Consider the following 56,564-nt stretch of genomic DNA (forward strand, 5'->3'; position numbering starts at 1 on the left):
AAAAAAAGAACTGTGTGGTTTGAGGGGGGACGAAGGGGGGGGGGGGGGGGGGTTTTTGGGGGGGGGGGGGGGGGGGGGGGGGTGGGGTTTCGCCCCCCCCCCCCCCCCCCCCCCCCCCCCGCGCCGTAGGCTGGACCGACCTCGTGCCGTCTGTGCACGTCTCCTAGAATCCCCACGTATCCCCACGTCAGGGCTGCTCCAGAGCCGCAGCGCCCACCGCACCGCCAGGACGAGGAGCCCTCCCTCATGGCCGAACACCCCGCCTACCCCGTAGGCCTCCGCCTTGCCGGCCGTCGCGTGGTCGTCCTGGGCGGTGGCCAGGTGGCCCAGCGCCGCCTGCCCGCCCTCATCGCGGCGGGCGCGGCCGTACGCCTCGTCTCCCCCGAGGCGACCCCGTCGGTCGAGGCCATGGCGGACGCGGGCGAGATCGCCTGGGAGCGGCGGGCCTACGCGGAGGGCGACCTCGCCGACGCCTGGTACGCCCTCATCGCCACCAGCGACACCGGGGCGAACGCCGCGGCCTCCGCCGAGGCCGAGCGGCACCGTGTGTGGTGCGTGCGCTCCGACGACGCCGACCAGGCCACCGCCTGGACCCCGGCGACCGGCCACAGCGAGGGCGTCACCGTCGCCGTGCTCACCACGAACGCGCGCGGCCGCGACCCCCGCCACACCGCCGCCATCCGCGACGCGGTCGTCGAGGGCCTGCGCGACGGCACCCTCGTCGCCCCGCACCACCGCACCCGCACCGCCGGAGTCTCCCTGGTCGGCGGCGGCCCCGGCGACCCGGACCTGATCACCGTCCGCGGCCGCCGCCTGCTCGCCGAGGCCGATGTCGTCATCGCCGACCGGCTGGGCCCGCGCGACCTGCTCGCCGAGCTGCCGCCGCACGTCGAGGTCATCGACGCAGCCAAGATCCCGTACGGCCGGTTCATGGCCCAGGAGGCCATCAACAACGCGCTGATCGAGCACGCCAAGCAGGGCAAGGCGGTCGTACGGCTCAAGGGCGGCGACCCGTTCGTCTTCGGCCGGGGCATGGAGGAGGCGCAGGCACTGGCCGAGGCGGGCATCCCGTGCACCGTCGTCCCCGGCATCTCCAGTTCGATCTCGGTCCCCGGCGCGGCCGGCATCCCGGTCACCCACCGGGGCGTCGCCCACGAGTTCACCGTGGTCAGTGGGCACGTCGCCCCCGATGACGAGCGCTCCCTGGTCGACTGGCCGTCCCTCGCCAAGCTGACCGGCACGCTCGTGATCCTGATGGGCGTCGACAAGATCGGCCGGATCGCCGAGACCCTCGTCGCGCACGGCAGGTCCCCCGAGACCCCGGTCGCCCTCGTCCAGGAGGGCACGACGTCCGCCCAGCGCCGGGTCGACGCGACCCTCGCGACGGTTGCCGAGACGGTCGTCGCGCAGGAGGTCAAGCCGCCCGCCGTCATCGTCGTCGGCGAGGTCGTCGGCGTCGGCCCGGACGGGACGGCGTGACATGGCCGACCTGGTCACGATCCACGACCCCGACGACCCGCGCCTGCACGACTACACGGGCCTGACCGACGTCGAACTGCGCCGCAGGCGCGAGCCCGCCGAAGGCCTGTTCATCGCCGAGGGCGAGAAGGTCATCCGGCGGGCCGGCGAAGCGGGCTACGCGATGCGGTCGATGCTGCTCTCGGCCAAGTGGGTCGACACCATGCGCGACATCATCGACGAGGCCCCCGCCCCGGTGTACGTCGTCGACCCGGCGCTCGCCGAACGGGTCACCGGTTACCACGTGCACCGCGGCGCGCTGGCCTCGATGCAGCGCAGGCCGCTGCCGCCGGCGACCGATCTCCTGGCCGCCGCCCGCCGGGTCGTCGTCATGGAGTCGGTCAACGACCACACCAACATCGGCGCCATCTTCCGCTCCGCAGCCGCCCTGGGCATGGACGCGGTGCTGCTCTCCCCGGACTGCGCGGACCCCCTGTACCGGCGCAGCGTGAAGGTCTCGATGGGCGCGGTCTTCTCTGTGCCCTACGCCCGCCTCGACACCTGGCCGGCCGGTCTGGAGACGGTCCGCGAGGCGGGCTTCACGCTCCTCGCCCTCACTCCCGACGACCGGGCCAAGGCCCTCGACGAGGTCGCCCCGCACCGGATGGAGCGGGTGGCCCTCATGCTGGGCGCCGAGGGCGACGGCCTCTCCCGGCGGGCCCTGGCGGCGTCCGACGAGTGGGTCCGCATCCCGATGTCGCACGGCGTCGACTCCCTCAACGTGGGCGCGGCGGCAGCGGTCGCCTTCTACGCGGTGGCCACGGGCCGCCCTTCGGCGTAGAAACCGCCCGCTGGGGCCGGGGGCGCGCCGCCGGGCGGCGTCATGGCCGACGTGTGCGCTGGTCATGGGGGCGCGTGTCGTCGCGCCTTCCGCTCGCGGAGGGGAGGCGGTCGCCGGGGCCGGGGTGCGCCGTCGGGCCGTGTCACGGTCGGGGTGCGTGCTGGGTTACGACAGGGGGGCGCCTTGCGCCTTCTGCCGACGCGAGGGACGCGCTCGCCGAGTCGGAGGCGCGCCCGTCCGGCCGTCCCCGCCCATGGCTTGCCCTCGCCCCGTTCTCCCGGCCGAGGGACGCGTCTTTTGCGCCGACGGGCACGCCATCCCGGCCCGCGCGTCGGCCAGTCGCCTGACCGCTCGTCGGCCACTCGCCGACGGTCGCCTACAGCCCGGCCGCCCGGTCGCCGGAAGCATCGCCCCGTACGTCCACCCGCAGCACCTGCCCCTGCTGAGCCCGTACGCCGTCCCGGTCGTCGCCGAGACCCCGCGCGGGCCCCTGGCACCCCTGTGCCGCGGCGATGCCCAGCGCGACCAGCAGCGTCACGACCACGAACACGAACAGACGCTGCCGCAGCAGCCGCGGATTGGCGGGCCGTCGCCAACGGGTCCCCGTGGTCCTCGGCGCCGTACGGCCGGCTCCACTGCGCGGCGCGGACCGGCCGCCGCTGTCGTGGCGGGAGGTGTTCCGGCCGGTGCTGTCGCGGGAGGCGGGCGTCGGCCGCGACCCGGACCGCGCCCCCGCTCCGCCGGCCCGCGAGGAGCTGCCGCTCCGGGCGGCGGACCCGTTCCGCGACGGCGTGCCACCGCGCGACGGCGATCCACCTCGTGACGCGTCGGCACCGCGTGCCGGATCGCCGCCGCGTGCCGGTGCCGGGCCACGAGCCCCGGACGTGCTCCGCGGCGCGGGGGTGCCCGGTGCGCCGGGCCTGCCCTGCGGACGCCGCTGAGCACGCTCCGGGTAGGTGTCGGCGAGCCGTCCCGTGGGCAGATCCGCCTCCCCGCCGCGCGGCGACGGCGGCCGTACGTCGGCCAGCCCCTGCGCCTCCCGCGCGGCGATCTCCTTCAGCCGCAGTGAAAGTTGCAGCGTGCTGGGACGCTCCTCCGGGTCCTTGGCCAGGCAGGCCCGCACCAGCGGTGCGAGGGCGTCGGGGACGTCGTGCAGCTGGGCCTCCTCGTGCACCACGCGGTACAGCATCACCTCGGAACTGCCGTGTCCGAAGGGCGAGTCGCCCATCGACGCGTACGCCAGAGTGGCCCCGAGCGAGAACACGTCCGTGGCCGGTGTGACCGCCGCCCCGCGCACCTGCTCCGGCGCGAGGAACCCGGGGGAGCCGACCGCGGTGCCGACGTGCGTGAGCGTCGAGGCGCCCGTGGCCCAGGCGATGCCGAAGTCGATGATCCGCGGCCCCTTCGGGGACAGCAGGATGTTGGACGGCTTGAGATCCCGGTGCACGACCCCGGCTTCGTGCACCGCGACCAGTCCCTCGGAAAGGGCGGCGCCCACGGCGGCGACGTCCGCCGCTCCGAGCGGGCCGCCGTCGACGACCTTGTCGTGCAGGGAGGGGCCGGGCACGTACTGCGTGGCGAACCAGGGTCGGTCCGCCTCCAGGTCCGCGGCGACCAGCCGCGCGGTGCAGCCACCACGGATGCGCCGGGCCGCCGAGACCTCACGGGCGAACCGCGAGCGGAACTCCTGGTCCTCGGCCAGGTCCGGCCGGATGACCTTCAGCGCGACCCGCTGCCCCTTCTTGTCGGAGCCCAGGTAGACCACGCCCATTCCGCCCGCGCCGAGCCGCCTGTGAAGCCTGAACGAGCCGACGACGCGCGGGTCCTCGCGCCTCAGGCGCATCATCGCCATGTTCATCCCCGCTGCCCGGTCCCTGTGACGAGCCACAGCTTACGTTTCCGCAGCCGCCCGCGCGCAGAGGCCGCGCCCTCTCGGAACGACGGATTGTCAGTGCCGGGTGCGAGAGTTGAGGGGCGGTCAGGGAACGTGTGAGCGGGTCGGCCCCGATCCGCCCGTGGTCCCAACCGCCTGCCACAGGGCGGCGTTTGGAGCGGGGGAGGAGCAGCGGATGGCGACGGTGGAGAACACCGGGGCGGCGCCCCGTGCCCGCTGCGTGGTGGCGGACGAGATCGTTCACAGGGCGGGGGCGGGGGTGCGCCCGGCCCCGGTGGAAGTGAGCGAAGTCACCGGACAGCGCGGAGATACCGGGGCACGGCGGGCGCCCCCTCCGGGAAGACCCCGAGACCCGGGACCCGGTCTCCACCCAGGGGAGTACACCGCTGGTCATGGCTCATCCTCCGGGAGGCCCGGCAATCGGTACGAGGGCATGACGCCCGGGGAGCGCCGGACGCCTAGATTTGAGGTCAAGCGGCGGGTGTAGCACTCGTCCCCCGAGGTCAGACGCCCGCCGCTGCCAAAGACAACGCAATCGGTCAGGAGAGGGACCATGGCCCAGACGGTACCGCGGACGCTGGTCCGCACACGGCAAAGCCGCCGTCAGGGACGTCGCCACCCCGCGGTGGCGACGCTCATGGCCCTGCCCCTGGCGGTCCTGCTCCTCCTCGTCTTCGACGGATGGGAGACAGTGGCCACACAGGCGTCGTCCGTGGGTGTGATGCTGGGGCGCTGAGCGGCGACCCCAGGCCCGGAAGAGCGGTCCGGGCGGGGACATCCATCCATGAAACCCCGTGGGGACGGGGGTGCGGCGGACGGCAAAATGCCGGCGCAGCTGGGGAGCTGCGCCGGCATTGCTTTTCCCTTCCGGCCGAGGACTGACTCCCCGGCCGAGGACTCCCGGACTGAGGGCCTCCGGGCCGATGGCCTCCCCGGCCGACGCGGCGAGGGCGTGGGACGACGCCTGCGTACCCTCACCCCGTGACCACGGACCGCCTCCTGCCCGCCCTGCAAGCCCGCGTCAGGGCAACGGCCCACGCCCGCACCCGTACCTGCCCCTGCGGCGCGGCCACCCTCGCCGACCGCACCGAAGCCACCGCCGCCGACCGTCCCGATGCAACCCTCCCCGACCGCCTCGACGCAACCCTCGCCGACCGCCCCGACGCCACCGTCGTCCGGCACGCCGGCACCGTCGCCAAGGCCCACGCGGCGGACGCCGACCCCGCCGAGCTGGCCCTCCGCGTCACCGCCGCCGCCCGGCTCCCCGGCGTCCTCCTGCCTCCGCTCGCCCCGGCGCCCGTCGCCCTGCACGGACGGCTCGTCACGTACTGGCCGTACGGCACCCCCGTGGACCCGCAGGATCCGGACGCGGCGCCCTGGGAATCCGCGGCCAACCTCCTCGCCCGCCTCCACCGGACGCCCGCCCCCGCGGCCGTACCCCCCATGCGCGGCCCCCTGAAGGCCGCGCGGGCCGTCGCCCGCCTCCGGGCCGCCGCCCCGCACCACCCCGCCACCGCCCCCGTGGTGCACGCCTGGGCCGCCCTCCCCGCCTGGGCCCGCGGCGAGGCCGCCATGCCGGACACGACCACCCTCTGCCACGGCGACCTCCACCTGGGCCAGCTCATACGCCATCCCGCGGCGGAGGGGCCCTGGCTGCTGATAGACGTCGACGACCTCGGCACCGGCGTCCCGGGCTGGGACCTGGCCCGCCCGGCGGCCTGGTACGCCTGCGGACTGCTGCCGCCCGACGACTGGCACCGCTTCCTGACCGCCTACCGCGCGGCCGGCGGCCCGGCCGTCCCGTCGCACGGCGACCCCTGGCCCGCCCTGGACGTCCCGGCCCGCGCCCTCACCGCGCAGACCGCCGCGCGGGCCGTCACCAAGGCGGTCGCGGCGGACCGGCCCCTGGACGAGGTGGAAAAGTCCTTGGTCGACGCCTGCGCTCGGATGGCCTCCGTCGCTCCCTCCGCCGCACTCGGCTGACCCGGATTTCCCGAAGTAGGGTGCAACCGATCCGCAGCCGGACAGAGTCTGTCCTGGCGATAAGCGAAGCAGGACCGACCGGCGAGGAGTTGAGCCGAGCATGCAGTGCCCCAAGTGTCGCGCGCCGATGCACACCTACAACCGCAACGGCGTTCAGATCGAGCAGTGCAGCGGCTGCCGCGGGATCTTCCTCGACTACGGCGAGCTGGAGTCGCTGACCCGCCTGGAGGCCCAGTGGTCCCAGTCCGCTCCGCCGCCGGCCCCGCCCGCCGCCCCGCAGGCCTACCCGGCCGCTCCCGCCCCCGCCTGGGGCGCCCCGCACGGCCACCACGGTCACCATGGCCAGCACGGCCACCACCGTCAGAAGGGCTTCGGCCGCATGCTCTTCTCCAGCTGAGCCAGGTCGGCCGGCTGAGCCGGCCGACCGCAGACACGACGAAACCCCCGGCCGTACGAGACGGCCGGGGGTTTCGGTGGGTGTGGACGATACTGGGATTGAACCAGTGACCTCTTCCGTGTCAGGGAAGCGCTCTCCCGCTGAGCTAATCGTCCTCGGAGTGCTGCGGTTACTGCGTGCGCGATACTGGGATTGAACCAGTGACCTCTTCCGTGTCAGGGAAGCGCTCTCCCGCTGAGCTAATCGCGCGGGGATCCTCGCGGATCAGTGGACGATACTGGGATTGAACCAGTGACCTCTTCCGTGTCAGGGAAGCGCTCTCCCGCTGAGCTAATCGTCCTTGGAGGTGGAGACGGGATTTGAACCCGTGTAGACGGCTTTGCAGGCCGTTGCCTCGCCTCTCGGCCACTCCACCAGGAGTGCAGGGGACCCGGGAGGCCCCCTCTTTCCTGCGAGCGGACGACGAGGTTCGAACTCGCGACCTCAACCTTGGCAAGGTTGCGCTCTACCAACTGAGCTACGTCCGCCTGTCGGTTCGTTCCGCTTCCGCGTCCCGGCGACGTCATGAACTCTAGCGGATTCCGGAGCCAGTACAAAAACGCGTTTGTGCAGCGTGCTGCGGTGCGTCCGCTCGCGGACCTGGTCAGGGCACCGGAAGGGCGGGTTCGGGTCACCTCCGGGACACCGGCCTAGACTCGACAGCGTGCTCGACCTCCCTCCTCTCGCCCGCTTCGGCGACCGCCTCGCCACCGGTCTCCTCGACGTCACGAGCGACCCCGCCGCCCTGGAATCCGAGGGTTTCTGGGCCGTCTGCGCGGACTTCGAGGGGCGTCTGACCTGCGCACGCTTCGCCGAGACACGGACCCGGCCGGTTCCGGCGCCCACCCCGGGCCGGTGGCGGGGGCCGGCCGTCGGTGACTGGTCGTCCTCGCTCGACCGCGCCGCGTACACGGCGGCCGTACGCCGCATCCGCGAGCACATAGCCGCCGGAGAGGTCTACCAGGCCAACCTGTGCCGGGTGCTCTCGGCGCCCGTCGCTCCCGGGGCCGACGTGGACGCCCTCACCGCGCTGCTGGCCCGCGGCAACCCGGCGCCGTACGCCGGAACGATTCGGCTGCCCGCGCACGGCGTCGAGATCGCCACCGCATCGCCCGAGCTGTTCCTGCGCCGGGACGGCGGCATAGTCGAGTCCGGACCGATCAAGGGCACCGGGCGGACCGAGGCCGACCTGCTGGAGAAGGACTACGCCGAGAACGTGATGATCGTGGACCTGGTCCGCAACGACATCGGGCGGGTCTGCGCCACGGGCACCGTCACGGTGCCCGACCTCTGCGCGGTCGAGAAGCACCCCGGTCTCGTCCACCTGGTCTCGTCGGTACGCGGCGAGCTGCGCGCGGGCGCCGGCTGGCCGGAGCTGCTCGACGCGGCCTTTCCGCCCGGGTCCGTCACCGGCGCGCCCAAGTCGAGCGCCCTGCGGATCATCGACGCACTGGAGACCGCGCCCCGGGGACCGTACTGCGGGGGCGTCGGCTGGGTCGACGCCGACCGGGGCACCGGCGAGCTGGCCGTCGGCATCCGCACCTTCTGGATCGACCGTGCCGAGGGACTGCTGCGCTTCGGCACCGGCGCCGGCATCACCTGGGGCTCCGACCCCGAGGGGGAGTGGCGGGAGACCGAACTCAAGGCGTCCAGGCTGCTCGCGGTAGCGTCGGGCGCGTACGAGGCGAACGGAAGCGGAGAGGCGCTACTGACGTGAAGATCTGGCTCGACGGCGGGCTGCAGGACATCGAGTCCGCCCGCGTCTCCGTCCTCGACCACGGGCTGACCGTGGGCGACGGCATCTTCGAGACGGTGAAGGCGGTGGACGGCAGGCCGTTCGCGCTGACCCGGCACCTCGACCGGCTGACCCGCTCGGCCCGCGGCCTGGGTCTGCCCGATCCCGACCTCGACGAGGTGCGCCGCGCCTGCGCCGCCGTCCTCGAGGCCAACCCCATGCCGCTGGGCCGGTTGCGCGTCACCTACACCGGCGGCCACGGCCCGCTCGGCTCCGACCGGGGCGAGCACGGCCCGACCCTCGTCGTCGCCCTCGGCGAGACCGGACGGCGCGCGGACTCCACGGCCGTCATCACGGTGCCCTGGACGCGTAACGAGCGCGGCGCGCTCACCGGCCTGAAGACCACCTCGTACGCCGAGAACGTCGTCGCTCTGGCCCGGGCCCGCGAACGGGGCGCCTCGGAGGCGCTGTTCGGCAACACGGTGGGGCGGCTGTGCGAGGGCACCGGGTCGAACGTCTTCGTCGTTCTCGACGGCGAGATCCACACCCCGCCGGTCGCCTCCGGCTGCCTCGCCGGAATCACCCGGGCCCTGGCCGTCGAGTGGACCGGCGCCCGCGAGACCGACCTCCCACTGGACGTCCTGGACCGCGCCGACGAGGTCTTCCTGACCTCCACGCTGCGGGACGTGCAGGCCGTGCACCGCGTCGACGACCGCGAACTGCCGGGCGCTCCGGGCCCGGTGACCGCGAAGGCCATGCGGATCTTCGAGGAGCGGTCCGGGGACGACCTGGATCCCTGACGGGGGCGATCGCGGACGCACTGCCGCCGGATATTCGGCTGCCCTTCGCCTCCACGGCGGGTAGAACACCCGTGATGACCACGACCCTGCGGCCGACCGAGCCGCTTCAGCGCGCCGCCGACGGGACGCGTTCACGCCGCTACCAGGTGTGCGTGAACAGCCGTCCCGTCGGCGCGATACACCTCGGCACCTCGCGATCCTTCGGTGACTCGGTGGCCGTGATCCACGAGTTGCGCGTCGACGAACCCGACCGCCGGCGCGGCCGGGGCACGGTGGCCGCCCTCGCGGCCGAGGAGGTCGCCCGGGGCTGGGGCTGCCGGCAGATCGAGACGAGCGTCGCCCCCGACGCCGAGGCGGGCCTGCGGCTGACCCGGGCACTCGGCTACGTCCTGCGCACCCGCGGCATGACCAAGCCGCTCGGCGACACCCCGCCGGCCCTGCCCGCGGACAGCCGCGCGCGGCCCATGACACGGGACGAGTTCGACCGGTGGCAGGCGTACGAGTCGGAACAGTACGCCCGTACCTGGATCGAGCGGGGAGTGCCCGAGGCCGAGGCGTACGCGAAGGCGCGCGGCGATCACGAGGCCCTCCTGCCGCACGGGCTGGACACCGGCAACATGCTGTTCAGCGTGGTGGAGCGGGAGGGGACACGGGTCGGGGTCCTGTGGCTGGCACTGCGTGCGGACCGGGCCTTCGTCTTCGACGTCGAGGTCGACGCCGCCCACCGGGGCCGGGGGCACGGCCGCACGCTGATGCTGCTGGCCGAGGCGCAGGCGATCGCCGCCGGCCGGCGGCTGATCGGACTCAACGTCTTCGCGGGCAACACCGCGGCCGAGCGGCTCTACGAGTCGCTCGGCTACGGGACCACGCGGTACGGCTTCTACAAACCGCTGCTGTGACAGCCGGTGGGGCGAGGCGGAACCGGGAGGTGTTCCCGGATCAGCCCCGCTGCTCGGCCAGCAGCCGGTCCGCGATCTCCTCGACGCGCTCGCGCAGCCCGTCCTGGCTCTTGCCGCCGTCCAGGCGCTCGCCGCCGATCACATAGGTGGGGGTGCCGGTCACGCCGATGGCCTTGCCCTCGGCCTGGTCGGCGTCGACGATCAGGATGTGCCGGCCGTCGATCAGCGCGGTGTCGAACTCCTCCGCGTCCAGCCCCAGCTCCCGGGCCACCGCCACCAGGAGGGGCTCTCCCTCGCGGTCCAGCTCCGCGACCCGGTCCAGCACGGCCTCGGCGTACCGCCACCCCTGCCCCTGGGCCACGGCCTCCTCGGCGGCCTGGGCGGCGGCGAAGGAGTGCTTGTGCTTCTCCAGGGGGAAATGCCGCAGCCGCAGTTCCAGGCGGTCGCCGTAGCGGGCGCGCAGGGCGCGGATGTCGTCCAGGGCGGTGTGGCAGTCCGGGCACTGGAGCTCGCACCAGACGTCGAGGACGGGCGCGGCGGGACGGGCGGGGGAGGAGTCGCTCATGCCGCCATTCTCCCAGCCCGCGGGACGGCACCCGGACACCGCCGTACGGCGGTCACCGGCACCTGGGGAGGAGCCGACCCGGAGATCTCCCTGATCTCGGGCCGGAGCATGGCCTCACGGCGGCCGGACGGTGCAGGATGGAAGGGACAGAAGTACTCATGCCCGACCGAGCCCAGCCTGGAGGACCGGATGATTGCCGAGACCGTCTGCTCCGCGGTGTCCGCGGCGGGCCTGGGCATCGCGGCGGTCACCGCGTACCGCAGGCGCTTCCTGACCGCGACCCGCATCGCCGCCTACTCCCTCGTCCCGCTCGGCCTGGTGATGACGGGAGTGGTCGAGTGGCTGGCCGACACGGCCTTCAGCCCGGTGGCCTGGGCCGGCTTCGCGGTGCTGGGCGTGTCCTGGGCGCTGTTCATGACCACGCGCACCGTGGAGCGCCGTCGCGGCGGCACCCGCAAGGAGCGCAAGGAGGCACGCGCGGCCGCCCAGCGCGACGCGGTGGCCCCGGCGGCCTCGGAGCCCACCCTGGGCCCCGCTACCCGCCCGGCCTCCCGGCCCGCGTCCCGACCTGCGGCGACGTCCCGCGGGGAGGACGACTTCAGCGACATCGAGGCGATCCTGAAGAAGCACGGGATCTGACCGTCGGCTGACGGCCGGCTGCTCGTCGGCGCCCCGGACTGAAACGACACAACGGTCCGAGGGCGTCAGAGCGTGCTCCGGAATGATCACGATCCGACCCGGACATTGCGACATTCAACGAACTCCCGGTCCTTACGGGCGTGTTGATCGCGTAGGTCCTTCGTACTGCGTCATCATCGCGGCGAGATGCCGGACACCACTCAGCTGGATACCCAGCTGGACACGAGACAGAGCGAAACCACGCGGGCGCAGAGTGAACCGCGTGGCTGCCTCTTCGCCCTTTCCCAGCCACCGCTCATGATCTTCCTTGCGGTGATCGGGTGTCTGCTGCTCATGGCTTCGTTGCACGATCTGCTGTTGCTGTGAGCCGTACCCGCGTTCCCCGGCGTCACCCGCCGGGGGCCGCGTCACCACCAGGGCATCGGTGCGGCGCCGGCCGGCGAGGGCGGCGTCAGCCCGCCGCTTCCTTGCGCCGTGCTCGGTACGCGGCCACGTGCAGGCGGTTTCCGCACGTACGGCTGTCGCAGTACCGGCGCGAGCGGTTCCGGGAGAGGTCGACGAAGGCCCGGCGGCAGTCGGGTGCCTCGCACCGGCGCAGCCGCTCCTGCTCCCCGGCGACCACGAAGAACGCGAGGGCCATCCCGCAGTCGGCGGCCAGGTGGTCGGCGACGGAGGCGCCGGGGGCGAAGTAGTGGATGTGCCAGTCGTAGCCGTCGTGGTCGGTGAGCCGGGGCGTGGTCCCGGCAGCGGCGACCAGGTCGTTGATCAGTCCCGCCGCGGCCCGCACCTCGGGGGCCGCGAAGACCGCCGCGAACCGACCGCGGATCTTGCGCACCGCCGAGAGGTCGAGCTCGGAGAGCACGCCGACGTCGCTGATTTCGTGCGTTCCCACAAATTCCTGGAGGGCCGCGACATCCGGCAGTCCGTCGGGCGCCGATTCGTCCTCCGGCACGGTGTTCACCAGATCCACCACGGTGTCGAGGGCGCACCGGGTGTCGTGGGTGATCAGCACATTTCGCTCCCTGGCCTGGGGTCGGGCGGGCGCCCGCCGATGCTGGCCGATGGTAGTGGCTCCCGCGGCGGGCCAACCGGCTGCGATCGCGGCCCCGGCCGTCGGTTGCCGGTACAACGGCGATCGGCCGGCCTTCGTTCCCCGGCAGGAGGCGGCAGGAGGCGGCAGGAGGCGGCCAGGGTGAGCCGTGAGAGGCGGCTCCGCCGTCGCACGCGCACCGGCGCCGCCCCCGCGGAGATCCGCGGCGACGACGCCGGTGTGTGCCGTATGCGGTTGTCCGGGCCCGTGCCGTCACCCCGAGTCGACGGCGACGGGCGGCTTCACGGGGCCTCGCCCTAGCTTTCCGCCAGGATGTGCGAGAGCTCCTGGTCGAGATCGAAGTGCCGGTGTTCCGTGCCGGGCGGCACGGCGGCGTCTGTGCGCTTCAGGAAGGACTCCAGGGCCCGTGCCGGGGCCTCGAGCAGTGCCTCGCCCTCCGGAGAGCTCAGGGCGATGCACACGACGCCCTGGCCGTGACTGCGGGACGGCCAGACACGGACGTCGCCGGTGCCGGTGGGGCGATGGAGACCTTCGGCGAGGAGGTCGCGGGCGAACACCCACTCGACGGTCTCCTCGGCTCCGGTGTGGAAGGTGGCGTGCACGGCGTAGGGGTCGGCCGTGTCGTACCGCAGGCCTGCGGGGACAGGCAGGGAGGACTCGCTCGACACAACGAGGCGCAGGTGCAGCTCGCAGCTGACCGTGGTGTTCATAAGCGCCAGGGCCTTTCGCTCAGTGTGCGCTCGGGGATTCGCACGTCGGCGAAATCGACATGCCACCTACGGTGCCGTTGTAAACCCCTCTGAGTGTTTTGCGTGTGTTTACGTAACTCTTCCGGCCGAGAGATCGTTCGGGTCGTGCGTCCATTCCGGTGACAGGTTTCGCTCCGGTAGTGTTTGGCCGTATGAACACGGGGAGTAACAGGACCGGCGAGGCTGCCGTGGCGGAAGACCGTACGGGGACGGACGAGGCCGCGGCCGAGCGTGCGCTCGGCTCACGGGCGCCGGAATTCATCAAGGCGCGCCGCGTGCTGCACCTGAGCTGGCAGGTCGGCGTCTTCATCGTCGGCCTCGCGGTCGTGGTGGCCGGCGCCGCCATGCTGGTGCTGCCCGGACCGGGCTGGGTCGTGATCTTCGGTGGCATGGCGATCTGGGCCACCGAGTTCGTCTGGGCCCAGATCGTCCTGCGCTGGACCAAGCGCAAGGTCACCGAGGCGGCGCAGCGTGCCCTCGATCCCAAGGTGCGGCGCCGGAACATCGCCCTTACCGCGGTCGGCTTGGTGATCGTGTCCGTGCTGGCCGGGGTCTACCTGTACAAGTTCGGGCTGGAGATGCCCTGGAAGATCAAGGACCAGTGATCCGCGGCGGGCGTGCGGCGAGCCGGCCCCCGCTGGTCACGGGCACCCCCTGACATGGGGTAATGTTCTTCCTGCGTCCGGGCGATTAGCTCAGTGGGAGAGCGCTTCGTTCACACCGAAGAGGTCACTGGTTCGAACCCAGTATCGCCCACCGGATCATCAGGCGGCCCGGCTCACCATCGTGAGCCGGGCCGCTTGGTCGTGCGTGCGTCCGCGTGGCCCGGGGGCGTGCCCGAGCGTGCCGTGTGGTCGCCTCCAGAGGGCGTGCGGCGGCCTCGGGGCCCCGTGCGTCGCGCCCCGGGCCGGCTGCCGCCCGTCTCGTGCCGCCTGCCACCGTCCCGGGCCGGCCGTGCCACCCGCCTCTTCCGGCCCTGCCGCCCGTCCCGGCTGACTGCGCGGCCATTCCGCTTCCGTGCGCCTTCACCCAACCGTGACCTTCCGTGCCGCCCGCCCCGGCGGGCCCTGCGGTGTTCGATCCGTCGGTCACGCCGCGCCGACCTGGGCGTTTTCCCTCGCTGTCGACGGCGCGGCCGCCAGGGCCGACTCCGTCCTCCGCGCCCGGTGCCCATCAATTCCTGTCCGAATCATTGACGCGCCCCTGGGCCCTCCGTAACTTGTGCCAGCAAGCGCTTACTTGAAACGATTCACGGAGCGGACGCATCGTCGCGGGGAGGCTCATATGCAGCAGGGCGGGAATGTGGAGCGGCGGACGATCCTCAAAGCGGCGGGAGCCTCGCTGGCCGTCGCGGGGCTGGGTGCGACGGCCACCGCGTGCGGCGGCGGCAGCGGCTCGGGGGACGGAACGGTGACGATCCGTTACTCCTGGTGGGGTGCCGAGGACCGGGCCGAACGCATCAACAAGACCATTGCGCTCTTCGAGAAGAAGTACCCGAAGATCAAGGTCAAGACCGACTTCCAGCCGTACACCGACTTCTGGAAGAAGTTCAACACCCAGGCCTCCGGAGGGAATCCACCGGATGTCTTCCAGAATGCCATCGGATTTCTCCGTAAATACGACGCGAAGAACGTTCTGCTCGACCTGAGCGAGCAGGCCGAGGCCGGAAACCTCTCCATGGAAGGCTTCCGGGCCGGGCTGGAGAAGTTCGGTGAGGTCGACGGCAAACTCCTCGGTGTGCCCGTCGGTTCGAACTCGATGGCCCTCGTCATCGACAAGCCCGTCTACACCCGGGCCGGCGTCAAGCCCGAACAGGGCTGGACCTGGGACGACTACCACGCCGCGATGAAGAAGATCCGCGACAGGACCGGGCGCGCCGGTGACACCGGCCCGTACAACGTCATGTACCTCTACGACCTCTTCCTGCGCCAGAACGGCAAGGCCTTCTTCACCGAGGACGGACTCGGCTTCAGCGAGGCGGACCTGACGGACTGGTGGACCAAGGCCGAGCAGCGTGTCAAGGAAGGCCTCTACGCCGACCCGAAGAGGGTCATCCAGATCAAGCCCAAGTCGGCGGTCTCCGGCGAACTCGCCGGCGGAGAGTTCACCTGGGACAACTTCACCGTCCGCTACACCGCCGAGGGCAAGAGTGAGTACGGCCTGGCGCCCATCCCGACCACCGACGGCAAGCGGACCGGCCAATATCTCGGCTCCCTCATGCTCAGCGCCTCCAAGCGCACCGAGCACCCCAAGGAGGTCGCGCAGTTCATCGATTTCATGGTGCACGACCCCGAGGTCGCCAAGATCATGGGCTACGACCGCGGTGTGCCCACGACGCAGGTCCAGTACGACGCGTTCAAGCCGACCGACCCGGTCAACAAGGCGATCGCCGCCTACGAGGAGTCCCTCGTCGAGGCCGGCGTCCTGGAGCCCATCACCCCGCACCCGAACGGCGCGGACATCTGCGAGTCCGCGTTCCTGCGCATCGGTGAGGAACTGGGCCTGGGCGAGCGGTCGGTGGACGACGCGGTCAAGCAGTTCTTCACCGAGTCGAAGACGGCTCTCGCCGGCTGATGGGAAGCGCCGTGACACACGCCCCTGCGATGGAGGACCTGGCCAAGGGCTCCGAGCCGCGGCACGGTCCGGTGAAGCCCCCGCGCCCCGACGCGCTGAAGCGGCGGGGCCGCCGGGAGAACCTGGCCGGCTACCTCTTCATGTCCCCCTGGCTCGCCGGTTTCCTGCTGCTCACGGCCGGACCGATGGTCGCCTCGCTCTACTTCGCGTTCACCGACTACAACCTCTTCGACGCGCCCCGGTGGATCGGCCTGGACAACTTCTCCGAGATGTTCGGTGACCCGCGCTGGCGCCACTCGGTCCAGATCACCCTGTGGTACGTCGTCGTCGGTACCCCGGTCAAACTGATCGCGGCGCTCGGCGTGGCCCTGCTGCTGGCGCAGAAGCGGCGCGGACAGGCCTTCTACCGGGCCGCCTTCTACGCGCCGTCGCTGATCGGCGCGAGTGTGTCGATCGCCATCGTGTGGAAGGCGATCTTCTCGGACGACGCGGTCGTCGACCGTACGCAGCAACTCTTCGGGGTCGGCGCCGGCGGCTGGACCGGCGACCCGGACCTGATCATCTACAGCCTGGTGGCCCTGACCGTCTGGCAGTTCGGCGCTCCCATGGTCATCTTTCTGGCCGGTCTCAAGCAGGTGCCGCGCGAGCTGTACGAGGCGGCCGACGTCGACGGGGCGGGCAAGCTGCGGCAGTTCTGGAACATCACGCTGCCGATGATCTCCCCGGTCCTCTTCTTCAACGTCCTGCTGGAGACCATCCACTCCTTCCAGATCTTCAGCTCGGCCTACATCGTCGGCGGCGGCGCCGGAGGCAACGCCTGCGGTCCCGCGGACGGCACGATGGTCTACACCTGTTATCTGTACGTCCAGGGCTTCGAGAACAGCCGCATGGGCCTGGCCTCCGCCATGGCGTGGATGCTGCTGGTCGCGGTCGCCCTGGTCACCGCGGTGCTGTTCTGGTCCCAGAAGCGCTGGGTGCACTACGAGGAGGGCGGCCGATGAGCGCGCAGGCCACCGAGGTCACACCGGCCCCGTCCAGCAGGACGGCCGCCCTCCGGCGCAAGCTGCCCGGGTCGCTCGCCTGGCATCTCGGGTCGCTGGCGATCCTCGTGGTGATCCTCTACCCGGTGCTCTGGGTGATCGGCGGCTCCTTCAAGGAGAGCGGCGACATCGTCGGCAGCCTGGACCTCTTCCCGGGTGACCCGATCGTCTCCAACTACACGAGCCTCGCCGACGGCATCGCGGACATCTCGATCTCCACGTTCTTCTTCAACTCGCTCTTCCTCGCCGTCGGTTCGGTGATCGGGATCGTGGTGTCCTGCTCACTCACCGCCTACGCCTTCGCGAAGATCAGGTTCGCGGGCCGCAACCTGCTGTTCACGCTGATGATCGGCACCCTGCTGCTGCCGTACCACGTGCTGCTGATTCCGCAGTACGTGCTGTTCCGCAACATGGACATGATCAACACGTACACCCCGCTGCTGCTGGGGAAGTACCTGGCCACGGAGGCGTTCTTCGTCTTCCTGATGGTGCAGTTCATGCGCAATCTGCCCAGGGAACTCGACGAGGCGGCGCGTCTCGACGGCTGCGGGCACTTCCGCATCTACTGGTCGATCGTGCTTCCGCTGTGCCGGCCCGCCCTGATCACCAGCGCGATCTTCACCTTCATCAACTCCTGGAACGACTTCATGGGCCCGCTGATCTACCTCAACGAGCCCGGCAAGTACACCGTCTCCCTCGGTCTGAAGATGTTCGTGGACCAGGAAGGGCTGGCCAACTACGGCGGCATGATCGCCATGTCGCTCGTCGCCCTGCTGCCCGTCCTCGCCTTCTTCCTGGCCTTCCAGCGCTACCTGATCGACGGCATGGCGACGTCCGGGCTGAAGGGCTGAGGTGAACCGATCGTGACCTATGCGCGTGCGAAGGCCCCCGCGGAGCGGGCGGGGGAGCGGGGCGAGTCGCGGTTCGCCGCGGGGTTCGCCCTGTTCGCCGAGTGCCTGCTCACCGGAGTGTGGATCGCGGTGGCCTCGCTGCCGCTGGTCACCTACCCCGCCGCGTTCGCGGCCGGCGCGCGCCATCTCGGGCGCCGGCTCGGCCACGAGGACGGCGGCTGGCGGGAGTTCGCCGCGGACTTCCGCAGGGCGGTACGCCGCGGGTGGCTCGTCGGCGTCGCCGGGTGGGCCGCACTGGCCGCGGTCTGGGTGGACGTGCAGGCCGTACGCGACGGTCTGCCGGGCGGCCCGTTCGTGGGCGCCGTCGGGGTGTCCGCCCTGATCGGCGCCGCCGTGGCCGGGCTGCGCGCGGCCGCGGTCTGGCGGCCCGGCGCCTCCTGGCGGACGTTGCTCGCGCAGGCCGGCCGTCGCACCGTGCTCGACCCCGCGGGCTCCTTCCTGATCGTCGGCGGGCTGGCCGTCGTGGTCTGCTCCGCCTGGTTCAGCGCGCCGCTGGCGGTCGCCGTCCTGGGCGCCGTCGCGGCGGCGGCCGTGGCCGTGGAGGAGCGCTACCGGCGCCGCTGACGGCGGCACCCGCACACCAGGGTGGGCGCCCCGGCGCCACCCTCGGTCTGTCATGCCCGTGACATCCCAGGCCACGCAGCAGAGCCATGCCCTTCACACCCCCGCATCCGCACGGAACGGAAAGGAAAGGCCATGTCCCCCATCCCCCGCAGGTCCCTCCTCAAGGCTGCCGCCGTCGCCGGCGCCGCCGCCCAGTTCAGCTGGGCACTGGGCGCCGGGAACGCCCAGGCCGCACCCGCCGCGAAGGACGGCGACGCCGACCCCGTCACCCTGACCTGGCTCGAGGACGGCGGCCTGGGCGCCGCCCCCGGCTCCACCGTCGGCGTCCCCTGGCCCAAGGGCACGTACCGGGAGGACCAGTCGTTCGCCGTCACGGACGCGGACGGCAAGGCCGTGCCCACGCAGTCCTGGCCCCTCGCCTACTGGCCGGACGGCTCCCTGAAGTGGACCGCGCACGCCGTCGGCTCGGGCAACGGCGAGCTCACCCTGACCGCCGGCACCCCCGCCGCGCCCGCGAAGAAGGTGACCGTCGACCGGCGTGGCGGCACCATCGACATATCGACCGGTGCCATCACCGCGAGAATCGGCAAGTCGGGATCGACGCTGATCAAGTCGGTCACCAGAGGCTCCACCGAGATCGCGAAGAACGGCCGCCTCGTCCTGCTGCGCCAGCCCGAGATCGAGGACGGCGACCAGGGCACGGTCAAGTACGAGCGCTTCGACGGCGCCATCGACGAGGTGAAGGTCGAACAGGACGGCCCGGTCCGCGCCGTCGTACGCATCGACGGCAAGCACCGCAAGGGCGGCCGCGGCTGGCTGCCCTTCTCCATCCGCCTCTACTTCTACGCGGGCGCCGATTCCTTCCGGATGGTGCACACCATCACGTTCGACGGCAAGCAGGAGCCGGGCAAGGCGAGCGGCGACTTCATCCGCGGCCTCGGTGTCCGCTTCACCGTCCCGATGCGCGACGAGTCCTACGACCGCCACATCCGCATCGGCGGTGAGGGCACCGGCCTGCTGCGCGAGGCGGTCAAGGGCATCACCGGCCTGCGCCGCGACCCCGGCGCGGCTGTGCAGGCGGCGCAGTTCGCGGGGGAGAGGCTGCCCGACCCGTCCACCTGGGACCAGCGGGTCACCACCCGCCTGCAGTACATCCCGGAATGGGGCGACTACACCCTTTCCCAGCTCTCCGCCGACGGCTTCTCCCTGCGCAAGCGCACCAAGAAGGGCCACGGCTGGATCGGCGCGGGCGGCGGCCGGCGCGCCTCCGGGTTCGGCTACGTCGGCGGGGCGAGCGGCGGCCTCTCCTTCGGCCTGCGCGACTTCTGGGAGAAGTACCCCGCCCAGCTCGACATCCGCGACGCCCAGACCGAGGAGGCCGAGGTCACCCTCTGGCTCTGGTCGCCCGAGGCCCAGCCCATGGACCTGCGCTTCTACCACGACGGCATGGGGCAGGACACCTACGCCGAACAGCTCGAAGGCCTCAACATCACCTACGAGGACTACGAGCCCGGCTTCGGCACCCCCTACGGCATCGCCCGCACCTCCGAGCTGCTGTTCTGGGCCAACGCCGCCACCCCGAGCGCCGAGAGGCTCGCCGAGCAGGTCGAGGCCGTGCGCGTACTGCCCCAGCTGGCCGCCCCGCCCAGGCAGCTCATCAAGTCCAAGGTCTTCGGCCCCGGCCTCTACTCCGAGCCCGACCGCTCCACACCCGCCAAGGCGAAGATCGAGGACCACCTCGACTTCCTCTTCACCTACTACAAGGACCAGGTGGAGCAGCGCCGCTGGTACGGCTTCTGGGACTACGGCGACGTCATGCACTCCTACGACACCGCCCGCCACCAGTGGCGCTACGACGTCGGCGGCTACGCCTGGGACAACTCCGAGCTGTCGCCCGACCTCTGGCTCTGGTACGCCTACCTGCGCTCCGGCCGCGCCGACATCTTCCGCTTCGCCGAGGCCATGACCCGGCACACCGGCGAGGTCGACGTCTACCACCTCGGCGAATGGGCCGGCCTCGGCACCCGGCACGGCGTCCAGCACTACGCCGACAGCGCCAAGCAGCAGCGCATCGCCAACACCACCTACCGGCGCCACTACTACTTCCTGACCGCCGACGAACGCGTCGGCGACCTCATGCACGCCAACGTGGACTCCGACGAGACGTTCCTCGTCCTCGACCCGATCCGCAAGATCCGCACCGAGCCCTACACCCCCGACCGGCACGCCCTGTCGGTCGGCTTCGGCACCGACTGGAGCGGCCTGGTCTCGGCGTGGCTGACCGAGTGGGAACGCAAGGGCCCCAAGTGGGAGAAGGCCAAGGCCCGCGTCCTGTCCACCATGGAGACCATCGCCGCCCAGCCCAACGGCTTCGTCCAGGGCAGCGGCCTGTACGACCTGGACACCGGGAGGTTCGCCGTCGCCGACACCCCGAAGGTCGACGTCTCGCACCTCTCGGCCGTCTTCGGCCTGAACGAGCTGTGCGCCGAGCTGATCGACCTCGTCGACATGCCCGAGTTCAACGAGGCGTACTACGACTACTGCCGCTACTTCAACGCCTCCAAGACCGAACAGGCGGCCCGGTACGGCAGCAACTTCGGCAGCCTCATCCTCTTCCAGGGCCACTCGCGCCTCGACGCCTACGCGGCCGTACAGACCGGGGACGAGAAGCTCGCCACGCGCGCGTGGCAGAAGTTCTACGGCTCCGACGGCTACAAGGAGTCCGCACCCTGGAAGACGGAGAAGCTGAGCGGCCCGGCCACGCTCGTCCCGGGCACCGAGGCGAGCTGGGTGTCCACCAACGACACCGCGCTCTACGGCCTCGCCGCCATCGAGAACCTGGCACTTCTGGGGGACAGGATGCCGTAGCCGGCACGTGACGGACGCGGGTGCGGGCACACTTCACAGGTGGACTGGAACCATTACCGATTCCGCAGCCTGTGGCCCCTGCCCGCGCCCGCCCCGGCGGTCTACCGGGAGCTGGAACGGATCGAGGACTACCCCCGCTGGTGGCCCCAGGTACGCGAGGTCACCCGGCTCGACGACACCAGCGGGCTCCTCCGGTTCCGCTCGCTCCTCCCGTACGACCTGACCGCGACCCTGTGCGAGGGGCGGCGCGACCCGGCGGCGGGGGTGCTGGAGGTCGCCATGACCGGCGACATGGAGGGCTGGGCACGCTGGACGGTCACCCCGTACGGCACCGGCGCCCTCGCCCGCTACGACCAGGAGGTCGAGGTACGCAAGCCGCTGCTGCGCCTCCTCGCCGTTCCGGGGCGGCCGCTGTTCCGGGCCAACCACCGCCTGATGATGCGGGCGGGGCGGCGCGGGCTGGCCGCCCACCTGGAAGGCGGTCGCCAAGCGGTTTGAACGAAACGTACCGGTCCCTGTATCGTTCACTGCGTTCCCGGGCGATTAGCTCAGTGGGAGAGCGCTTCGTTCACACCGAAGAGGTCACTGGTTCGAACCCAGTATCGCCCACCGGGAAAAGCCGGTCCGTCGCACGACGGACCGGCTTCTTCGTGCCCGGCGTGCGCTCACGCCGCCGCCGGCAGGTCCGGTCGCAGCGGCCAGGCCGGGTCCACCGCCTCCTCGGTGCCGTTGAGCGCGAACCACGCCTGCAGTCCCCGCGCCTGCCCCGCGTGCCACACCGCCTGGAGCGTGTGCAGCTCGGCGGCGGAGAGGCGTTCCAGCCGCCCCGGGAAGCGGCGCCCCACCGCCCGTACGACCTCCAGCGCGGCATGGGCGTCGGCCGCCGCGTCGTGCGCGTCCGCCAGTTCGACGCCGTAGTGCGCGCACAGGTCGGTGAGGGTGCGGCGGCCCTTGCGGTACCGGTCCAGGTGTTTGTCGAGCACGCGCGGGTCGAGGACGTGCAGCGACGTCCGCTCCACCCAGCGGCCGAGGGAGGAGGCCCGGTGCCTGCGCAACTCGCGGTCCAGCAGCGTGAGGTCGAACGGCGCGTTCATCACCACGAGCGGACGCCCGGCGCGGGCCTGCTCGGCCAGCGCCTCCGCTATCTCGTACATCACCGGCGCCGGCCAGCGGCCGTGGCGCTGCACGTGCTCCTCCGTCAGCCCGTGCACCGCCGTCGCCGCCTGAGGCACCGGCACGCCCGGGTTCACCAGCCACCGGGTCACACGCGGCCTCAGCCCCGGCGCGTCCTGGACGACGAGGGCCGCCGACACGATCCGGTCGTTCTCGACGTCCACGCCCGTCGTCTCCGTGTCGAAGGCGGCCAGCGGCCCCTCGAACCAGCTCGTCATAGGGCACTCAACTCCTCGTCCGAGTAAGGCGGCTGACGCGCCGTCTTCTGTCCCGGTTCGGTGATACCCGGGCTGTTTGCGGCGTACGCCGGAAGGACACAACAGGAGTACGGGTCTTTGCAGTTCAGCGACCCTCAGCGGGGATACACCAGTTCTGGAAGGCTGTTGGCCATGGCCATAGCGCAGCCCGAACGGGGCGGGCTGCTGCCCGAGCGCACGGAGCCCTCTCGCGGCTCTCTCGCCACCACCGCCTGCATGGAGACCTTGCAGGTCGGCTACCTCCACGCGGTCGCCGCGGCGGCGGGCTGCTCGCTCTCCCAGCCGTTCCCGGACAACGGCATCGACTGGCACGTCAGCCACAGCGCCCCCGGGCACACGGTCGACGACGAGGTCACCATCAAGGTGCAGCTCAAGGCGACGTACCAGATCCCGCCGAGCCCACCCGGCCGCTTCTTCTCCTTCACGCTCGACAACGACCACCTGGCGAAACTCGCCCGCACCCCGGTCTCGGTGCACAAGATCCTCGTCGTGATGATCGTCCCTCGCTCCCGGGACCAGTGGCTGCGCGCCGGCCACGACCGGCTCGACCTCAGGCACTGCTGCTACTGGACCAACCTCGCCGGGCATCCGGTCACGGGCCGGCGGCGCACCACCGTGCGGATACCGACCGCGCGGGTCTTCGACGACCGGGCGCTGTGCGAGATCATGACGCGGGTCGGGACGGGAGGGAAACCATGACGCACCGCCCGACCGGCGAACCACCGCGCGCCGCGAGGCCACAGCCCGCCCCCACCGCCGGCGCCACCGGCTGGGACGACGGCCGCCCGCCCGAGCCCGGCACCGTCGACCCGGCCGTGCTGACCGCCCTGCTCCACCGGCACGGCTGGCGGCGCCGCGGCGGCGCCCCCGGCCGCTACGGCCGCTGGACCCCGCCCGGCCCGGCCGCCGGCGCCACCAGCCTGCTGGTGCCCGTCAGCCGCGCCTTCCCCGACAGCGACGACCTGCTCGGCGAGGCGCTGCTCGCCCTGTCCCGCAGCGGCACGCCCTGCGCTCACGAGATCCTCGTCTCCCTCGCCGTGCCCAGCGACGAGATCCGCTGGGGGCGCGACGTGCCGACCGGACCCGGCGACACCGCGTCCTGGACCGTGGAGGAACAACTGCGCTCCGCGGCCCGCCGGATGCTGCTCGCCGGAGCGCTCGCCACGCGCGCGCGAGCGGGCTACTACGGAGCCCGGCACCGGCGCGCCGCCGCCGAGGCCCTGGCGAACGTCCTGGTCGGCCCCACCCCCGACGGCCGCCGGCTCACGGCCTTCGTGCCCGTCACCACCGGACGCCCCCTCGCCGTACGCCTTCACCACGCGCTCTACGCCGCCCGCGAGGCCGTCGACTACCGGCGGGCCACCGGCGGCATGGAGGCCTTCGACACGGCCGTCGCGGCGGGCGTCAGCCACGAACTCACCGAGGCGCTCGTCGCGCTGGTCCGCGGCACGGAGGGCGCCCGGGTCGCCGTCGACTGGGCGCCGGCCGCCGGCGTCCCCGAGGGCTGCGCCGCCCTCGCCGAACCCGTCGAGTTCTCGCCCGGCGACCTGCCCGCGCTGCGCGAGGCCGCCGCCCGCTACCTGCGCGTGGAGCCCTCCGTGCCGGTGCGGATCACCGGCACCGTCGTCCGCATGCGGCGGCCCGGGCCGCGCGGCCCGGGCACCGTACGGCTGCGGGTGCTGGCCGGGGCGGACGTCCCGCACGTGCGGATCGCCCTGGACGAGGAGGCCTACCGGATCGCCGGGCACGCCCATCTCGTCGGGCTGCCGGTGCGGGTGCTGGGCCGGCTGGAGAGCAGGGGCGGGTTCCGGCGGCTCACCGGCGCCTGCGAGATCGCACCCGTACCGGTCGACGACGCGGAGCGGGACCGGCTGCTGAAGGCGGTCCAGGAGCATGTGGAGGTGGCGGCCTTCTTCGAGGAGGCCTGCGGCGGGGACTGCGAGGACTGACCTGCGGGACCGGCGCCGGGAATGATTTCGCGATGCACCGGCCCGGGTCGGTACGATCGCCCTCATGCGTGCGCTCCGGTATGGCGCCGCGGCCCCACTTCAGTCAGGAGAGACCGGTGTCAGACGTCCGTGTGATCATCCAACGCGATTCCGAGCGGGAAGAACGCGTGGTGACGACGGGCACCACGGCCGCCGAGCTCTTCGCGGGCGAGCGCTCGATCGTCGCCGCCCGGGTGTCCGGTGAGCTCAGGGACCTCGCCTACGAGGTCAAGGACGGCGAGACCGTCGAGGGCGTCGAGATCTCCTCCGAGGACGGCCTGAACATCCTGCGGCACTCCACCGCGCACGTCATGGCGCAGGCCGTGCAGGAGCTGTTCCCCGAGGCCAAGCTGGGCATCGGCCCGCCGGTCAAGGACGGCTTCTACTACGACTTCGACGTCGAGAAGCCCTTCCACCCCGATGACCTCAAGGCCATCGAGAAGAAGATGCAGGAGATCCAGAAGCGCGGCCAGCGCTTCTCGCGCCGCGTCGTCACCGACGACGCCGCCCGCGAGGAGCTGGCCGACGAGCCGTACAAGCTGGAGCTGATCGGCCTCAAGGGCTCCGCCTCGCACGACGACGGCGCGGACGTCGAGGTCGGCGCCGGCGAGCTGACGATCTACGACAACCTGGACGCCAAGACCGGCGAGCTGTGCTGGAAGGACCTGTGCCGGGGCCCCCACCTGCCCACCACCCGGAACATCCCGGCCTTCAAGCTGATGCGCAACGCCGCCGCCTACTGGCGCGGCAGCGAGAAGAACCCGATGCTCCAGCGCATCTACGGCACCGCCTGGCCCACCAAGGACGAGCTGAAGGCCCACCTGGAGTTCCTCGCCGAGGCCGAGAAGCGCGACCACCGCAAGCTCGGCAGCGAGCTGGACCTGTTCTCCATCCCGGAGCAGATCGGCTCCGGCCTCGCCGTCTTCCACCCCAAGGGCGGCATCATCCGCCGGGTCATGGAGGACTACTCGCGGCGCAAGCACGAAGAAGCCGGCTACGAATTCGTCTACACCCCGCACGCGACCAAGGGGAAGCTCTTCGAGACCTCGGGCCACCTGGACTGGTACGCCGACGGCATGTACCCGCCCATGCAGCTCGACGAGGGCGTGGACTACTACCTCAAGCCCATGAACTGCCCGATGCACAACCTGATCTTCGACGCGCGCGGCCGCTCCTACCGTGAGCTGCCCCTGCGCCTGTTCGAGTTCGGCACCGTGTACCGGTACGAGAAGTCGGGCGTCGTGCACGGCCTGACCCGGGCCCGCGGCTTCACCCAGGACGACGCGCACATCTACTGCACCCGCGAGCAGATGTCGGAGGAGCTGGACAAGACCCTCACCTTCGTCCTGAACCTGCTGCGCGACTACGGCCTGACCGACTTCTACCTGGAGTTGTCCACCAAGGACCCGGAGAAGTTCGTCGGCTCCGACGAGGCCTGGGAAGAGGCCACCGAGACGCTGCGCCAGGTCGCCGAGAAGCAGGGCCTGCCCCTGGTCCCGGACCCGGGCGGCGCCGCCTTCTACGGCCCGAAGATCTCCGTCCAGACCAAGGACGCCATCGGCCGCACCTGGCAGATGTCGACCATCCAGCTGGACTTCAACCTGCCGGAGCGCTTCAACCTGGAGTACACGGGCGCGGACGGCACCAAGACCCGCCCGGTCATGATCCACCGGGCGCTGTTCGGCTCCATCGAGCGCTTCTTCGCGGTTCTTCTGGAGCACTACGCGGGCGCCTTCCCGGCGTGGCTGGCTCCCGTCCAGGCGGTCGGCATCCCGATCGGCGACGCGCACGTCGAGCACCTGGAGAAGTTCGCCGTGGCGGCCCGCAAGCAGGGGCTGCGCGTCGAGGTCGACTCCTCCTCCGACCGTATGCAGAAGAAGATCCGCAACGCCCAGAAGCAGAAGGTGCCCTTCATGGTCATCGCGGGCGACGAGGACATGGCGAACAACGCCGTCTCCTTCCGCTACCGCGACGGATCCCAGGAGAACGGCATTCCCGTCGACGAGGCGATCGCGAAGATCGCGAAGGTCGTCGAGGACCGCGTGCAGGTCTGACCGCGGTTTGATCCGGCTTTCGCGGAGCCGAACAGGGAGCGTCGGGGCCCCCGGGGAGATCCGGGGGCCTTTCCTGCCGCCGCACGCGACGCCATATGCTGCACGTATGACGAGTGAGCCGGAGCAGCAGATGGGAGTGGGGACCCAGGACGCGTTCCAGCGCCTGTGGACGCCCCACCGGATGGCCTACATCCAGGGCGAGAACAAGCCGAGCGGCCCCGGCGCCGACGACGGCTGCCCCTTCTGCTCGATCCCGGTCAAGTCCGACGAGGACGGTCTCGTCATCCGGCGCGGTGAGCTGGTCTACGCGGTGCTCAACCTGTACCCCTACACCGGCGGTCACACCATGGTCGTCCCGTACCGCCACGTCGCCGACTACACCGAGCTGACCGTCGTGGAGACCGCGGAGCTCGCCGAGCTGACCAAGCAGGCGATGACGGCCCTGCGCACCGCGTCCGGCGCCCACGGCTTCAACATCGGGATGAACCAGGGCACCGTGGCCGGTGCGGGCATCGCCGCCCACCTCCACCAGCACGTCGTGCCCCGCTGGGGCGGTGACACCAACTTCATGCCGGTCGTCGGCCACACGAAGGTGCTGCCGCAGCTGCTGGGCGACACCCGCAAGATGCTGGCGGAGGCGTGGCCGGCCGCCTGACACGCAGCCGGGGGGGGCGACGGTCACGCCGACGCCCCCGCCCCACCGCCGGAGGCCTACGCGTTGTACAGATCCGCCTTTCCGGGCGTCGGATCCTGCACAGCCGTACTGAGGAACGCCGACCGCGTCCCGAACTTCTCGGTGTCCACGCCGTTCTCCTCCAGCACCCTGATCGCCGCCGAGTGCACCACCCGCAGCACCGGCGCCGCCGCCCGCAGCGCGTCGTCGGCCATGAAGCGGTGGCGCCACGGCTGGTCCGCCCACGCGTGCCGCAGCCCGAACGGCTCCGGCAGGCCGATCGTGCCGCCGAGCCAGTTCAGCAGCGGTGGGTACCAGGTGAGCGGAGCGCGGACGGCGAGCCGCACCACCTCGTTCGCGGTGACCAGCGGGAGCATCACCTTGCGCGTCTCCCATGGCTTGAACGACTTGGCGACCTCCTTGGAGGGAGCCTCCGGCTTGGTGGTGAACAGCGAGTTCACCGGGCCGAGGGCGTGGCCGGTGACCTCGATGCGCAGCGTCTCGTGCAGCACGGTCACCGTGATCAGCATGGTGATGACCAGCTGGCCGTCCCACAGGGTCCACTGCACGCCCAGGTAGTGCCGGTCACCGGCGCCGAACTGCTGCTTGTTGCAGATGTCCTGTATCGCGTGCGACTTGACCCGGTACGCCTCGACGTCCGTGCCCTCCGGACGGGACACCGCCTTGGCGTTCTCCCCGATGGGCGTCACGACCCAGTGCCGTATCGAGGGCTTGGTGAAGCCGCCGGTGTTCAGTGGGCCGCGCTCCAGCATGCGCAGCTGGTCGTGGATGGCCCGGACGACGTCCCAGCTGCGGAAGGGGTGGATCTCCCGGGTCGGGTCGGCCGGCACCAGGTTCTCGGCGAGCTGCCAGCTGCCCCAGCGGGTGCCCATCCCGAGTATGCCCTTGGGCCCGGCGTAGAAGACCGAGTTGGACTGTTGCTCGGCGCCGAGCTTGGCCAGGGACTGGCGGAGCTGCTCGGCCGCGGTCTCACCCGGGTTGCTGGGCACCGCCTCGGGGACCTTGGCGCCGACGCCGCTGCCCGACAGGAGACCGTCCCACCGCTCGCGCAGGTCCTTCGCCGTGCCCTCGCAGATCCGCTTGGCCCAGAACCAGCCGACGACGGGCATCACCACCGCGGCGCGCGCGTACCAGGCCCAGAAACCCGAGAAGGGCATCTTGAGCAGGAACAGCACGGCCAGTGCGGCGATCGCCACGAGCACCGCGGTGCCCAGCGCCCCGGCCTGTTTGTTCTCCGCCTTGGCGACGGTGGTGCGGATCTGGAAGCCGAGCAGCCAGACCAGCATGCCCGGCAGGAAGAGCAGGCCGCACAGCACGATCACCGTGGACAGCCGGGCGTCGCGTGCCTTGCGGATGCCGTTGGCCGCCAGGCAGTGCTCGACCACCACCTGCGGTTCGGCGCCGAAGGACTGGATGAGGGGCTTGCGGCCGCTGCCCAGCATCCGGTCGGCCACCGCGCGGGAGAAGGCCTCGCCCAGGTTGGGGCGGAAGATCGTGGCCCACGACCGGCCCGCGTTGAGGGTCGTCTGGTGCCACTCGTTGTCGGCCTTCTTGATGTCCGCCAACTCGCTGTCCCGGTAAGCGGCCGAGGCCAGCGCGAAGGTGGCCGTCTGGCCCCCGTCGTCCGTACGCGGCACCTGCGGTCCGAAGAAGTCCGCGTAACCGCCGTCAACGGTCATTCCCGCCCCCGATCGCCACCACTGTCGCTCCTGCGGCCTTCCCGACTTCCCTGCCCCGCACACCTGTTGATCAGGTCATCAGCGTATCCGCCACGACGGGCGTGCGGCACCGGACGGCCGAAGGCGCCCCCGCGTGCGCCGGTCGCCGCGGGGGCGCGCCGTCGTGCGCCGGGACGTCACAGGCCCGGCGACCAGCCATTACCTGAGGCGAGTCGAATACGCGGCCGGCGCGGAGGAAGCCCGTGCCGGCCGCCCGCCGCGCCCTCCTAGGACGCCGCCCGCAGCTCCTGACGAAGGCGTTCCGCGATCTGCGGGGGCATCGGTTCGTGCCGTGCGTAACGGCGGCCGAAGCGCGCGGTGCCGTGCGTCAGGGAACGCAGATCCACCGCGTACCGGCCGATCTCGATCTCCGGCACCTCGGCCCGGATCAGGGTGCGGCCGCTGCTCGTCTGCTCGGTGCCGAGCACCTTGGCGCGCCGTCCGGACAGATCGCTCATCACCGCGCCCACGTACTCGTCGCCGACGAGCACGCTCACCTCCGCCACCGGCTCCAGCAGATGGATCCTCGCCTGCGCCGCGGCCTCCCGCAGGGCCAGCGCGCCGGCCGTCTGGAAGGCGGCGTCGGAGGAGTCCACCGAGTGCGCCTTGCCGTCCCGCAGCGTCACCCGCACGTCGATCAGCGGATGGCCGGCGGCGACGCCCTTGGCTGCCTGCGCGCGGACCCCCTTCTCGACGGACGGGATGAACTGCCGGGGCACCGCCCCGCCGACCACCTCGTCCACGAACTCGATGCCCGAACCGCCCGGCAGCGGCTCCACCTCGATCTCGCAGATGGCGTACTGACCGTGCCCGCCGGACTGCTTCACGTGCCGCCCGCGCCCGGACGCCCGGTCCCCGAACGTCTCCCGCAGGCAGACCCGGTGGGGTACGACGTCGACCTGGACGCCGTAGCGGCTGCGCAGCCGTTCCAGTGCCACGTCGGCGTGGGCCTCGCCCAGGCACCACAGAACCACCTGGTGCGTGTCCTGGTTGTGTTCCAGGCGCATCGTCGGGTCCTCGGCGACCAGCCGCGCGAGGCCCTGCGAGAGCTTGTCCTCGTCGGGTTTGCTGTGCGCCTGGATGGCGAGCGGCAGCAGCGGGTCGGGCATCTCCCACGGGGCCATCAGCAGCGGGTCGTCCTTGGCCGACAGCGTGTCCCCGGTCTCCGCCCGGCTCAGCTTGGCCACGCACGCCAGGTCACCCGCGATCACGTGCGAGACCGGCCGCTGCTGCTTGCCGAACGGCGTCGACAGGGCGCCGATCCGCTCGTCGACGTCGTGGTCCTCGTGACCGCGGTCGGCCAGTCCGTGCCCGGAGACGTGCACCGTCTGGTCGGCGCGCAGAGTGCCCGAGAACACGCGGATCAGCGAGATCCGGCCGACGTACGGGTCGGAGGACGTCTTGACGACCTCCGCGACGAGCGACTCGTCGGGATCGCACATCCGCAGCTCGCGCGGGACGCCGTCGGGCGTGGTGACCCGGGGCGCCGCGCGCTCCGACGGGGTCGGGAAGCCGCGCGTGATCAGCTCCAGCAGTTCGACCGTGCCCAGCCCCTGCCGGGCCCCCTCGGCCGCCGGGGCGGCGGCCAGGACGGGGAAGAACACCCCGCGTGCCACGGCCCGCTCCAGATCCTCGATCAGCGTCTTGACGTCGACCTCCTCGCCGCCGAGATAGCGCTCCATGAGGGTCTCGTCCTCGCTCTCCGAGATGATCCCCTCGATCAGCATCGAGCGGGCCTCGTCGATCAGCGGCAGCTGCTCCTCGCCCGGCTCGGACTCCTCGCGCTCGCCGGACGCGTAGTCGAAGAGCTTCCGCGACAGCAGTCCGATGAGCCCCGTCACGGGCGCGTGCCCGTCGGGCGCCTGCGGTCCGTGCAGCGGCAGGTACAGCGGCAGCACGGCGTCGGGATCGTCCCCGCCGAAGGCCTCCGCGCAGATCCGCGTCATCTCCTCGAAGTCCGCGCGGGCGGCCTCCAGGTGCGTGATCACGATGGCGCGGGGCATGCCGACGGCGGCGCACTCCTCCCACACCATGCGGGTCGAGCCGTCCACGCCGTCGGAGGCCGAGACGACGAAGAGGGCCGCGTCCGCCGCCCGCAGACCGGCCCTCAGCTCACCGACGAAGTCGGCATACCCGGGAGCGTCCAGGAGATTGATCTTGATGCCGTCCCATTCGACCGGCACCAGGGAGAGCTGTACGGAGCGCTGCTGCCGGTGCTCCATCTCGTCGTAGTCCGAGACACAGCCGCCGTCCTCCACGCGGCCCGCCCGGTTCAGTGCTCCCGCGGTCAGCGCGAGAGCTTCCACCAGAGTCGTCTTGCCCGATCCGGAGTGGCCGACCAGCACCACATTCCTTACGGACGCGGGGTGGTCGGCCGCCGTTGCCCTTCCGGCGGCTCCGGGATGGGTGTGTGCCTTGTCGCCCATGTCCTTGCCTCCCGTGCACGGTGAGGTCACTGTGGGCGCGGACACGCGGGACCGCGTGCACTGGCGGCTCCGGCGACGCCCGCGGTCCTTCGAGCTTTCCACTCCCGTCACGCCGCGTCCATACGACGGACCCGATCCCGCCGTCCACCGGCCGCTCACCAGGGGGTCAGGGTGCCCGTCCGTCGCCCACGCGCGCGCGTGACTACGATGGGCCAGCCGGTGGCCAGCAGGGGCCGCGGCCACACCGACCGTCGGGAAGGCCATGCTGAACAAGTACGCGCGTGCATTTTTTACGCGTGTCCTCACACCGTTCGCCGCGTTTCTCATCCGCCGGGGCGTCAGCCCGGACACGGTCACGCTGATCGGCACCGCGGGTGTGGTCGCGGGCGCGCTGGTCTTCTACCCCATGGGTGAGTTCTTCTGGGGCACGGTCGTGATCACGCTCTTCGTCTTCTCCGACCTCGTCGACGGCAACATGGCACGCCAGCTCGGCCGCTCCAGCCGCTGGGGCGCCTTCCTGGACTCCACGCTGGACCGGGTCGCCGACGGCGCGATCTTCGGCGGCTTCGCCCTCTGGTACGCGGGCGGCGGGGACGACATCGTGCTGTGCGCCGTGTCGATCTTCTGCCTGGCCAGCGGCCAGGTGGTGTCGTACACCAAGGCGCGCGGCGAGTCGATCGGCCTGCCGGTCGCCGTCAACGGGCTCGTCGAACGCGCCGAGCGCCTCGTCGTCTCGCTGGTCGCGGCGGGTCTCGCCGGGCTGCACGCGTTCGGTGTGCCGGGCATCCAGTACCTGCTGCCGATCGCCCTGTGGATCGTCGCCGTCGGCAGCCTCGTCACGCTCGTCCAGCGCGTCGTCACGGTCCGCCGGGAGGCCGCCGAGGCGGATGCCGCCACGCAGGAGAGCCAGGGCACCGAGGCGGCGAAGTGAGCGCTCGGGACCGGCTGACCGACGGCCTGTACGGCGCCGGCTGGAGCACCGTGAAGAAGCTCCCCGAGCCGGTCGCCGCGCGACTCGGCCGCACCGTCGCGGACGTCGCCTGGAAGCAGCGCGGCACGGGCGTACGGCGGCTGGAGAGCAACTACGCGCGCGTGGTGCCGGACGCGAACCCCGAGCGGCTCGCCGCGCTCTCGCGCGCGGGCATGCGCTCGTACCTGCGCTACTGGATGGAGTCCTTCCGGCTCCCGGCGTGGAGCACCGAGCGGATCAGGTCCGGCTTCACCGCCGAAGACCTGCACCACCTCACCGACGGCCTGGACGCGGGCAAGGGCGTGGTCCTCGCCCTCCCGCACCTGGCCAACTGGGACCTCGCGGGCGCCTGGGTCACCACCGAACTGGGCATCCCCTTCACCACGGTCGCCGAACGCCTCAAGCCGGAGACCCTCTACGACCGCTTCGTCGCCTACCGCGAGAGCCTCGGCATGGAGGTCCTGCCGCACAGCGGCGGCACCGCCTTCGGCACGCTGGCCCGGCGGCTGCGCGACGGCGGCCTGGTCTGCCTGGTCGCCGACCGCGACCTGTCCGCGTCCGGCGTGGAGGTCGACTTCTTCGGCGAGAGGGCCCGGATGCCTGCGGGGCCGGCCCTGCTGGCGCTGCAGACCGGCGCCCGGCTGCTGCCGGTGACGCTCTGGTACGGCGCGTCGCCCGTCATGAAGGGCCGGGTGCATCCGCCGGTCGAGGTCCCCGAGTCGGGTACCCGGGCCGAGAAGACGTCTGTCATGACACAGGCGCTGGCCGATGCCTTCGCCACGGGGATCGCCGACCACCCGGAGGACTGGCACATGCTCCAGCGCTTGTGGCTGAAGGACCTCGACCCCGCCAAGGCCCCCGCGGCGGCCGACGGGCAGGGCGCCTCGTGAGGATCGGCATCGTCTGCCCGTACTCCTGGGACGTGCCTGGCGGCGTCCAGTTCCACATCCGGGACCTGGCCGAGTACTTCATCCGTCTCGGCCACGAGGTCTCCGTCCTCGCCCCCGCCGACGACGACACCCCGCTGCCCCCGTACGTCGTCTCGGCCGGCCGTGCCGTGCCGGTGCCGTACAACGGCTCGGTGGCCCGCCTCAACTTCGGCTTCCTGTCGGCCGCCCGGGTGCGGCGCTGGCTGCACGACGGCGCCTTCGACGTCATCCACATCCACGAGCCGACCTCGCCCTCGCTCGGCCTGCTGACCTGCTGGGCGGCGCAGGGCCCGATCGTGGCGACCTTCCACACGTCCAACCCGCGCTCCCGCGCGATGATCGCCGCGTACTCGATCCTCCAGGCCGCCCTGGAGAAGATCAGCGCCCGGATCGCGGTGAGCGAGTACGCCCGCCGCACCCTCGTCGAACACCTCGGTGGGGACGCGGTGGTCATCCCCAACGGCGTGGACGTCGACTTCTTCGCCGACGCCGAGCCGAAGCCGGAGTGGCAGGGGGACACGATCGGCTTCATAGGGCGCATCGACGAGCCCCGCAAGGGCCTGCCGGTGCTGATGGGGGCGCTGCCGAAGATCCTCGCCGCCCGCCCGGAGACCCGGCTGCTGGTCGCCGGGCGGGGCGACGAGAAGGAGGCGGTGGCGTCGCTGCCCGCCGAGCTGCGCCCCCGGGTGGAGTTCCTCGGCATGATCAGCGACGAGGACAAGGCACGCTTCCTGCGCAGCGTCGACCTGTACGTCGCGCCCAACACCGGCGGCGAGAGCTTCGGCATCATCCTGGTCGAGGCCATGTCGGCCGGCGCTCCCGTGCTCGCCTCCGATCTGGACGCCTTCGCCCAGGTCCTCGACCAGGGGGCGGCCGGCGAACTCTTCCCCAACGAGGACGCCGACGCCCTCGCCGACGCGGCGGTACGGCTGCTCGCGGACCCGGAACGCCGCACCGCGCTGCGGGAGCGGGGCAGCGCCCACGTGCGGCGCTTCGACTGGTCCACGGTCGGCGCGGACATCCTGTCGGTCTACGAGACGGTCACGGCGGGCGCGGCGGCGGTGGCGACGGACGACCGGGCGACGGGGCTCAGGGCACGCTTCGGCCTGGCGCGGGACTGAGGCTCATCTTCCAGCCGACGTCCGGAATATTCAGCCCGTCCGGCGTTTGAGGACGAGGCCGTCCAGGCCGAAGGGGGTCTGGGGGCGCAGCCCCCAGTGACGCCCGCCGAGAGGCACCGCGCCAACCCAGCGGAGCGCTCCCGTAGGGTTGCGCCCCGTGACCGCAACCCTCATCTGGACCCTGGCCGTCCTCGTGGCGATCGGCCTGTACCTGAGCTGGACGGCGGGGCGGCTGGACCGGCTGCACGCCCGGATCGACGCCGCCCGTGCCGCACTCGACGCGCAGTTGCTGCGCAGGGCGTCCGTCGCCCAGGAGCTGGCCACCTCGGGCGTGCTCGACCCGGCCGCCTCCATCGTCCTGTACGAGGCCGCGCACGCCGCCCGGCAGGCCGAGGAGGAGCAGCGGGAGGTCGCCGAGAGCGACCTGAGCCAGGCGCTGCGGGCCGTGTTCGCCGAGCCGCAGCAGGTGGACGTCCTGCGCGAGGCGCCCGGGGGAGAGGAGGCGGCGCACGAGCTGGCCGAGGCCGTGCGGCGCGTCCCGATGGCCCGGCGTTTCCACAACGACGCGGTGGGGGCCGTGCGCAGGCTGCGCGAGCACCGCAAGGTCCGCTGGTTCCGCCTCGCCGGGCACGCGCCCTTCCCGCTGGCCTTCGAGATGGACGACGAGTCGCCCGCGGCCCTGGTGGACAGGGCGGCGTAAACGGCCCCGCCCGGCCCCGCGATCGAAAAGGATCCACCAGCTGTCCATTGGCCCTTGCTGTGGCCTGCTTCGTTCGCGTTTCCTCGGAGCTGCAGAAACCCCCCTTCACTTCAGCGAGGTACCCGTGTCCAGCACGTACTCCGAGAACCAGGCCCCCGAGACCGGCACCGCCCGCGTGAAGCGCGGCATGGCCGAGCAGCTCAAGGGTGGCGTGATCATGGACGTCGTCACGCCGGAGCAGGCGAAGATCGCCGAGGACGCGGGCGCCGTCGCCGTCATGGCCCTGGAGCGGGTCCCGGCCGACATCCGCAAGGACGGCGGCGTGGCCCGGATGTCCGACCCGGACATGATCGAGGGCATCATCGGCGCGGTCTCCATCCCGGTGATGGCCAAGTCCCGCATCGGCCACTTCGTCGAGGCCCAGGTCCTGCAGTCCCTCGGCGTCGACTACATCGACGAGTCCGAGGTCCTCACCCCGGCCGACGAGGTCAACCACAGCGACAAGTTCGCCTTCACCACCCCCTTCGTCTGCGGCGCCACCAACCTGGGCGAGGCCCTGCGCCGTATCGCCGAGGGCGCCGCGATGATCCGCTCCAAGGGCGAGGCCGGCACCGGCAACGTCGTCGAGGCCGTCCGCCACCTGCGTCAGATCAAGAACGAGATCGCGCGGCTGCGCGGCTACGACAACAACGAGCTGTACGCCGCCGCGAAGGAGCTGCGCGCCCCCTACGAGCTGGTCCGCGAGGTCGCCGAGCTGGGCAAGCTCCCCGTGGTCCTCTTCTCGGCGGGCGGCGTAGCCACCCCGGCCGACGCCGCGCTGATGCGCCAGCTCGGCGCCGAGGGCGTCTTCGTGGGCTCCGGCATCTTCAAGTCCGGCGACCCGGCCAAGCGCGCCGCCGCCATCGTGAAGGCGACCACCTTCTACGACGACCCGAAGATCATCGCGGAGGCGTCCCGCAACCTCGGCGAGGCCATGGTCGGCATCAACTGCGACACCCTCCCCGAGACCGAGCGCTACGCGAACCGCGGCTGGTAAGGCACCCGAACCATGAGTGACACCCCCGTCATCGGCGTCCTGGCCCTCCAGGGCGACGTACGGGAGCACCTCGTCGCCCTGGCCGCGGCCGATGCCGTGGCCAGGCCGGTCAGGCGCCCCGAAGAACTCGCCGAGGTGGACGGCCTGGTCCTGCCCGGTGGCGAGTCCACCACCATCTCCAAACTGGCCGTCCTCTTCGGAGTGATGGAGCCCCTCCGCGCGCGCGTGCGGGACGGCCTGCCCGTCTACGGCACCTGTGCCGGCATGATCCTGCTGGCCGACAAGATCCTCGACCCGCGCTCCGGACAGGAGACCGTCGGCGGCATCGACATGATCGTGCGCCGCAACGCCTTCGGACGGCAGAACGAGTCCTTCGAGGCGGCCGTCGACCTCAAGGGCGTCGAGGGCGATCCCGTGGAGGGCGTCTTCATCCGCGCGCCCTGGGTGGAGTCCGTGGGCGCCGCCGCCGAGGTGCTCGCCGAGCACGAAGGCCACATCGTCGCGGTCCGCCAGGGCAACGCGCTGGCCACGTCGTTCCATCCGGAGCTGACGGGCGACCACCGCGTGCACCGCCTCTTCGCCGACATGGTGCGCGCGAACCGGGCGGCGGAGTCCTTGTAGGATTCCTGCGTTCGTTCGTTCAAAGACGGGTTACGCGAAGGAGACAGGCAGATGTCCGGCCACTCTAAATGGGCCACGACGAAGCACAAGAAGGCCGTCATCGATGCCAAGCGCGGCAAGCTCTTCGCGAAGCTGATCAAGAACATCGAGGTCGCGGCCCGGATGGGGGGCGTCGACATCGAGGGCAACCCGACGCTCTACGACGCCATCCAGAAGGCGAAGAAGCAGTCGGTCCCGAACAAGAACATCGACTCCGCGGTCAAGCGGGGCGGTGGCCTCGAGGCCGGCGGCGCCGACTACGAGACGATCATGTACGAGGGTTACGGCCCGAACGGTGTCGCGGTGCTCATCGAGTGCCTCACCGACAACCGCAACCGCGCCGCCTCCGACGTCCGCGTCGCCATGACCCGCAACGGCGGCTCCATGGCCGACCCGGGCTCGGTGTCGTACCTGTTCAACCGCAAGGGCGTCGTGATCGTGCCCAAGGGCGAGCTGGGCGAGGACGACGTCCTCACCGCGGTCCTCGACGCGGGTGCCGAGGAGGTCAACGACCTCGGCGAGAACTTCGAGGTCCTCAGCGAGGCCACCGACCTGGTCGCGGTCCGCACCGCCCTCCAGGACGCCGGCATCGACTACGAGTCCGCCGACGCCAACTTCGTCCCGACCATGCAGGTCGAGCTGGACGAGGAGGGCGCCCGGAAGATCTTCAAGCTGATCGACGCCCTGGAGGACAGCGACGACGTGCAGAACGTCTTCGCCAACTTCGACGTGAGCGACGAGGTCATGGAGAAGGTCGACGCGTAACGCCGTCGTGCGCGACGATTCCGGCGGGCCGGAGGGACACGTCCCCCGGCCCGCCGTCGTTGTCGGTGGCACCCGATAGCCTGCACAAACAGGTGATCGATGCGAGGGGGCCGTGCGTTGCGCGTACTGGGTGTGGACCCGGGACTGACCCGTTGCGGGATCGGCGTGGTCGAAGGCGTGGCCGGCCGGCCGCTCACCATGCTCGGCGTCGGTGTCGTACGCACGCCCGCGGACGCCGATCTCGGCCACCGCCTGGTCGTCGTCGAGCAGGGCATCGAGCGGTGGCTGGACGAGCACCGGCCCGAGTGCGTCGCCGTCGAGCGAGTCTTCAGCCAGCACAACGTCCGTACGGTCATGGGCACCGCCCAGGCCAGCGCCATCGCCATCCTGTGCGCCTCCCGCCGCGGCATCCCCGTCGCCCTGCACACCCCCAGCGAGGTCAAGGCCGCCGTCACGGGCAGCGGACGCGCCGACAAGGCGCAGGTCGGAGCCATGGTCACCCGCCTGCTCCGGCTCGGCACGCCCCCCAAGCCCGCCGACGCCGCCGACGCCCTCGCGCTCGCCATCTGCCACATCTGGCGCGCTCCCGCACAGAACCGGATCCAGCAGGCCGTGGCCCTGCACGCCTCGAAAACGCCGAAGACCCCGAAAACCCCGGCATCCCCGCCCGCAACGAAAGGCCGTACGGCATGATCGCCTTCGTCAGCGGCACGGTCGCCGCCCTCGCCCCCGACACCGCGGTGGTCGAGGTCGGCGGCGTCGGCATGGCCGTCCAGTGCACGCCGAACACGCTGTCCACGCTCCGGATGGGCAAGCCCGCCAAGCTCGCCACGTCCCTGGTCGTCCGCGAGGACTCGCTCACCCTCTACGGGTTCGCCGACGACGACGAGCGCCAGGTCTTCGAGCTGCTCCAGACGGCCAGTGGCGTCGGCCCGCGCCTGGCGCAGGCGATGCTCGCCGTGCACAGCCCCGACGCCCTGCGCAGAGCCGTCTCCACCGGAGACGAGAAGGCACTCACCGCCGTCCCGGGCATCGGCAAGAAGGGCGCGCAGAAACTGCTCCTGGAACTGAAGGACCGCCTCGGCGAGCCGATCGGGGCCCCCGCCGTCGGCGCGCCGGTCAGCACCGGCTGGCGCGACCAGCTGCACGCGGCCCTGATCGGCCTCGGGTACGCGACCCGCGAGGCCGACGAGGCGGTCTCCGCCGTGACGCCCCAGGCGGAAGCCGCAGGGGGCACGCCCCAGGTGGGGCAATTGCTGAAGGCGGCCCTGCAGACGCTGAACCGAGCCCGCTGAACCGCCATCCCCGACCCCTGAGGCACACACCGACATGAACTGGGACGACACGACCGACACGTCCGGCGCAGACGAGGGGCTCGCCGGCCCCGCCGCGGAGCGGCTGGTGGGCTCTGTCGCCGACGGCGAGGACCAGGCCGTGGAGGCCGCCCTGCGCCCCAAGGACCTGGGCGAGTTCATCGGCCAGGAAAAGGTCCGCGAGCAGCTCGACCTGGTGCTGCGCGCCGCACGCGCGCGCGGGGCGACCGCCGACCACGTGCTGCTCTCCGGCGCTCCCGGCCTGGGCAAGACCACCCTCTCGATGATCATCGCGGCCGAGATGGAAGCCCCCATCCGCATCACCTCCGGCCCCGCCATCCAGCACGCCGGCGACCTCGCGGCGATCCTCTCCTCCCTCCAGGAGGGTGAGGTCCTCTTCCTCGACGAGATCCACCGCATGTCGCGGCCCGCCGAGGAGATGCTCTACATGGCGATGGAGGACTTCCGCGTCGACGTCATCGTCGGCAAGGGCCCGGGTGCCACCGCCATCCCCCTGGAACTACCGCCCTTCACCCTGGTCGGCGCCACCACGCGCGCGGGCCTGCTGCCGCCCCCGCTGCGCGACCGCTTCGGCTTCACCGCGCACATGGAGTTCTACGGACCGGCGGAACTGGAACGCGTCATCCACCGCTCGGCGGGCCTGCTCGATGTCGAGATCGACACCGCCGGCGCCGCCGAGATCGCCGGCCGCTCCCGCGGCACCCCCCGCATCGCCAACCGCCTGCTGCGCCGGGTCCGGGACTACGCCCAGGTCAAGGCCGACGGCCGGATCACCCAGGAGATCGCCGGGGCCGCCCTCGCGGTCTACGAGGTCGACGCCCGCGGCCTGGACCGTCTGGACCGGGGCGTGCTGGAGGCCCTGCTCAAGCTGTTCGGCGGCGGGCCCGTCGGCCTGTCCACGCTCGCCGTCGCCGTGGGGGAGGAGCGTGAGACAGTGGAGGAGGTCGCCGAACCCTTCCTCGTGAGGGAGGGCCTGCTCGCCCGCACCCCGCGCGGTCGCGTGGCCACCCCGGCCGCATGGGCGCATCTCGGCCTCACCCCGCCGCGTTCGCAGAGTTCCGGAAACGGACAACAGGACTTGTTCGGGGCGTGACGGCACCGTCACGAAGAGGACATTCGCCGGAGCAGGAACCCCGGTGCCATGCTGAGCGTTGTTCCATGCGCGCGGACTCGCTTAGACTCCGCCGATGCCGCCCTTGTCGGCGGCGCACACACCCCCAACCATCAGGCCGCTCACCATCGCGGTCGTGTGAAGGAAGTACCGACCCGTGAGTCTCGTGACCCTCCTCCCGTTCATCGTGCTCATCGGGGCCATGTTCCTGATGACCCGGTCGGCGAAGAAGAAGCAGCAGCAGGCCGCCGACATGCGGAACCAGATGCAGCCCGGTTCCGGAGTCCGCACCATCGGGGGCATGTACGCCACGGTCAAGGAGGTCAGCGAGGACACGGTCCTCCTCGACGCCGGTCCGGGTGTCGATCTGCTCTTCGCCAAGAACTCCATCGGTGCCGTCCTGACCGACGACGAGTACAACCGCATCGTCCACGGCATCGAGCACGACCTGAAGTCCGACGCCGACGTCGTCCCGGACGACGCCTCCTCCCTCACCGAGACCGACGCCTCCGCCGACGACGCTGCCACCGCCTCCGACGGCAAGTCCGTCGACCTCGGCAAGAAGGGCGCGGCCGACGAGCCGACCGCCGACGAGCCTGCCGACGAGCCGACCGCCGACGCGGCGCCCGCCGAGGCGAAGACGGACGAGCAGTCCAAGAAGTCCGATGGCGGCTCCGAGGCGAAGTAGCCGTGCCCCGGGGCGCGCGGGCCGTTCCCGCACACCCCGTGTGACGCGCGGCTCGCACGGATCCGGACATCATGTGATGGCCGCCGGTGACGCCTACCCGGCGCGAAGCGGCCCGAGAGGGAGTACGCAAAGGTGGTAGCACCTAAAAAGGGAAAGAGTGCGAGCGCTCAGAGCAAGCCCGGGCGCTCGCTGGCCCTGATTGTGATCGCCATCGTGGCGCTCACCGGAGGCATGTTCGCCTCCGGGCACACGACTCCGCGTCTCGGCATCGACCTGGCCGGCGGCACGAGCATCACGCTCCGTGCCGTGCCGGAAGAGGGCCAGGAGTCCGCGATCAACAAGACCAACATGGACACCGCGGTCGAGATCATGGAGCGCCGTGTCAACGGTCTGGGCGTCTCCGAGGCCGAGGTCCAGACCCAGGGCGACCGGAACATCATCGTCAACATCCCCAAGGGGACGAACTCGAAGGAAGCCCGGGCACAGGTCGGCACCACCGCCAAGCTCTACTTCCGCCCGGTCCTCGCCACCGAACTCTCCGGCGCCGCGGCGACCGGCAGTCCCTCGCCGAGCGCCACCGGGGGCGCCTCGGACAAGGCCACCGGCGAGGCGACGGACAAGGCCACCGACGGGGCGGGCGACAAGGCCACCGACAAGGACGGGGCGAGTTCCTCCCCGTCCGGCTCCGCCTCGGCGAGCGCCACCACCCAGGGCCGCGCCGCCAGCGACGCGCTGAAGGCGGACCCCAGTCCGTCCGCCACCGCCTCCGACGGTGCCGCCCCGTCCCCCAGCGCCAGCGCCTCCGGTGACGATGCCACCGCCAGGCTCCAGGCCGAGTACGCGAAGCTGGACTGCACCGACGAGAACGCCCGCGCCAAGGCCGGCGACGGCTCCAAGCCCGGCGACTCGATGGTGGCCTGCGGCCAGAACTCGCAGGGCCAGTGGCAGAAGTACATCCTCGGCCCCGCGGCGGTCGACGGCACGGACATCGACAAGGCCGAGGCCGTCTTCAACACGCAGACCGCCGCCGGCTGGACCGTGACGATGAAGTTCACGGACGACGGCGCCAAGAAGTTCGCCGACATCACCGGCAAGCTGGCCCAGAACCAGTCCCCGCAGAACCAGTTCGCCATCGTCCTGGACAACGAGGTCGTCTCCGACCCGTACGTCAGCCAGGCGCTCACCGGCGGCAGCGCGGAGATCTCCGGCAGCTTCGACCAGGAGGAGGCCCAGGGCCTCTCCAACATGCTGTCCTACGGTGCCCTGCCGCTGACCTTCAAGGAGGACAGCGTCACCACCGTCACCGCCGCGCTCGGCGGTGACCAGCTCAGGGCCGGCCTGATCGCCGGCGCGATCGGTCTCGCCCTGGTCGTCCTCTACCTGCTGGTGTACTACCGCGGTCTGTCGTTCATCGCCATCGCCTCGCTGCTGGTCTCCGCGTGCCTCACGTACGTGATCATGTCGCTGCTCGGCCCGACCATCGGCTTCGCGCTGAACCTGCCCGCCGTCTGCGGTGCCATCGTCGCCATCGGCATCACGGCGGACTCGTTCATCGTGTACTTCGAACGCGTCCGCGACGAGATCCGGGAGGGACGCACCCTGCGCCCCGCCGTCGAGCGGGCCTGGCCGCGCGCCCGGCGCACCATCCTGGTCTCCGACTTCGTCTCCTTCCTCGCCGCCGCGGTGCTTTTCGTCGTGACGGTCGGCAAGGTGCAGGGCTTCGCGTTCACCCTGGGTCTGACCACGCTGCTCGACGTGGTGGTGGTGTTCCTCTTCACCAAGCCGCTGCTGACGCTGATGGCCCGCCGCAATTTCTTCGCGAGCGGTCACAAGTGGTCCGGCCTCGACCCGAAGAGCCTGGGCGCCAAGCCACCGTTGCGCCGCACCCGCCGCCCCGCCCGTCCCGTTGCCGGCCCTGTCGACCCGAAGGAGGCGTGAGATGGGAAAGCTCGGCAACCTCGGCGCCCGACTGCACCATGGCGAGATCGGCTACGACTTCGTCAAGAACCGCAAGCTCTGGTACGGCATCTCCATCCTCATCACCATCACGGCCATCGTCGGCCTGGCGGTGCGCGGCCTGCACATGGGCATCGAGTTCCAGGGCGGCGCGGTCTTCACCACCCCGAAGAACGTGAGTGCCCCGGTCTCCCAGGCCGAGAGCTACGCGGAAGAGGCCTCCGGCCACGACGCGATCGTCCAGAAGCTCGGCGACGGCAGCCTCCGCATCCAGATCTCGGGCACCGACACCGAGGCGTCGGACCAGATCAAGGAGGAGCTCTCCAAGAACCTGGACGTCCCGGCGGAGAAGATCAACGCCGACCTGGTCGGCCCCAGCTGGGGTGACCAGATCGCGAACAAGGCCTGGCAGGGTCTCGGGATCTTCATGGTCCTCGTGGTGATCTACCTGGCGATCGCGTTCGAGTGGCGCATGGCGCTCGCCGCCTTCGTCGCGCTGATCCACGACATCACCATCACGGTCGGGATCTACGCCCTCGTCGGCTTCGAGGTCACGCCGGGCACGGTGATCGGTCTGCTGACCATCCTCGGTTACTCGCTCTACGACACGGTCGTCGTCTTCGACAGTCTCAAGGAGCAGACCAAGGACATCACCAAACAGACGCGCTGGACCTACGGCGAGATCGCCAACCGGTCGATCAACAGCACCCTGGTCCGCTCCGTCAACACCACGGTGGTCGCGCTGCTCCCGGTGGGCGGTCTGCTGTTCATCGGGGGCGGTGTCCTCGGCGCCGGCATGCTCAACGACATCTCGCTGTCGCTGTTCGTCGGCCTCGCCGCAGGCGCGTACTCGTCGATCTTCATCGCCACACCGCTCGTCGCCGACCTCAAGGAGGCCGAGCCGCAGATGAAGGCCCTCAAGAAGCGCGTCCTCGCCAAGCGCGCCCAGGCCGCGGCCAAGGGCGAGCCGGCGGAGAACGCCGTCGACGAGGAGTGGTACGCCGACGAGCCCGAGGACACGGCGCCCGCGGTCGTCGGCCCCCGCGGCCAGACCGCGTCCCGCGCCAGGGGCCGCGGCCGACCCTCGGGGAAGCGTCGATGACCGGGACGACCGGCATCCAGGAGCTGCTGCTCAGCCGCATCCGGGACGTGGCCGACTACCCGGAGCCGGGCGTGGTGTTCAAGGACATCACCCCGCTCCTGGCGGACCCGGCCGCGTTCACCGCACTGACCGACGCGCTCGCCGGGGTCGCCGAGCACACCGGCGCCACCAAGGTCGTCGGTCTGGAGGCCCGCGGCTTCATCCTCGGCGCCCCGGTGGCCCTGCGGGCGGGCCTCGGCTTCATCCCCGTACGCAAGGCGGGCAAGCTCCCCGGAGCCACCCTCAGCCAGGCGTACGACCTGGAGTACGGCTCGGCCGAGATCGAGGTGCACGCCGAGGACCTGGCCGCCGGGGACCGCGTGCTGGTCGTCGACGACGTCCTGGCCACCGGCGGCACCGCCGAGGCCTCGCTGGAGCTCATCCGCCGGGCCGGCGCGCAGGTGGCAGGCCTCGCCGTTCTGATGGAGCTGGGCTTCCTCGGCGGGCGGGCCCGTCTGGAGCCGGCCCTGGCGGGGGCACCGCTAAGGGCGCTGCTCACGGTCTGACGGCTCTCGTCGCACAGCCGAGGCGGGCCCGGAGGAATCCGGCGCCCGCCTCAGGCGTTTCCCGGGTTGACGGCCCTCACAGTGGCCGGAAGGCGATCCCGGGGTGCAGGATCGCTACCATGGGGTTTCCGGAGCCTGACCGGGGGACCCGGATCGCGCACGAGGAGTCCTCTTGCCAGACGAGGCCCAGCCACTGACCGCCGCAAAGCCCGAGTCCGCCTCGGGACCCGCGGCGAAGCCCGCGCCCAGTTCGCCGCAGGCGAAGAACGACACCCGCGGGCCGATCCAGCACGCCCCGTCCGCGCCCGTCGACAAGCCGGCCGACCAGCAGCCGCGTCCCAAGCCGATCCCGCCCGAGCGCGACCGGAACGCGTCCGTGGTCCGCACGCCCTCCGGACAGCCCGCCCGGTCCGGCTCCTCCAACCGCGTCCGTGCCCGCCTCGCCCGCCTCGGCGTGCAGCGCGCGAACCCGTACAACCCGGTCCTGGAGCCGCTGCTGCGGATAGTGCGCAGCAACGACCCCAAGATCGAGACCGCGACCCTGCGCCAGATCGAGCGCGCCTACCAGGTCGCCGAACGCTGGCACCGCGGCCAGAAGCGCAAGAGCGGCGACCCGTACATCACGCACCCGCTCGCCGTCACCACCATCCTCGCCGAGCTGGGCATGGACCCGGCCACGCTGATGGCCGGGCTCCTGCACGACACCGTCGAGGACACCGAGTACGGCCTGGAGGACCTGCGCCGCGACTTCGGCGACGTGGTCACCCTCCTCGTCGACGGCGTCACCAAGCTCGACAAGGTCAAGTTCGGCGAGGCCGCGCAGGCCGAGACCGTGCGCAAGATGGTCGTCGCCATGGCCAAGGACCCCCGCGTCCTGGTCATCAAGCTCGCCGACCGCCTGCACAACATGCGCACCATGCGCTACCTCAAGCGCGAGAAGCAGGAGAAGAAGGCGCGCGAGACCCTGGAGATCTACGCGCCGCTCGCCCACCGGCTGGGCATGAACACCATCAAGTGGGAGCTGGAGGACCTCGCCTTCGCGATCCTCTACCCCAAGATGTACGACGAGATCGTCCGCCTGGTCGCCGAGCGCGCCCCCAAGCGCGACGAGTACCTCGCCATCGTGACCGACGAGGTCCAGCAGGATCTGCGCGCCGCGCGCATCAAGGCGACCGTCACCGGCCGGCCCAAGCACTACTACAGCGTCTACCAGAAGATGATCGTCCGCGGCCGTGACTTCGCGGAGATCTACGACCTGGTGGGCATCCGCGTTCTCGTGGACACCGTCCGCGACTGCTACGCGGCGCTCGGCACCGTGCACGCGCGATGGAACCCGGTCCCCGGCCGGTTCAAGGACTACATCGCGATGCCCAAGTTCAACATGTACCAGTCGCTGCACACGACGGTCATCGGACCCAATGGCAAGCCGGTCGAGCTCCAGATCCGCACCTTCGACATGCACCGCCGCGCCGAGTACGGCATCGCCGCGCACTGGAAGTACAAGCAGGAGGCCGTCGCCGGCGCCTCCAAGGTCCGCACCGACGCGCCCAGGTCGTCCGGCAAGGGCAAGGACGACCACCTCAACGACATGGCGTGGCTGCGGCAGCTCCTCGACTGGCAGAAGGAGACCGAGGACCCCGGCGAGTTCCTGGAGTCCCTGCGCTTCGACCTCTCCCGCAACGAGGTGTTCGTCTTCACTCCCAAGGGCGACGTCATAGCGCTGCCCGCGAGTGCCACCCCCGTCGACTTCGCGTACGCGGTGCACACCGAGGTCGGCCACCGCACCATAGGCGCACGCGTCAACGGCCGCCTCGTCCCGCTGGAGTCGACCCTGGACAACGGCGACCTGGTGGAGGTCTTCACCTCCAAGGCGGCCGGTGCGGGCCCCTCCCGCGACTGGCTCGGCTTCGTGAAGTCGCCGCGTGCCCGCAACAAGATCCGCGCCTGGTTCTCCAAGGAACGCCGGGACGAGGCGATCGAGCAGGGCAAGGACTCCATCGTCCGCGCCATGCGCAAGCAGAACCTGCCGATCCAGCGCATCCTGACCGGCGACTCCCTGGTCACGCTCGCCCACGAGATGCGGTACTCGGACATCTCCGCGCTGTACGCGGCGATCGGCGAGGGCCATGTCTCCGCGCAGAACATCGTGCAGAAACTGGTACAGGCGCTCGGCGGCGAGGAGGCCGCGACCGAGGAGATCGACGAGTCGGTTCCGCCGGCCCGCGGTCGCGGCCGCAAACGCCGGACCAACGCCGATCCGGGTGTCGTGGTCAAGGGCGTCGAGGACGTGTGGATCAAGCTGGCCCGCTGCTGTACGCCCGTCCCCGGCGACCCCATCATCGGCTTCGTCACCCGCGGCAGCGGCGTATCCGTTCACCGCAGCGACTGTGTGAACGTGGACTCGCTGTCCCGGGAGCCCGAGCGCATCCTCGAGGTCGAGTGGGCCCCCAGCCAGTCCTCCGTCTTCCTGGTCGCCATCCAGGTCGAGGCCCTGGACCGCTCCCGGCTGCTGTCGGACGTCACGCGCGTCCTGTCCGACCAGCACGTCAACATTCTCTCGGCGGCCGTCCAGACCTCCCGCGACCGCGTCGCCACCTCCCGCTTCACCTTCGAGATGGGCGACCCCAAGCACCTCGGGCACGTCCTGAAGGCCGTACGGGGCGTCGAGGGCGTCTACGACGTGTACCGGGTGACGTCGGCGCGCAGGCCCTCGTAACGGCCGGCCACACACGCGGAGGGGCTCCCGTACGGCGTGTACGGGAGCCCCTTCGCGGATGCGTGTGTGCGGCTCAGCCGCCGAACTCGTGCAGACCCTTCAGCGCCTGGTCCAGCAGGGCCTGGCGGCCCTCCAGCTCACGCTCGAGCTTGTCGGCCTTGGCGTTGTTGCCCTGCGCACGCGCCTGCTCGATCTGCGAGCGCAGCTTGTCCACGGCGGCCTGGAGCTGACCGGTCAGACCCTCGGCACGCGCGCGTGCCTCCGGGTTGGTCCGGCGCCATTCGGTCTCCTCGGCCTCCTGCAGCGCCCGCTCGACCGCGTGCATCCGGCCCTCGACCTTCGGCCGGGCGTCGCGCGGCACGTGACCGATGGCCTCCCAGCGCTCGTTCACCGTGCGGAAGGCGGCCCGGGCCGCCTTGAGGTCGGTGACCGGCAGGAGCTTCTCGGCCTCCTCGGCCAGCTCCTCCTTGAGCTTGAGGTTCTCGGCCTGCTCGGCGTCCCGCTCGGCGAAGACCGAGCTGCGGGCGGCGAAGAACACGTCCTGGGCGCCGCGGAAGCGGTTCCACAGGTCGTCCTCGTGCTCGCGCTGGGCGCGGCCGGCGGCCTTCCACTCGGACATGAGGTCCCGGTAGCGCGCGGCCGTCGGCCCCCAGTCCGTCGAGTTCGACAGCGCCTCGGCCTCGGCGACCAGCCGTTCCTTGGTCTGGCGGGCCTCCTCGCGCTGCGCGTCCAACTGCGCGAAGTGCTGCTTGCGGCGCTTGGAGAACGCCGAGCGCGCGTGTGAGAAGCGGTGCCACAGCTCGTCGTCGGACTTGCGGTCCAGCCGCGGCAGGCCCTTCCAGGTGTCCACCAGGGACCGCAGGCGCTCACCGGCCGCCCGCCACTGGTCGGACCGCGCCAGCTCCTCGGCCTCGGCGACCAGCGCCTCCTTGGCGCCGCGCGCCTCGTCGGACTGCTTCGCCCGCTGCGCCTTGCGCTCCTCGCGGCGCGTCTCCACCAGCGCGACGAGCTTGTCCAGCCGGGCCCGCAGCGCGTCCAGGTCGCCCACCGCGTGGTGCGCGTCGACCTGCTCCCGCAGGTGGGCGATGGCGGTCTGGGCGTCCTTCGCCGACAGGTCGGTGGTCTTCACTCGCTTTTCGAGGAGGCCGATCTCGACAACCAGGCCTTCGTACTTGCGTTCGAAATAGGCCAGCGCCTCCTCGGGGGAGCCCGCCTGCCAGGAACCGGCGACCTGCTCGCCGTCGGCCGTACGCACGTACACGGTCCCCGTCTCATCGACGCGGCCCCACGGGTCGCTGCTCACAGCGCCTCCTCCACATGATGCCTGCGGAGGGCTTCGCTACCCCCGGGCATCGTCCACAGTTTCGTCACGGCCAACATAGGCGACCGGCGGGCGGCCTGTCCGCATCCCGCGCGACCGAACTTCGCTGATGAGGGTCAGGATTTCGTGACGGTGGCCTTGTCGATCACGACCGTCGCGTTGGGTGCCGTGCTCCCCGTCGTGGGGTCGGGCGCCTGGGCTCCGGCGGCCGCGATTTTCTTGAGGACCTTCATCCCCGCCTCGGACACGGTGCCGAACGGCGTGTAGTCGGGCGGCAGCTGGCTGTCCTGGTAGACCAGGAAGAACTGGCTGCCACCCGTGTCGCGCCCCTGCTGCGTCTGCGGGTTGTACTGATTGGCCATCGCGACCGTGCCCGCCGGGTAGACGTTGCCCTTGAGGCTCCCGTCCTTGAGGTTCTCGTCGGGAATGGTGTAGCCCGGGCCGCCCGCGCCGGTGCCCTGCGGGTCACCGCACTGCAGGACGAAGATGCCGCTGTCGGTCAGCCGGTGGCACTTGGTGTGGTCGAAGTACCCCTTCCCGGCCAGGAAGTTGAACGAGTTGACGGTGTGCGGCGCAGCCGACGCCTTCAGCGCGATGTCTATGTCGCCGCAGGTCGTCGCCAGCTGCATCGTGTACTTCGCCGACTTGTCGATGGTCATCGCAGGTTCCTTCTTCCAGGTCTGCGTCTTGACCTTGCCCTCGGCCGGCTTCTCGCACGGGTCCGGCGCCTTGCTGCTCGGCGAGGCGCTCGGGGTGACCTCCGCGTTCGCGTTCGTCTTGCTGTCGTCGTCCCCCAGGACCACGCCGGTCGTGTACAGCGCGACGCTGCCGATCAGGATCACGCCGAGCACCGACGCGATCGCGGCGTTGCGCATGCGTGCCCTGCGTCGCGCGGAGGTGCGTCGCTGCTGCTGCCGCAAGAACTTCTCCCGGGCGAGCTGACGCCGCCGCTGCTCCTGGGTGACCACCGGGTTCTCTCCTCATGCGTCTTCGTGTGCCGACCGGTACGCGTGGGTGCGATGAGCCGACCGTGGGCGTGTAGCCCCGTACCGTATATGGGTTCGCTGAGAAATCGGCACCGCCGGTAGGCTCTGACCATGGGCGCGACCCGTTCGCAAGCCCACCCGTATCGACACAAACGAAGGACGATCGTGCTCATTGCCGGATTCCCCGCCGGGGCCTGGGGGACGAACTGCTATCTCGTCGCCCCCGCCGCCGGTGAGGAGTGCGTGATCATCGACCCGGGCCATCAGGCGGCCCCCGGAGTCGAGGAAGCGATCAGGAAGCATCGGCTCAAGCCCGTCGCCGTCGTCCTCACCCACGGCCACATCGACCATGTGGCCTCGGTCGTCCCGGTGTGCGGCGCACACGACGTGCCGGCCTGGATCCACCCGGACGACCGCTTCATGATGAGCGACCCCGAGAAGGGGATCGGCCGGACCATCGGCATGCCGCTCATGGGTGAACTGACCGTCGGGGAACCGGACGACGTCAGGGAACTGACCGACGGCGCGAAGCTGGGGCTGGCGGGCATGGAGCTGACGGTCGCGCACGCGCCGGGCCATACCAAGGGGTCGGTGACCTTCGGCCTGCCCGAGGCGGCGGACATCCCGCCGGTCATGTTCTCGGGCGATCTGCTGTTCGCCGGCTCCATCGGACGCACCGACTTCCCCGGTGGCTCCATGGACGACATGCTCGAGTCCCTGGCACGCGTCTGCCTGCCGCTCGACGACTCGACCGTGGTGCTGTCCGGACACGGTCCCCAGACGACCATCGGCCGGGAACGCGCCACCAATCCGTATCTGCGGCAGGTGGCGGCCGGCCAGGGAGCTCCCGAGGCTCCCCGACGAGGAATGTGACGAGAGACCTTCCGTGAGCACCTTCAAGGCCCCCAAGGGCACGTACGACCTGCTGCCGCCGGACTCCGCGAAGTACCTGGCGGTCCGCGAGGCCATCGCCGCCCCGCTGCGCGACTCCGGCTACGGCTACATCGAGACGCCCGGCTTCGAGAACGTCGAGCTCTTCGCGCGCGGTGTCGGCGAGTCGACCGACATCGTGACCAAGGAGATGTACGTCTTCGAGACCAAGGGCGGCGACCGGCTCGCCCTGCGCCCGGAGACCACCGCGCCCGTACTGCGCGCGGTCCTGGAGGCCAACCTGCACAAGGCGGGCAACCTGCCGGTGAAGGTCTGGTACTCGGGCTCGCAGTACCGCTACGAGCGTCCCCAGAAGGGCCGTTACCGCCACTTCTCCCAGGTCGGGGCCGAGGCGATCGGCGCCGAGGACCCTGCGCTGGACGCCGAACTGATCATCCTCGCCGACCAGTCGTACCGCGCGCTGGGCCTCAGCGAGTTCCGCATCCTGCTCAACAGCCTCGGCGACCAGGAGTGCCGGCCCGTCTACCGTGCCGCCCTTCAGGACTTCCTGCGCGGCCTGGACCTGGACGAGGACACGCTGCGCCGCGCCGAGATCAACCCGCTGCGTGTCCTGGACGACAAGCGCCCGGACGTGCAGAAGCAGCTCACCGGCGCCCCGCTGCTGCGCGACTACCTGTGCGACGCCTGCAAGGCGTACCACGAGGAGGTGCGCGAACTGATCACGGCGGCCGGTGTGGTCTTCGAGGACGACCCGAAGCTGGTGCGCGGCCTCGACTACTACACCCGCACGACCTTCGAGTTCGTCCACGACGGGCTGGGATCCCAGTCCGCGGTGGGCGGCGGCGGCCGCTACGACGGACTGTCCGAGATGATCGGCGGCCCGTCCCTGCCGTCCGTGGGCTGGGCCCTCGGCGTCGACCGCACCGTCCTGGCCCTGGAGGCGGAGGGCATCGAACTGGACATTCCGTCCGCCACCTCCGTCTTCGCCGTCCCGCTCGGCGAGGAGGCCCGCCGGATCCTGTTCGCCAAGGTCACCGAGCTGCGCAAGAACGGCGTCGCCGCCGACTTCTCCTACGGTGGCAAGGGGCTGAAGGCCGCGATGAAGGCGGCCAACCGCTCCGGCGCCCGCTACGCCCTGGTCCTCGGCGAGCGGGACCTGGCCGAGGGAGTCGTCCAGCTCAAGGACATGGAGTCCGGCGAGCAGGCGGCCATCGGCGTCAACGAGATCGTCGCCGAGCTGGAGTCGAGGCTCGGCTAGCGGGTCCGTACCGTCCCGTCGCCCTCAGGGGCGCACGTGTTCGCTCGCGTGTGCCCCCGGGGAACGGACATCGGCCGGAACGCACCGCTCCAGGGCGATCGCCGGTGCGTTCTTATGTTCATCGAACGGTGGCCATACAGGTCCGTGCGGCACAATGTCCCTGCCCGAAGCAGGTCCGACTCAAGTGACGGAATCGGCGTGATGAGCAAGACGACAGTGAAGGACGTCTCCACCGTGGCAGAGCCCGCGCCGGAACCCACCGCCGGAACACCGCGAGCCGAGGGCGGCAGCCGCGCCCTGGCCCTGCTGCTGGTGATCACGGGCGCGGCCGGAGTGCTCGCCGCGTGGGTCATCACGCTCGACAAGTTCAAGCTGCTCGAGGCCAAGGTCGCGGGCACGACCTTCACTCCCGGCTGCAGCCTCAACCCAGTGGTCTCCTGCGGCAGCGTCATGGAGAGCGACCAGGCGGCCGTCTTCGGTTTCCCCAACCCGATGCTGGGCCTGGTCACCTACGGCATCGTCGTCTGCGTCGGCATGAGCCTGCTCGCCGGGGCCCGCTTCCCACGCTGGTACTGGCTCACCTTCAACGCCGGCACGCTCTTCGGCGTGGGCTTCTGCACCTGGCTGCAGTTCCAGTCCCTGTACCGGATCAACGCCCTGTGCCTGTGGTGCTGCCTGGCCTGGGTCGCCACGATCATCATGTTCTGGTACGTGACGTCCTTCAACGTCCGCAAGGGCTTCCTGCCCGCGCCGAACTGGCTCAAGGGCTTCTTCGGCGAGTTCACCTGGGTGCCGCCGGTGCTGCACATCGGCATCATCGGCATGATGATCCTCACCCGCTGGTGGGACTTCTGGACCGGCTGACGGGCGCCCGCCGGACCGGCTGAAGGGCCGGGGGCCCCCGGTTCGACCGCGCCCGCCGCGTTGTCAGTGCGGTGATTTAGGGTTCTGAGGGTGGAGCCCGACCTGTTCACCGCCGCAGCAGAAGAACGCCAGGAGAAGGACCCGACCGGCAGCCCCCTCGCCGTGCGGATGCGCCCGCGCACCCTCGACGAGGTCGTCGGTCAGCAGCACCTGCTCAAGCCCGGCTCCCCCCTGCGCCGACTCGTCGGCGAGGGCGGCTCCGGCCCCGCGGGGCCCTCCTCGGTCATCCTCTGGGGACCGCCGGGCACCGGCAAGACCACCCTGGCGTACGTCGTCTCCAAGGCCACCAACAAGCGCTTCGTGGAGCTCTCCGCGATCACCGCGGGCGTCAAGGAGGTCCGCGCGGTCATCGACGGCGCCCGCCGCGCGGTCGGGGGGTACGGCAAGGAGACCGTCCTCTTCCTCGACGAGATCCACCGCTTCAGCAAGGCCCAGCAGGACTCCCTGCTCCCGGCCGTCGAGAACCGCTGGGTCACCCTGATCGCCGCCACCACCGAGAACCCGTACTTCTCGGTGATCTCCCCCCTGCTCTCCCGCTCCCTCCTCCTCACCCTCGAGCCCCTCACCGACGAGGACGTCCGGGGCCTGCTCCGTCGCGCCCTCACCGACGAGCGCGGCCTGGGGGAGGCCGTGGGCCTGCCCGAGGACACCGAGGAACACCTGCTCCGCATCGCCGGCGGCGACGCCCGCCGTGCCCTGACCGCGCTGGAGGCCGCCGCCGGGGCCGCGCTGGACAAGGGCGAGACGGAGATCGGCCTGACCACGCTGGAGGAGACGGTCGACCGGGCAGCGGTGAAGTACGACCGCGACGGCGACCAGCACTACGACGTCGCCAGCGCCCTGATCAAGTCCATCCGCGGCTCCGACGTGGACGCCGCCCTGCACTACCTGGCCCGGATGATCGAGGCCGGCGAGGACCCCCGCTTCATCGCCCGCCGCCTGATGATCTCGGCCAGCGAGGACATCGGCCTCGCCGACCCGAACGCCCTGCCGATCGCCGTAGCCGCCGCCCAGGCCGTCGCCATGATCGGCTTCCCGGAAGCCGCCCTCACCCTCAGCCACGCCACCATCGCCCTGGCCCTCGCCCCCAAGTCCAACGCCGCCACCACCGCCATCGGCGCCGCCCTGGACGACGTGCGCAAGGGCCACGCCGGACCGGTCCCCGCCCACCTGCGCGACAGCCACTACAAGGGCGCGGGCAAGCTCGGGCACGGGCAGGGATACGTGTACCCGCACGACCTGCCGGAGGGCATCGCCGCCCAGCAGTACGCCCCGGACGAGCTGAAGGACCGCACGTACTACGCGCCGACCCGGCACGGCGCCGAGGCCCGGTACGCGGACGCGGTGGAGTGGACCCGCGGGCACCTCGGTCGCAAGCGGTCCTGAGCAGCCTGTAGAATCGCCCGAAGTGCCGAGTCCCGTGCAGTCAGAACGGGACAACCGGCCGGAACCCCCAGCGGGTTCCAGGAGCGTCGCGCACCGTCGACAGGTGTCGCGGGCAGCCCACCACCACCCGGATCTTCCGGGAGCGGTCGGTGGGCCACTCGCGTGCTGCACGTATGTGCCCAGACCAGGGAGCGGCTGCCCGGCAGGCCCCACGCGGGCCAGACGGGTTTCCCCGGCTGCGGATTGCGACCTCCCTCAACCCTGACAAGCCGGAAACCCAGAAAAGAGACACAGACAGTGGCGAACCAGCCCCGTCCCAAGGTCAAGAAGTCGCGTGCCCTCGGCATCGCGCTGACCCCGAAGGCCGTCAAGTACTTCGAGGCCCGCCCCTACCCGCCGGGTGAGCACGGCCGCGGCCGCAAGCAGAACTCGGACTACAAGGTCCGTCTGCTCGAGAAGCAGCGTCTGCGCGCGCAGTACGACCTCAGCGAGCGCCAGCTCGTCCGCGCCTACGAGCGCGCCTCCAAGACCAACATGAAGACCGGCGAGGCCCTGGTCATCGAGCTCGAGCGCCGTCTCGACGCGCTGGTGCTGCGTTCGGGCATCGCCCGCACGATCTACCAGGCCCGTCAGATGGTCGTGCACGGCCACATCCAGGTCAACGGCCAGAAGGTCGACAAGCCGTCCTTCCGCGTCCGCCCGGACGACGTCGTGCAGGTGCGCGAGCGCTCCAAGGAGAAGACCCTCTTCACGATCGCCCGTGAGGGTGGCTTCGCCCCCGACGGCGAGACCCCGCGCTACCTCCAGGTGAACCTCAAGGCGCTGGCGTTCCGCCTGGACCGCGAGCCGAACCGCAAGGAGATCCCGGTGATCTGCGACGAGCAGCTCGTCGTCGAGTACTACGCCCGCTGATCGCAGCAGAACACCGCTTCGGCGAGGCGCAGTACCTCCGCGGTACCTCAGCCCGCCGTCTCCCCGCCCTTCCGGGTGGGCGAGGCGGCGGGCTTCGCCGTCCGCGTGCCCGCCGTGGCACGCCGCCCGTCCCCGCGCGGGACCGGCAGCGACGCCGGCGCCCCGGGCCGCCGCAGCGCCCGCGACACCGCCTCCCGGCGGCCGAGCCGGGCCCCGTGCCGTACGCACTCCTCGTACCGCTCGTCGCCCAGCTGTTCCCGGGCCGCCGCCTCGCACAACTCGTGCGGCCCGTTGTAGTGCGCGGAACCGAACAGCGGCAGCCCCACCGACGGCCACATCCGCCCCGCCGCGCCCTGCAGCACCGCGGCCTCGGCCGCGTTCCCGTCCGCCACCGTGACCAGGGCCAGCAGTTCCACCGCCAGCACCGAGCCGAGCTGGTCCCGGAAGCGGTGGGCACTGGCCAGGCAGTCGGCCAGCAACTCGCGGGCGCGTCCCGGCTCACCGTCGCTCCACGCCGCGTAGGCCAGCACATACAGGGCGTAGCTCCGGGCCCAGCGCTCGCCGTGGTCCTCGCACACCTGACGGACGTCCTCGCACAGGCGCACCGCGTCCGGCAGGTCGCCCTGGAACGCCCGCGTCATCGCCAGCTCCACCTGGCCCATCAGGACGTTGCTGTTGAGTTCGCCGATCTCCCGGTAGCGCCGCACGGCGGAGCGCAGCAGCGTCTCGGCGCGCGGCATGTCGTCCGTGACCAGGGCCAGACATCCGGTGCGGTGTTCCGCGTACGCCACCGCCGTGGGGTTCGCCGACCGCTCGGCCTCCTCCCGGCACTCCTGGAGCGCCGCCAGCGCGGGCACCACGTCGCCCTGCAGGATCGCCACGTATCCGAGGACCCACAGCGCCTTCAGCCGGGACTGCTCGCCGGCCGTCTTCTCCGCGTCCAGCCGCACCGCCTGCTCCAGCCAGCGCCGCCCCTCCGACAGCCGTCCGCAGCCGACCCAGTGGAACCACAGGGCACCCGCCAGATACTGGCCCAGATGCGCCTCGTCCGGCTCGGTGAGGCAGTGCTCCAGGGCGCCGCGCAGGTTCGGCAGCTCCGCCTCGACCCGCGCGGCGACCTCGTGCTGGCGCGGTGAGAACCACTCCAGCTCGCACCAGGTCACCAGGCCCACGTACCAGTCCCGGTGACGCCGCCGCAGCCGCGTCGCGTCGCCCGTCGCCTCCAGCCAGTCGGCACCGTACGCCCGCACCGTGTCGAGCATCCGGTAGCGCACCCCGGCCGGGGCCTCCTCGCGGGTCAGCACGGACTGCGTGAGCAGTGCGGAGAGCACGTCGAGCACGTCGTCGGCGGCCAGCCCGCCGCCGCTGCACACGTACTCGGCGGCCTCCAGGTCGAACGGCCCGGCGAACACCGACAGCCGCGCCCACAGCAACCGCTCCTGGGGCGTGCACAGCTCATGGCTCCAGCCGATCGCCGTGCGCAGCGTCCGGTGCCGGGGCAGCGCGGTGCGGTCCCCGCCGGTCAGCAGCCGGAAGCGGTCGTCCAGTCGCCGCAGCACCTGTCCCGGGGACAGCGCGCCCAGCCGCCCCGCCGCCAGCTCGATCGCCAACGGGATCCCGTCCAGGCGCACGCACAGTTCGCGCACCTCCCCTTGGTCCTCGTCCGGGTCGGCGTCGTATCCGTACGCCAGGTGCCGCTGCCCGGCCCGGACGGTCAGCAGTTCCACCGCCTCCTCGGGGCTCAGCGGCGCCAGCGGAAACCGCCGTTCCCCGGCCACGTCCATCGGCCTGCGTCCCACCGCCAGCACCCGTAGCCCCGGGGCGTGGCCCAGCAGGTCGGTCACCAGCGCGGCACAGGCGTCCACCAGGTGCTCGACCCCGTCGAGGACCAGCAGCAGCTCCCGCCCGGCGAGGTGCGCGAGCAGCGTCTCCCGCG

Annotated in this window: 51 protein-coding genes and 7 tRNA genes (1 of these 58 only partly in view); 43 read left to right on the forward strand and 15 right to left on the reverse strand. The window is 71.3% G+C overall.

Annotation, left to right across the window (positions count from 1 at the left end; translation table 11 throughout):
- Positions 1-246: 246 nt before the first annotated feature.
- Both cobA and ACZ4V1_RS17180 read left to right on the forward strand, forming a co-directional pair.
- Positions 247-1,479 carry a uroporphyrinogen-III C-methyltransferase gene (cobA, locus tag ACZ4V1_RS17175; RefSeq protein ID WP_468336020.1) on the forward strand — a complete coding sequence of 411 codons (1,233 nt, stop codon included), beginning with the start codon at positions 247-249 and terminating at the stop codon, positions 1,477-1,479.
- Position 1,480: 1 nt separating this feature from the next.
- Positions 1,481-2,299: a TrmH family RNA methyltransferase gene (locus tag ACZ4V1_RS17180; RefSeq protein WP_468336023.1), complete on the forward strand. Its 819-nt coding sequence runs from the start codon at positions 1,481-1,483 to the stop codon at positions 2,297-2,299.
- Between the two features lie 376 nt (positions 2,300-2,675).
- Here the strand turns inward: ACZ4V1_RS17180 and ACZ4V1_RS17185 are convergent, their stop codons facing one another.
- Positions 2,676-4,157 (reverse strand): serine/threonine-protein kinase, encoded by a 1,482-nt coding sequence (locus ACZ4V1_RS17185; protein WP_468336026.1) that lies wholly within the window; start codon positions 4,155-4,157, stop codon positions 2,676-2,678.
- 589 nt (positions 4,158-4,746) lie between these two features.
- Between ACZ4V1_RS17185 and ACZ4V1_RS17190 the strand changes: the two genes are divergently transcribed.
- From ACZ4V1_RS17190 to ACZ4V1_RS17200, 3 genes are all read left to right on the forward strand, one after another.
- Positions 4,747-4,929: a hypothetical protein gene (locus tag ACZ4V1_RS17190; protein WP_468336029.1), complete on the forward strand. Its 183-nt coding sequence runs from the start codon at positions 4,747-4,749 to the stop codon at positions 4,927-4,929.
- 245 nt (positions 4,930-5,174) lie between these two features.
- The gene (locus ACZ4V1_RS17195; protein ID WP_468336032.1) at positions 5,175-6,176 is read left to right on the forward strand and encodes a phosphotransferase; all 1,002 of its coding nucleotides are present in this window, start codon (positions 5,175-5,177) and stop codon (positions 6,174-6,176) included.
- Positions 6,177-6,276: 100 nt separating this feature from the next.
- Positions 6,277-6,573, forward strand: coding sequence for a TFIIB-type zinc ribbon-containing protein (locus ACZ4V1_RS17200; protein ID WP_468336035.1), 297 nt, complete (start codon positions 6,277-6,279; stop codon positions 6,571-6,573).
- An 83-nt stretch (positions 6,574-6,656) separates the two neighbouring features.
- Here ACZ4V1_RS17200 and ACZ4V1_RS17205 read toward each other — a convergent pair.
- From ACZ4V1_RS17205 to ACZ4V1_RS17225, 5 genes are all read right to left on the reverse strand, one after another.
- Positions 6,657-6,728, reverse strand: a tRNA-Val gene (locus ACZ4V1_RS17205).
- Between the two features lie 22 nt (positions 6,729-6,750).
- Positions 6,751-6,822: transfer RNA gene (locus ACZ4V1_RS17210), tRNA-Val, on the reverse strand.
- 19 nt (positions 6,823-6,841) lie between these two features.
- Positions 6,842-6,913: transfer RNA gene (locus ACZ4V1_RS17215), tRNA-Val, on the reverse strand.
- Between the two features lies 1 nt (position 6,914).
- Positions 6,915-6,988, reverse strand: a tRNA-Cys gene (locus ACZ4V1_RS17220).
- A gap of 39 nt (positions 6,989-7,027) precedes the next feature.
- Positions 7,028-7,100, reverse strand: a tRNA-Gly gene (locus tag ACZ4V1_RS17225).
- A 176-nt stretch (positions 7,101-7,276) separates the two neighbouring features.
- Between ACZ4V1_RS17225 and ACZ4V1_RS17230 the strand changes: the two genes are divergently transcribed.
- The 3 genes from ACZ4V1_RS17230 (at position 7,277) to ACZ4V1_RS17240 (ending at position 10,046) form a co-directional block, all read left to right on the forward strand.
- Complete coding sequence (locus ACZ4V1_RS17230; protein ID WP_468336038.1) at positions 7,277-8,329, forward strand: chorismate-binding protein; 1,053 nt, start codon at positions 7,277-7,279, stop codon at positions 8,327-8,329.
- Positions 8,326-9,147 carry an aminotransferase class IV gene (locus tag ACZ4V1_RS17235; protein ID WP_468336041.1) on the forward strand — a complete coding sequence of 274 codons (822 nt, stop codon included), beginning with the start codon at positions 8,326-8,328 and terminating at the stop codon, positions 9,145-9,147. Before ACZ4V1_RS17230 ends, ACZ4V1_RS17235 begins: the two co-directional genes overlap by 4 nt.
- 74 nt (positions 9,148-9,221) lie before the next feature.
- On the forward strand, positions 9,222-10,046 hold the full coding sequence (locus ACZ4V1_RS17240; protein WP_468336044.1) for a GNAT family N-acetyltransferase: 825 nt from the start codon (positions 9,222-9,224) through the stop codon (positions 10,044-10,046).
- A gap of 40 nt (positions 10,047-10,086) precedes the next feature.
- Here ACZ4V1_RS17240 and ACZ4V1_RS17245 read toward each other — a convergent pair whose 3' ends face one another.
- Entirely contained in the window at positions 10,087-10,611 is a 525-nt protein-coding gene (locus ACZ4V1_RS17245; RefSeq protein ID WP_468336047.1) for a DsbA family protein, read from the reverse strand.
- A gap of 189 nt (positions 10,612-10,800) precedes the next feature.
- Here ACZ4V1_RS17245 and ACZ4V1_RS17250 point away from each other — a divergent pair, with 189 nt between their 5' ends.
- Together ACZ4V1_RS17250 and ACZ4V1_RS17255 are read left to right on the forward strand one after the other, a co-directional pair.
- Positions 10,801-11,250, forward strand: coding sequence for a hypothetical protein (locus tag ACZ4V1_RS17250; protein WP_468336050.1), 450 nt, complete (start codon positions 10,801-10,803; stop codon positions 11,248-11,250).
- Positions 11,251-11,436: 186 nt separating this feature from the next.
- The gene (locus tag ACZ4V1_RS17255) at positions 11,437-11,616 is read left to right on the forward strand and encodes a hypothetical protein (protein WP_468336053.1); all 180 of its coding nucleotides are present in this window, start codon (positions 11,437-11,439) and stop codon (positions 11,614-11,616) included.
- A gap of 85 nt (positions 11,617-11,701) precedes the next feature.
- On the opposite strand, the gene ACZ4V1_RS17260 is transcribed toward ACZ4V1_RS17255, so the two are convergent.
- Together ACZ4V1_RS17260 and ACZ4V1_RS17265 are read right to left on the reverse strand one after the other, a co-directional pair.
- The gene (locus tag ACZ4V1_RS17260; protein WP_468336056.1) at positions 11,702-12,262 is read right to left on the reverse strand and encodes a CGNR zinc finger domain-containing protein; all 561 of its coding nucleotides are present in this window, start codon (positions 12,260-12,262) and stop codon (positions 11,702-11,704) included.
- 335 nt (positions 12,263-12,597) lie between these two features.
- Positions 12,598-13,011, reverse strand: coding sequence for an SsgA family sporulation/cell division regulator (locus tag ACZ4V1_RS17265; RefSeq protein ID WP_004002642.1), 414 nt, complete (start codon positions 13,009-13,011; stop codon positions 12,598-12,600).
- 191 nt (positions 13,012-13,202) lie between these two features.
- Here ACZ4V1_RS17265 and ACZ4V1_RS17270 point away from each other — a divergent pair, with 191 nt between their 5' ends.
- From ACZ4V1_RS17270 to ACZ4V1_RS17310, 9 genes are all read left to right on the forward strand, one after another.
- Complete coding sequence (locus ACZ4V1_RS17270) at positions 13,203-13,655, forward strand: TIGR02611 family protein (RefSeq protein WP_468336059.1); 453 nt, start codon at positions 13,203-13,205, stop codon at positions 13,653-13,655.
- A 79-nt stretch (positions 13,656-13,734) separates the two neighbouring features.
- Positions 13,735-13,806: transfer RNA gene (locus tag ACZ4V1_RS17275), tRNA-Val, on the forward strand.
- 528 nt (positions 13,807-14,334) lie between these two features.
- Positions 14,335-15,624, forward strand: coding sequence for an ABC transporter substrate-binding protein (locus ACZ4V1_RS17280; protein WP_468336062.1), 1,290 nt, complete (start codon positions 14,335-14,337; stop codon positions 15,622-15,624).
- Complete coding sequence (locus tag ACZ4V1_RS17285) at positions 15,624-16,625, forward strand: carbohydrate ABC transporter permease (protein ID WP_468336065.1); 1,002 nt, start codon at positions 15,624-15,626, stop codon at positions 16,623-16,625. The genes ACZ4V1_RS17280 and ACZ4V1_RS17285 overlap by 1 nt, the downstream gene beginning before the upstream one ends.
- Positions 16,622-17,515, forward strand: a complete 894-nt coding sequence (locus ACZ4V1_RS17290) for a carbohydrate ABC transporter permease (RefSeq protein ID WP_468336068.1) — start codon at positions 16,622-16,624, stop codon at positions 17,513-17,515. Before ACZ4V1_RS17285 ends, ACZ4V1_RS17290 begins: the two co-directional genes overlap by 4 nt.
- A gap of 12 nt (positions 17,516-17,527) precedes the next feature.
- Complete coding sequence (locus ACZ4V1_RS17295) at positions 17,528-18,139, forward strand: hypothetical protein (protein WP_468336071.1); 612 nt, start codon at positions 17,528-17,530, stop codon at positions 18,137-18,139.
- 132 nt (positions 18,140-18,271) lie between these two features.
- Entirely contained in the window at positions 18,272-21,007 is a 2,736-nt protein-coding gene (locus ACZ4V1_RS17300) for an exo-rhamnogalacturonan lyase family protein (RefSeq protein ID WP_468336073.1), read from the forward strand.
- 39 nt (positions 21,008-21,046) lie between these two features.
- Positions 21,047-21,505, forward strand: coding sequence for an SRPBCC family protein (locus ACZ4V1_RS17305; RefSeq protein WP_468336076.1), 459 nt, complete (start codon positions 21,047-21,049; stop codon positions 21,503-21,505).
- Positions 21,506-21,544: 39 nt separating this feature from the next.
- Positions 21,545-21,616: transfer RNA gene (locus ACZ4V1_RS17310), tRNA-Val, on the forward strand.
- Between the two features lie 56 nt (positions 21,617-21,672).
- Here ACZ4V1_RS17310 and ACZ4V1_RS17315 read toward each other — a convergent pair.
- The gene (locus ACZ4V1_RS17315; protein WP_468336079.1) at positions 21,673-22,398 is read right to left on the reverse strand and encodes an exonuclease domain-containing protein; all 726 of its coding nucleotides are present in this window, start codon (positions 22,396-22,398) and stop codon (positions 21,673-21,675) included.
- Positions 22,399-22,569: 171 nt separating this feature from the next.
- Here ACZ4V1_RS17315 and ACZ4V1_RS17320 point away from each other — a divergent pair, with 171 nt between their 5' ends.
- The 4 genes from ACZ4V1_RS17320 (at position 22,570) to ACZ4V1_RS17335 (ending at position 27,134) form a co-directional block, all read left to right on the forward strand.
- Positions 22,570-23,136 carry a DUF4365 domain-containing protein gene (locus ACZ4V1_RS17320; RefSeq protein WP_468336082.1) on the forward strand — a complete coding sequence of 189 codons (567 nt, stop codon included), beginning with the start codon at positions 22,570-22,572 and terminating at the stop codon, positions 23,134-23,136.
- Positions 23,133-24,386, forward strand: coding sequence for a hypothetical protein (locus ACZ4V1_RS17325; RefSeq protein WP_468336084.1), 1,254 nt, complete (start codon positions 23,133-23,135; stop codon positions 24,384-24,386). Before ACZ4V1_RS17320 ends, ACZ4V1_RS17325 begins: the two co-directional genes overlap by 4 nt.
- Positions 24,387-24,502: 116 nt before the next feature.
- Positions 24,503-26,479, forward strand: a complete 1,977-nt coding sequence (gene thrS, locus ACZ4V1_RS17330) for a threonine--tRNA ligase (protein WP_468336086.1) — start codon at positions 24,503-24,505, stop codon at positions 26,477-26,479.
- Positions 26,480-26,585: 106 nt separating this feature from the next.
- Positions 26,586-27,134 carry an HIT family protein gene (locus tag ACZ4V1_RS17335; RefSeq protein ID WP_468336089.1) on the forward strand — a complete coding sequence of 183 codons (549 nt, stop codon included), beginning with the start codon at positions 26,586-26,588 and terminating at the stop codon, positions 27,132-27,134.
- A gap of 56 nt (positions 27,135-27,190) precedes the next feature.
- On the opposite strand, the gene ACZ4V1_RS17340 is transcribed toward ACZ4V1_RS17335, so the two are convergent.
- A complete protein-coding gene (locus ACZ4V1_RS17340) occupies positions 27,191-28,852 on the reverse strand; it encodes a hypothetical protein (protein ID WP_468336092.1) in 1,662 nt (553 codons plus the stop codon).
- A 266-nt stretch (positions 28,853-29,118) separates the two neighbouring features.
- On the reverse strand, positions 29,119-31,317 hold the full coding sequence (locus ACZ4V1_RS17345; RefSeq protein ID WP_468336095.1) for an elongation factor G-like protein EF-G2: 2,199 nt from the start codon (positions 31,315-31,317) through the stop codon (positions 29,119-29,121).
- Positions 31,318-31,579: 262 nt separating this feature from the next.
- Here ACZ4V1_RS17345 and pgsA point away from each other — a divergent pair, with 262 nt between their 5' ends.
- The 15 genes from pgsA to relA all read left to right on the forward strand — a co-directional run bounded on the left by pgsA (position 31,580) and on the right by relA (position 46,950).
- Positions 31,580-32,248 (forward strand): phosphatidylinositol phosphate synthase, encoded by a 669-nt coding sequence (gene pgsA / locus ACZ4V1_RS17350; RefSeq protein WP_468336098.1) that lies wholly within the window; start codon positions 31,580-31,582, stop codon positions 32,246-32,248.
- Positions 32,245-33,177, forward strand: a complete 933-nt coding sequence (locus tag ACZ4V1_RS17355; RefSeq protein ID WP_468336101.1) for a phosphatidylinositol mannoside acyltransferase — start codon at positions 32,245-32,247, stop codon at positions 33,175-33,177. Before pgsA ends, ACZ4V1_RS17355 begins: the two co-directional genes overlap by 4 nt.
- Positions 33,174-34,337 (forward strand): glycosyltransferase family 4 protein, encoded by a 1,164-nt coding sequence (locus ACZ4V1_RS17360; RefSeq protein ID WP_468336104.1) that lies wholly within the window; start codon positions 33,174-33,176, stop codon positions 34,335-34,337. Before ACZ4V1_RS17355 ends, ACZ4V1_RS17360 begins: the two co-directional genes overlap by 4 nt.
- Positions 34,338-34,494: 157 nt before the next feature.
- Positions 34,495-35,037 (forward strand): LemA family protein, encoded by a 543-nt coding sequence (locus ACZ4V1_RS17365; RefSeq protein ID WP_468336107.1) that lies wholly within the window; start codon positions 34,495-34,497, stop codon positions 35,035-35,037.
- Positions 35,038-35,161: 124 nt separating this feature from the next.
- The gene (pdxS, locus tag ACZ4V1_RS17370) at positions 35,162-36,073 is read left to right on the forward strand and encodes a pyridoxal 5'-phosphate synthase lyase subunit PdxS (protein ID WP_386318609.1); all 912 of its coding nucleotides are present in this window, start codon (positions 35,162-35,164) and stop codon (positions 36,071-36,073) included.
- A gap of 12 nt (positions 36,074-36,085) precedes the next feature.
- Positions 36,086-36,694, forward strand: coding sequence for a pyridoxal 5'-phosphate synthase glutaminase subunit PdxT (gene pdxT / locus ACZ4V1_RS17375; protein ID WP_468336110.1), 609 nt, complete (start codon positions 36,086-36,088; stop codon positions 36,692-36,694).
- Positions 36,695-36,745: 51 nt separating this feature from the next.
- The gene (locus tag ACZ4V1_RS17380; RefSeq protein ID WP_468336113.1) at positions 36,746-37,498 is read left to right on the forward strand and encodes a YebC/PmpR family DNA-binding transcriptional regulator; all 753 of its coding nucleotides are present in this window, start codon (positions 36,746-36,748) and stop codon (positions 37,496-37,498) included.
- A gap of 117 nt (positions 37,499-37,615) precedes the next feature.
- The gene (gene ruvC / locus ACZ4V1_RS17385; RefSeq protein ID WP_468336116.1) at positions 37,616-38,191 is read left to right on the forward strand and encodes a crossover junction endodeoxyribonuclease RuvC; all 576 of its coding nucleotides are present in this window, start codon (positions 37,616-37,618) and stop codon (positions 38,189-38,191) included.
- Positions 38,188-38,793 carry a Holliday junction branch migration protein RuvA gene (gene ruvA / locus ACZ4V1_RS17390; RefSeq protein WP_468336119.1) on the forward strand — a complete coding sequence of 202 codons (606 nt, stop codon included), beginning with the start codon at positions 38,188-38,190 and terminating at the stop codon, positions 38,791-38,793. The genes ruvC and ruvA overlap by 4 nt, the downstream gene beginning before the upstream one ends.
- Before the next feature lie 34 nt (positions 38,794-38,827).
- Entirely contained in the window at positions 38,828-39,925 is a 1,098-nt protein-coding gene (gene ruvB, locus ACZ4V1_RS17395) for a Holliday junction branch migration DNA helicase RuvB (RefSeq protein WP_468336122.1), read from the forward strand.
- Between the two features lie 175 nt (positions 39,926-40,100).
- Entirely contained in the window at positions 40,101-40,631 is a 531-nt protein-coding gene (gene yajC, locus ACZ4V1_RS17400) for a preprotein translocase subunit YajC (RefSeq protein ID WP_468336125.1), read from the forward strand.
- A gap of 132 nt (positions 40,632-40,763) precedes the next feature.
- On the forward strand, positions 40,764-42,569 hold the full coding sequence (gene secD, locus ACZ4V1_RS17405) for a protein translocase subunit SecD (protein WP_468336128.1): 1,806 nt from the start codon (positions 40,764-40,766) through the stop codon (positions 42,567-42,569).
- A 1-nt stretch (position 42,570) separates the two neighbouring features.
- Positions 42,571-43,689: a protein translocase subunit SecF gene (gene secF / locus ACZ4V1_RS17410; protein WP_468336131.1), complete on the forward strand. Its 1,119-nt coding sequence runs from the start codon at positions 42,571-42,573 to the stop codon at positions 43,687-43,689.
- Positions 43,686-44,234: an adenine phosphoribosyltransferase gene (locus ACZ4V1_RS17415; RefSeq protein WP_468336134.1), complete on the forward strand. Its 549-nt coding sequence runs from the start codon at positions 43,686-43,688 to the stop codon at positions 44,232-44,234. Before secF ends, ACZ4V1_RS17415 begins: the two co-directional genes overlap by 4 nt.
- A gap of 172 nt (positions 44,235-44,406) precedes the next feature.
- The gene (relA, locus tag ACZ4V1_RS17420; RefSeq protein WP_468336137.1) at positions 44,407-46,950 is read left to right on the forward strand and encodes a GTP pyrophosphokinase; all 2,544 of its coding nucleotides are present in this window, start codon (positions 44,407-44,409) and stop codon (positions 46,948-46,950) included.
- Positions 46,951-47,023: 73 nt separating this feature from the next.
- On the opposite strand, the gene ACZ4V1_RS17425 is transcribed toward relA, so the two are convergent.
- On the reverse strand, positions 47,024-48,253 hold the full coding sequence (locus ACZ4V1_RS17425; protein WP_468336140.1) for a DUF349 domain-containing protein: 1,230 nt from the start codon (positions 48,251-48,253) through the stop codon (positions 47,024-47,026).
- A gap of 134 nt (positions 48,254-48,387) precedes the next feature.
- Entirely contained in the window at positions 48,388-49,239 is an 852-nt protein-coding gene (locus ACZ4V1_RS17430; RefSeq protein ID WP_468336143.1) for a peptidylprolyl isomerase, read from the reverse strand.
- A 183-nt stretch (positions 49,240-49,422) separates the two neighbouring features.
- On the opposite strand from ACZ4V1_RS17430, the gene ACZ4V1_RS17435 reads away from it, so the two are divergent.
- From ACZ4V1_RS17435 to rpsD, 5 genes are all read left to right on the forward strand, one after another.
- Positions 49,423-50,130 carry an MBL fold metallo-hydrolase gene (locus ACZ4V1_RS17435; RefSeq protein WP_468336146.1) on the forward strand — a complete coding sequence of 236 codons (708 nt, stop codon included), beginning with the start codon at positions 49,423-49,425 and terminating at the stop codon, positions 50,128-50,130.
- A gap of 13 nt (positions 50,131-50,143) precedes the next feature.
- Positions 50,144-51,406: a histidine--tRNA ligase gene (hisS, locus tag ACZ4V1_RS17440; RefSeq protein WP_468336149.1), complete on the forward strand. Its 1,263-nt coding sequence runs from the start codon at positions 50,144-50,146 to the stop codon at positions 51,404-51,406.
- Positions 51,407-51,607: 201 nt separating this feature from the next.
- Complete coding sequence (locus ACZ4V1_RS17445) at positions 51,608-52,270, forward strand: vitamin K epoxide reductase family protein (protein WP_468336152.1); 663 nt, start codon at positions 51,608-51,610, stop codon at positions 52,268-52,270.
- A 90-nt stretch (positions 52,271-52,360) separates the two neighbouring features.
- Positions 52,361-53,716, forward strand: a complete 1,356-nt coding sequence (locus ACZ4V1_RS17450; protein ID WP_468336155.1) for a replication-associated recombination protein A — start codon at positions 52,361-52,363, stop codon at positions 53,714-53,716.
- Positions 53,717-54,013: 297 nt separating this feature from the next.
- Entirely contained in the window at positions 54,014-54,628 is a 615-nt protein-coding gene (gene rpsD / locus ACZ4V1_RS17455; protein ID WP_003977321.1) for a 30S ribosomal protein S4, read from the forward strand.
- Positions 54,629-54,675: 47 nt separating this feature from the next.
- Here rpsD and ACZ4V1_RS17460 read toward each other — a convergent pair whose 3' ends face one another.
- Positions 54,676-56,564 carry the 3' portion of an ATP-binding protein gene (locus ACZ4V1_RS17460; protein ID WP_468336159.1) on the reverse strand. Its footprint extends 298 nt past the window's final position, so the window shows 1,889 of its 2,187 coding nt (coding positions 299-2,187); its start codon lies off the right edge, out of view; its stop codon occupies positions 54,676-54,678.

The organism is Streptomyces sp. NPDC028991, from assembly GCF_055564775.1.

Coding starts and splice junctions, on each gene's coding strand:
- ACZ4V1_RS17445 (WP_468336152.1), top strand. CDS start 51,608: ATGAGCAAGACGACAGTGAAGGACGTCTCCACCGTGGCAGAGCCCGCG.
- ACZ4V1_RS17245 (WP_468336047.1), bottom strand. CDS start 10,611: ATGAGCGACTCCTCCCCCGCCCGTCCCGCCGCGCCCGTCCTCGACGTC.
- ACZ4V1_RS17250 (WP_468336050.1), top strand. CDS start 10,801: ATGATTGCCGAGACCGTCTGCTCCGCGGTGTCCGCGGCGGGCCTGGGC.
- ruvB (WP_468336122.1), top strand. CDS start 38,828: ATGAACTGGGACGACACGACCGACACGTCCGGCGCAGACGAGGGGCTC.
- cobA (WP_468336020.1), top strand. CDS start 247: ATGGCCGAACACCCCGCCTACCCCGTAGGCCTCCGCCTTGCCGGCCGT.
- pgsA (WP_468336098.1), top strand. CDS start 31,580: ATGCTGAACAAGTACGCGCGTGCATTTTTTACGCGTGTCCTCACACCG.
- ACZ4V1_RS17270 (WP_468336059.1), top strand. CDS start 13,203: ATGAACACGGGGAGTAACAGGACCGGCGAGGCTGCCGTGGCGGAAGAC.
- ACZ4V1_RS17280 (WP_468336062.1), top strand. CDS start 14,335: ATGCAGCAGGGCGGGAATGTGGAGCGGCGGACGATCCTCAAAGCGGCG.
- ACZ4V1_RS17285 (WP_468336065.1), top strand. CDS start 15,624: ATGGGAAGCGCCGTGACACACGCCCCTGCGATGGAGGACCTGGCCAAG.
- ACZ4V1_RS17380 (WP_468336113.1), top strand. CDS start 36,746: ATGTCCGGCCACTCTAAATGGGCCACGACGAAGCACAAGAAGGCCGTC.
- ACZ4V1_RS17290 (WP_468336068.1), top strand. CDS start 16,622: ATGAGCGCGCAGGCCACCGAGGTCACACCGGCCCCGTCCAGCAGGACG.
- ACZ4V1_RS17325 (WP_468336084.1), top strand. CDS start 23,133: ATGACGCACCGCCCGACCGGCGAACCACCGCGCGCCGCGAGGCCACAG.
- ACZ4V1_RS17255 (WP_468336053.1), top strand. CDS start 11,437: ATGCCGGACACCACTCAGCTGGATACCCAGCTGGACACGAGACAGAGC.
- ACZ4V1_RS17315 (WP_468336079.1), bottom strand. CDS start 22,398: ATGACGAGCTGGTTCGAGGGGCCGCTGGCCGCCTTCGACACGGAGACG.
- secF (WP_468336131.1), top strand. CDS start 42,571: ATGGGAAAGCTCGGCAACCTCGGCGCCCGACTGCACCATGGCGAGATC.
- ACZ4V1_RS17185 (WP_468336026.1), bottom strand. CDS start 4,157: ATGAACATGGCGATGATGCGCCTGAGGCGCGAGGACCCGCGCGTCGTC.
- ACZ4V1_RS17335 (WP_468336089.1), top strand. CDS start 26,586: ATGACGAGTGAGCCGGAGCAGCAGATGGGAGTGGGGACCCAGGACGCG.
- pdxT (WP_468336110.1), top strand. CDS start 36,086: ATGAGTGACACCCCCGTCATCGGCGTCCTGGCCCTCCAGGGCGACGTA.
- ACZ4V1_RS17265 (WP_004002642.1), bottom strand. CDS start 13,011: ATGAACACCACGGTCAGCTGCGAGCTGCACCTGCGCCTCGTTGTGTCG.
- ACZ4V1_RS17180 (WP_468336023.1), top strand. CDS start 1,481: ATGGCCGACCTGGTCACGATCCACGACCCCGACGACCCGCGCCTGCAC.
- ACZ4V1_RS17345 (WP_468336095.1), bottom strand. CDS start 31,317: ATGGGCGACAAGGCACACACCCATCCCGGAGCCGCCGGAAGGGCAACG.
- ACZ4V1_RS17190 (WP_468336029.1), top strand. CDS start 4,747: ATGGCCCAGACGGTACCGCGGACGCTGGTCCGCACACGGCAAAGCCGC.
- ACZ4V1_RS17240 (WP_468336044.1), top strand. CDS start 9,222: ATGACCACGACCCTGCGGCCGACCGAGCCGCTTCAGCGCGCCGCCGAC.
- ruvA (WP_468336119.1), top strand. CDS start 38,188: ATGATCGCCTTCGTCAGCGGCACGGTCGCCGCCCTCGCCCCCGACACC.
- ACZ4V1_RS17300 (WP_468336073.1), top strand. CDS start 18,272: ATGTCCCCCATCCCCCGCAGGTCCCTCCTCAAGGCTGCCGCCGTCGCC.
- ACZ4V1_RS17415 (WP_468336134.1), top strand. CDS start 43,686: ATGACCGGGACGACCGGCATCCAGGAGCTGCTGCTCAGCCGCATCCGG.
- ACZ4V1_RS17200 (WP_468336035.1), top strand. CDS start 6,277: ATGCAGTGCCCCAAGTGTCGCGCGCCGATGCACACCTACAACCGCAAC.
- ACZ4V1_RS17340 (WP_468336092.1), bottom strand. CDS start 28,852: ATGACCGTTGACGGCGGTTACGCGGACTTCTTCGGACCGCAGGTGCCG.
- ACZ4V1_RS17320 (WP_468336082.1), top strand. CDS start 22,570: ATGGCCATAGCGCAGCCCGAACGGGGCGGGCTGCTGCCCGAGCGCACG.